We start from the raw sequence: 46,820 nt of genomic DNA, 5'->3' as shown, positions 1-46,820 counted from the left end.
AAGCTTTGAATCGAAGCCCCGGTAAACGGCGGCCGTAACTATAACGGTCCTAAGGTAGCGAAATTCCTTGTCGGGTAAGTTCCGACCTGCACGAATGGCGTAACGACTTCCCCGCTGTCTCAAATGTGGACTCAGCGAAATTGAATTGTCTGTGAAGATGCAGACTTCCCGCGGTTAGACGGAAAGACCCCATGCACCTTTACTATAGCTTCGCACTGGCATCAGGACTGCGATGTGCAGGATAGGCGGTAGGCTTTGAACCAGGGACGCCAGTCTCTGGGGAGCCATCCTTGAGATACCGCCCTTCGCACTCTTGATGTCTAACCGCGGCCCGTTATCCGGGTCCGGGACCCTGCGTGGTGGGTAGTTTGACTGGGGCGGTCGCCTCCCAAAGAGTAACGGAGGCGCGCGAAGGTTGGCTCAGAGCGGTCGGAAATCGCTCGTTGAGTGCAATGGCAGAAGCCAGCCTGACTGCAAGACTGACAAGTCGAGCAGAGTCGAAAGACGGCCATAGTGATCCGGTGGTCCCGAGTGGAAGGGCCATCGCTCAACGGATAAAAGGTACGCTGGGGATAACAGGCTGATGATGCCCAAGAGTCCATATCGACGGCATCGTTTGGCACCTCGATGTCGGCTCATCTCATCCTGGGGCTGGAGCAGGTCCCAAGGGTATGGCTGTTCGCCATTTAAAGAGGTACGTGAGCTGGGTTTAGAACGTCGTGAGACAGTTCGGTCCCTATCTGCCGTGGGTGTAGGATACTTGAGAGGAGTTGCCCCTAGTACGAGAGGACCGGGGTGAACGTTCCACTGGTGGACCAGTTGTCGTGCCAACGGCAGTGCTGGGTAGCTATGAACGGACAGGATAAACGCTGAAGGCATCTAAGCGTGAAGCCCCCCTCAAAACCAGGTATCCCTTGAGAGCCGTGGAAGACCACCACGTCGATAGGCCGGAGATGTAAGCACAGCAATGTGTTCAGTTGACCGGTACTAATGGCTCGATAGGCTTGATTTGATCCGGAAGTGGCCAGATCGCAAGATCTCCACTTCAAAAGCATCCTTGGACAACTTCCCGTCAAAAAGACGGAACGCTGAGCGTTTCTTCTCCGATCTGGTGGACATAGCACGAGCAAAACACCCGATCCCATCCCGAACTCGGCCGTTAAGTGCCGTCGCGCCAATGGTACTGCGTCTCAAGACGTGGGAGAGTAGGTCACCGCCAGATCTGAAAAGAAACGCAAATCTCTCTAAACGATGAACAACACGCACCAATCAAAACCAGATCGGTGCAGCGCACCAGGCGCAAGCGTCGCGGGGTAGAGCAGCCCGGTAGCTCGTCAGGCTCATAACCTGAAGGTCGTAGGTTCAAATCCTACCCCCGCAACCAAAATCACACCTAAGATATCCGATAGACAAGCCGATGGCGCTCTCATGCCACCGGCCAGTCGCACGTCTATATCAACGCGATATCTGCGTCCGATAGAATAGGTGCCGCTGATCCTCCCCCAGCGAAGTGCTCCGCCGGTATGTTTTGCAAACGGAGGATCGAGAATTGCATACAAGTAACCGAAGGCTGTGAACCGGCATGCAAAATTGACCCCGTAGCGGGGTAATCGGCGCCCAAAAATGACCCCCTTACATTGATGGTCATGATGCTTCCGAGGTCATCGGGAGCGCAGTGTGGGATGTTGGTCGTGGAGACGATAGCGAAGATTCGGCGGGCATATTTTCAGGACAAGAAGTCGATCAAGCAGATTTGCCGCGAGCTGCGGGTATCGCGGAACACGGTGCGCAAGGTGATCCGGTCCGGTGCGACGGAGCTCACCTACGAGCGGGCCATTCAGCCGTTGCCGAAGATAGGGCCTTGGAGAGGCATGCTCGACGAGATGCTGGCAGTGAATGCGCGGAAGCCCAAGCGCGAGCGACTGACCCGCATCCGCATCTTCGAGGAACTCCGGGCCCGAGGATATGATGGCGGTTATGATGCGGTCCGGCGATACGCGGCGACGTGGTCCAAGGAGGAAGAGGAGGCATCTGCCGCGGCCTATGTGCCGCTGAGCTTCGATCCAGGGGAAGCCTACCAGTTCGACTGGAGCCATGAGATCGTAGTGATCGATGGCGCGACGACCACGGTGAAGGTGGCGCACGTCCGCCTCTGCCACAGCCGGATGCTCTTCGTGCGGGCCTACCCGCGTGAGACGCAGGAGATGGTATTTGACGCCCACGACAAGGCGTTCGCCTTCTTCGGGGGCACCTGCACGCGGGGCATCTACGACAACATGAAGACCGCGGTCGACACGATCTTCGTCGGCCGCGACCGGGCCTACAACCGCCGGTTCCAGCAGATGTGCAGCCATTACCTCGTCGATCCCGTCGCTTGCACACCGGCATCAGGCTGGGAGAAGGGACAGGTCGAGAACCAGGTCGGCGTTGTCCGACGGCGGTTCTTCGTGCCCCGGCCGAAGTTCAAGAGCTACGCCGAGCTCAACGCCTGGCTCGAGGACCGCTGTGTTGCCTGGGCCCAAGCCAATGCGCACCAGGAGCTTCGGGATCGAACGATCTGGGAGGTCTTCCAAAACGAGCGCGCGAGTCTTGTCCCCTACGTCGGTCCGTTCGACGGCTTCCATGCCGTGCCAGCCTCAGTCTCGAAGACCTGTCTCGTCCGGTTCGACAAGAACCGCTACTCCGTGGACGGTCGGGCCGTTGGCCGACCTGTCGAGATCCGTGCCTATGCCGAGCGGGTCGAGTTCTGGCAGGACGGAAAAATCGTGGGTCAGCACGCCCGAGCCTTCGGGCGCGACAAGGCCATCTACGACCCGTTGCATTACATTCCGGTTCTGGCTCGCAAGCCCGGCGCCCTCCGGAATGGCGCCCCCTTCAAGGACTGGGACCTGCCGCCATCGATCAGGCGCGTGCAGCGCAAGCTTGGCAAGGTGCCGAACGGCGACCGGCAGATGGTCCAGATCCTGAGCATGATCCCGATCGATGGACTGGATGCGGTGGATGCTGCCTGTGCCGATGCCCTGAGCGAAGGGGTCCCCGCGGCCTCGGTCGTCATCAACATCCTTGCACGGCATCGGGAGCCGCCACCGCCACTGACCATCGATACGCCGGCCGCGTTGCGACTGACCTGCGAGCCCGTCGCCGATTGCAAACGCTACGACAGTCTCAGGAGACCCAACCATGGAAAGATCACAAGTGCTGGACGCGATGAGCCAGCTGAAGCTCTACGGCATGAAGGCCGCCTACGATGAGATCATCACCACGGCGGTGAAGCGCCAGCACGAGCCGCAACAGATCGTCGGCGACCTGCTGAATGCCGAGATCAGCGAGAAGCAGGCGCGCTCGATCAAATATCAGATGACGATTGCCAAGCTGCCGCTGGCGAAAGAGGTCGACGAGTTCAGCTTCGAGGAAACGCCGGTCAACGAGACGCTGGTGCGCGATCTGGCCGCCGGGGAGTTCCTCGAACAGCAACGCAATCTCGTGCTAATTGGTGGCACCGGGACCGGAAAATCCCACCTTGCCGTGAGCATCGCACGGGCCTGCATCCGGCGCGGCAAACGGGGGCGCTTCTTCGATGTCGTGGACCTCGTGAACAAGCTCGATGCCGAAGCGCGTGCCGACCGACAGGGGCGCACGGCAGACCTGCTCTGCCGCCTCGACTTCCTGATCCTCGACGAGCTCGGCTATCTCCCCTTCGCGCAGACCGGCGGCCAGCTGCTGTTCCATCTCATCAGCCGCCTCTACGAACGCACCTCGATCATAGTGACAACGAATCTCGACTTCGGGGAATGGCCTTCGGTCTTTGGCGACGCGAAGATGACCACTGCGCTGCTCGACCGCCTGACCCATCACTGCGACATCGTTGAAACCGGCAACGAAAGTTGGCGCTTCAAGACCCGAGAATGACCGACACCAACGCTGGCCCGATACGGCTGCGCTGTATGGGGGCTACACCGCATCGGGCCAGCTACCCGTGCGCTCCAAGGGGGTCAGTTTTGGACGCCGATAGGGGGTCAGAATTGCGTGCCGATTGACACCGAAGGCGGAAGCGATTGTCTCGAAGTTGCGGCACGTTGAGGTGCCGATGGGGCAAGGTTTGTCCGGTCTGGACGCGGTCAGGTGTGTTGACCTGCTCCCCTGAATTATCCCCGATTTACGGTTGGCCTGTTCCCGAACTGGAGGAGACGGAAAGTGAAGAAAAGACGCTTCAGCGAAGAGCGGATAATTGGCACCCGGAGGGCCCAATCCTTCCGGTTGTCCTTCCGAAACTGCCCTTTTGGATCTTTCTAATTCAAAACCGCCGGCTTTTGCCGCCATTCTCCCGGCGATTGCGCATATTTTCTGCGAAAGGTTCGCCCGAAATGCGATGTGTCCTTGAAGCCCGCTTCATAGGCAATGCTGGACACGGACAGATGGCTTTTTTCAGGCTCCAGCAGCCAGCGTGCAGCGGCAGCCAATCGCTCTTCCAGAAGAAGAGCACCGAAACGTTCGCCATTCCGCGCCAATATCTGTCGAAGATAGCCCACCGACAACCCCATCCTTGCCGCGCATTCCAGCAAGTCGAAATCCTGACGGGTGCAGTGATGACGGATGATCTGTCTGATGCGCTGAACCTGCGCCAGTCTTCGGGTCGCCGGGTCACTTCCGTCGGGGTCGGACTGGGCGATCATCGACGCAAGCGACAGCACGATCTGGGACAACCGGGTGACGACATAATCGCCCGATGTCCCGGATGAAACATCCAGAGTCCGCCCGGCCTCGGACAGCAACTGACCAAAGACGGCATGCCGCGACAAGATCGCGGGACCGGCCGAAAGCCGCTTGCTGACCGTATCCGTCAACATCGGCTTTGGCACCATGAGCGACGCGACCTTCAGTGGCTTGCTGTGGTGGTGCCTCAGATCGAATATCTCGGCCCCGTCAAAAATGCCCACATCACCCATGCCCAGCGTGACGGATTGCCCCCGCTGCTCGATATGACATTCCCCTTTCAGCTGTGTGTTGATGTAGAAGCAATCAGCGTCCGACGTCGCGATTTCCCGGCGCCCTCTGTGCACCTGATGCGTGCTGGCCGATACGATATTCAACACCATACCGTTGAGCTGGTGCGACCGAAGTTCTGCCATGAAGGATTTGCGCCCGTCCCTGTCCAGCTCCGGGCGCAGTGGCATGAAGGCCGCGCAGATGCCCTCGCGGTAAAAATCGAATGCTTCCGGCTGGCGAACGGAATCCGTGTTCCAGACCCGACAGGAGGGCGCGACCTGCGTTTCAGCACATGTTTCCTGACTCTGAGCCATTTGGATTCGTCCGGCTTCAGCTATTCTGATCCTGCTAAGCCTAGGGAGGGAAAGCAGATATGTCTACTTACGTACTTGTTCACGGCGCATGGCATACAGGCGCGTTGTTCGAAGCCGTCGCCCAGCCCATTCGCGATGCTGGCCACATTGTGCACTGCCCCACGATTCGCGGAAACAACCCCGGTGATCCGCGAACAACCGGACTGGATGCTGCCATCGCATCAATCGCAGAGTTCCTGGACTCCAACGACCTCGATGACGTCATTCTGCTGGGCCACAGCTATGGCGGCATGGTCATTACCGGGGTTGCCGACCGCGTCCCCAACCGTATTCGGCGGCTGATCTACTGGAACGCCTTCGTGCCGAACAATGGTGAATGTCTGAACGACATGGTGCCGCCTCATTACGTCGATCTGTTCGACGCGGTCAGTTCCGAAAGCCCGGATAACAGCGTCATGCTTCCTTTTCCGATCTGGCGCGAGGCGTTCATCAATGACGGTTCGGCGGAACTGGCGCAATCGTCCTATGACCAGTTGAATGCGCATCCCTATGCCACATTCACGGACCCGATTTCGCTGTCGGCGAACCCGGCCGAGATGCAGATCGGCAAATCCTTCATCAACTGCACCGAGGACACCGCCTTGCCGCAAAGCCTTGGCTGGCATCCGCGCCTGTCCGAGAAACTGGGTCTGTTCCGGCTGGTGCAGATCCCCGGCAGCCACGAATTATGCTTCACCGATCCTGATGCTTTGGCTGCAGCCATCATGGATGCCGGTCGCGACTGACGGCGGGCAGAGGCGTCAGGCGACCGGGGTCGGCGCAGAGCCGGAGAAAAGCTGCCGGTTAGGGTCTGGACCAATCGCTTGCGCGGTTAAAGCGTGACTCAGCGCCCGAAAAGTGAGCGGTGGCCTTAGCCAACTCTTTTGGCTGACAGATGAGGACATGGCGCGTCTTGAACCCTTTTTCCCATAGATGCTCGAAAATCTTCCTGTCCGCCATCGCCATCGCCGCCGCCTTCATGTTCTGATTAAGAGTTCCGACCCTAAACCCAGATCAAAGGATCGTCGGGCGGAACCCGCAAAGCTCCGTTTCGTTTAAGTCCGATGGAGAGCCCTTCTTGAATGGGGCTTTGGACCGGTGTCCCGCGGATGTCTCGAGCGCGCCCTCGATAACACTGTCGGTCTAATTTATGGGAAGAACCAACATGGATAAGAAAACTATTGTTAAGGCCATGCGCGATATGGACCTGTGCTTCATGTCCACCGTTGCGACGGACGGGGGCGTATCGTCGCGTCCGATGTCGAATAACTCTCAGGTCGAGTGGGACGGCAGCAACTGGTTTTTCAGCAATGGCGACACGCGGAAGGTCAAGGAAATCGGCCAGAACCCGGCGACCGACCTGACGTTTCAAAGCCAGGATACCTGGATCGTGTTGTCTGGCAATGCCAAGATCCATCAGGATGACAAGGAGCTGTTCAAGAAGCACTGGACAGATGAGCTCGGCCGGTGGTTCGAACAGGGGATCGACACTCCGGGCCTGACATTGATCGAAGTTGCCGCAAACCGCGCGGAATGCTGGGGCAGGCCTGGTGACGGAGTCGTGGAACTTTGAGGCGGCGGCCTCTGTGAAAAACCAGCAATGAAAGCGGTCGGCGCGCCTGCGCAGGTAATTTGTCAGCGGCAGCGTCGCTCTCTCCTATGTCGAGCCACAGAACTCTAGCCAGACTGCGCGACACGCGCGGCGATCAGACGATCCAAGCTAACGGAGATGACCATGGAAAAGAAGCACCAGACAGGAAGTGCCGGTGAAACGCATCAGAGGGCGGGCGACGACGAGCGGTTGACCACCAATCACGGCGTTCCGGTGTCGGACAATCAGAACAGCCTGAAGGCCGGGGCCAAAGGGCCGACCCTGCTGGAAGATTTTGTCCTGCGAGAAAAAATCTTTCACTTCGACCACGAGCGAATCCCGGAGCGGATCGTGCATGCGCGCGGAAGCGCTGCGCATGGCTATTTCGAATGCACCGATGCCATACCGGAGCTTTCTATCGCCAGCCTGTTTTCCGAAAAGGGCAAGCGGACTCCGGTTTTCACCCGCTTTTCCACGGTCGCCGGAGGAGCGGGCAGTGTCGATACGCCGCGCGATGTGCGGGGCTTTGCCGTCAAATTTTATACCGACGAAGGCAATTGGGATCTGGTTGGCAACAACATCCCGGTCTTCTTCATCCAGGATGCAATCAAGTTCCCCGACCTGATCCATTCCGTGAAAATGGAAGCGGATCGCGGTTATCCCCAGGCCGCGTCGGCACATGACACCTTCTGGGATTTCATCTCGCTGATGCCCGAAACGATGAACACCTTGATCTGGGCCATGTCGGACCGTGCCATTCCGCGTAGCCTGCGGATGATGCAGGGTTTTGGTGTGCACACCTTCAGGCTGGTCAATGCCGAAGGGAAATCGACATTCGTCAAGTTCCATTGGACGCCCAAGCTGGGCATTCAGTCACTGGTCTGGGATGAAAGCGCCAAATTGCAGGGCGCCGACAACGACTTCCATCGCCGCGACCTGTTCGAGGCAATCGAGGCGGGCGATTATCCAGAATGGGAGCTGGCCATTCAGGTTATCAGCGACGAATTGGCCGAAAGCCTGCCCTATTCGGTGCTGGACGCGACGAAGATCGTTCCGGAAGAGGACGCCCCGCTGCGGGTCGTGGGCCGGATGGTGCTGGACCGCTGGCCGGACAACTTCTTCGCCGAAACAGAGCAATCAGCCTTTCTGCCGTCGAACGTGGTGCCGGGGATCGACTTCACCAATGACCCGCTGCTGCAGGGGCGCTTGTTCAGCTATCTGGACACGCAGAAATCCCGTCTGGGGACCACCAATTTCCACCAGATTCCGGTCAACGCTCCGAAATGCCCCTTCGCGAACATGCAGCGCGACGGCATGATGCAGACAATGATCCCCAAGGGGCGCGCGAATTACGAACCAAACAGTCTGGACGAGGCGGGCGAAGATGCTGGCCCGCGCGAAACCGGCACGGTCTTCCATACTTATGAGGACAACACCGAGCTCGGCAACGAACCATCGGAAAAACTGCGCAAGCGAGACGAGACGTTCGGCGATCACTACAGCCAGCCGCGCCAGTTCTGGCTCAGCCAGACTGATAACGAACGTGCCCATATCGCCAGCGCCATCACCTTTGAACTGTCCAAGGTCAGCCTGCCGCATGTGCGCGATCGGGTGGTATCGGTCATCCAGAACATCCACCCCGATCTTGGCCAGCGCGTGGCCGATGGGCTGGGCATTAATCTGCCCAAGGCTGCAAAGCCCTTCCGGGAGCCGGTCGAGCTTGCACCCTCGGATGCGTTGTCGATACAGAAGAACTGGAAAGACACGCTGGAAGGCCGCAAGATCGGCATCCTGTTTGCCGAAGGGTCAGACAAGGCGACCATCGACAAGCTGAAATCCGATGTCGAGGCGAAGGGCGGAAGCGTCATGCTGGTCGCCCCCAAGGTGGGCGAGATGGAGGTCAAGGGTGGTACGCTTGCCGCTGACGGTCAGCTGGCCGGCAGCCCCTCTGTCATCTTTGATGCGGTTGCGATGGTCTTGATGCCCGAACAGGTGGAAAAACTGAAAAAGGACGCCGCCGCGAAGGCCTGGGTCAGCGACGCCTATGCGCATCTCAAGGCCATCGGTCATTGCCCGGGGTCCAGGGAATTGCTGGATCACTGCCACATCGAGGCAGATGAGGGCGTCGTCAAGAATGAGGACTTCGTGGCCGCCGCAAGCAAACGCTATTGGGACCGAGAGCCGAAGGTCCGTGATCTCGCATGACCCTCATGGGCCGCCGGATCAGGCGGCCCATTTTCTCTGGATGAACGAAGATGACAAACGGCAAGGGGGCGAAGAGCACGCCGCAATGCTGGGCCGCCGACAGAAACGCCGCAACCGCATCGAAACCATAATTGGACGCTTGAAAGGCTGGAGGCGCGTGGCAAGAGGTTACGACAGATGCACGGAAACCTTCTTCTCGGCCATCGCTACCGCCCCGAGTGACCTCTTCTGGCTATGAAGATTAACTTTTCTGGAATCCACGCCATCCCAGTTCCAATCGAACGATCAGGAAGCGGCTCAAGAACACGTAGGACAAGCCGCCGCTCTGGAATTCCCGCCATTGCTGACTAAATGCTCTGCCATGAGAAACACAGGGGAGCCGAGATGAGCTATACCAAATCCGACGAGGCGATTTCGCGCCTGACCCCGGAACAGTACCGCGTCACTCAGCAGAATGGGACCGAACGCGCCTTTACCGGCGAGTATGACGAGCATTTCGAGCCCGGCATCTATGTCGACGTGGTGTCCGGCGAGCCGCTTTTTGCCTCGAGTGCCAAGTTCAACTCGGGCTGCGGTTGGCCTTCCTTTTCCAAGCCCATCGTTGACGCGCATGTCGAGGAGCTTCGCGACGACAGCCACGGCATGATCCGCACGGAAGTGCGCTCACATCACGGCGACAGCCATCTGGGCCATGTCTTCCCGGACGGCCCGCAGGAGATGGGCGGGCTGCGCTATTGCATCAATTCGGCCAGCCTGCGCTTCGTCCCGAGGGACGAGATGGAGGCACAGGGCTATGGCGACTATCTCGATCAGGCGGAGGTGTAAGGCAATGAGCGAACGCGCTGTTCTGGCCGGAGGCTGCTTCTGGGGCATGCAGGATCTGATCCGCAAACTGCCCGGCGTCGAAAAGACCCGTGTCGGTTATACGGGCGGCAATGTGCCCAATGCGACTTATCGCAACCACGGGAGCCATGCGGAGGGGATCGAGATCATTTTCGATCCGTCCAGGATCACTTATCGTGATCTGCTGGAATTCTTCTTCCAGATCCATGATCCGACAACCAAAGATCGGCAGGGCAATGATCGCGGCACGAGCTACCGCTCGGCGATTTATTACACCTCCGACGCGCAGCGCGAGACCGCGCGTGAGACGATTGCCGATGTGGAAGCCTCCGGTCTCTGGCCGGGCAGGGTCGTCACCGAGGTCGAACCGGCAGGCGACTTCTGGGAGGCCGAGCCAGAGCATCAGGATTATCTGGAGCGTATTCCGAACGGCTATACCTGCCATTTCCCGCGCCCGGATTGGGTGTTGCCCAAGCGCGCGGCTGAATGATCGGCTGACCGAGTTCGGACAGTTTCGCGGCTGCGCCGGAGGTGGCGACGCCTCTGCGGGCGCGTTCGGTGCTGCCGTCGAAGATCGCGTCGAAGCGGAACGGGGCGGGGCGCGGTGAAGACAGGTCGGCGCCATGTCGGTGATCGCATGGGCGTGATGCGCCGCGACGAATTCGCCGCGCGCCGAAATCCCCAGCCCGACCTGCTCCAGGTCACACCGCGTGCAGCCGCGCCAGCATGCGCGCGGTGTCGAGACACATCTCGCGCAGCTCCGAGGCTGATTCGTCCTTCAGCCTGCGATCCGAGAAAACGCGGCCTTCCGGCCAGCCCCTGACGTGAAAGGGTCGGCCCAGGATGCTGCCATCTTCTTCCAGCCAGCAATCAGCTGAGACGCGTCACCTTGGGCGGTCCGACGTCCGGCAGCCTGTTCGACAGCCCTTGGCCGAGCGCTCCGAGATCGAGATCAACGTCCATCGACCAATTCCTTCGCCCGCGCGCGCAATGCGAATTTCTGGACCTTGCCAGTCGCGGTTTTCGGAAGCGGTCCGGCAATAAATCTCTGCGGCCGCTTGAAGCCTGCCAGATGCGAGCGGCAGAACGCATCCAGCGCCTGCGGGTCGGCGCTGCGGCCTGATTTGAGCTCGACGAAGGCCCAGCCGACCTCTCCCCATTTCGGATCCGGCGCCGCGACCACGGCAGCAAGCAGGATGTCGGGGTGCTGGTGCAGAACCGCCTCAACCTCGAGGCTCGAGAAATTCTCGCCGCCCGAGATGATGATGTCCTTGGCGCGGTCGCGAACCTCGATCTCGCCATCGGGATGCAGCACGGCCAGATCGCCGGTGCGGAACACGCCGCTTCCCATGGCCGCCTCCGTGGCTTCGGGATCGCGGTAATAGCCGGCCATCAGCGTGTTGCCGCGCAACGAGATCTCGCCGACGGTCTGCCCATCGGCCGGCACGGCCTCGCCCGCATCGTCCAGAACCAGCACCCCGCCGGTCGTCTGATGCCGCAGCCCCTGCCGGGCGAGCCGTCTGGCGCGATCATCCAACGCGGTATCAGGTGCGAACACAGGGTCGTTCAGCGTCACTGGCCCGTAACATTCCGTAAGGCCGTAAAGATGCACGATCTCGAAGCCCAGCTCTTCCATGCGAGCGATCAGCGCAGGCGTGGGGGCGGCGCCCCCGGTGCCGACCTTGACCGGCTGACCCGCCGGCTCGCTCATGTGTTCCAGAAGCATATACAGCACCACCGGCGCGCAGCACATATGGGTGACGCGGTGTCGGGCGATCAGTTCGACCATCTTCTGCGGCTCGATCGCGTCGAGGCAGATATGCGTGCCCCCCGCTGCGGTGACTGCCCAGGTATGGGTCCATCCATTGCAGTGGAACATCGGCAGCGTCCACAGATAGCGGGTCCGGTCGCTGAACCCGAGCGAGACGACATTGCCGAGCGCGTTCAGGAAAGCGCCGCGATGGGTGTAGACAACACCCTTCGGCTTACCGGTCGTGCCAGAGGTGTAGTTCAGCGCAATGGCTGCGTTCTCGTCACTCGGCAACGCGTCGAGATGGGAAATGGCCGGACTGTCCGCGTTCTTGATCTCATCGAAGAAATCCACGCCGTCCGACGCACCCGGCCCCGAGCAGAGCGTCACGACCGGCACCGCCGTGTCGCCCACCGCTCCGAGCGTGTCCGCCTCTGCAATCAGCAGCCGGCTTTGGCTGTGACCGAGAATATAGGCGATCTCGTCAGTGCTGAGCCGCGTGTTGATCGTGTTCAGAACGGCGCCAATGGCCGGGACCGCGAAATGCGCGGCAAGCATTTCGGGACGGTTGCGAAGAATGACCGAGACCACGTCCCCCTGACCGGCACCCTGCGCGCTCAGCCAATCGGCCATGCGCGCCACGAGCATGCCGAAGCCGGCATAACTCATACTCAGATCGCGCCATATGACGGCGGGCTTTGTCGCTTGGGTCTCGACTGCGTGGCGCAGAAAGCTCAGCGGCGTCAGAGCCTCGTAATTGGTGGCACAAGGTGCCAGATGGGGGTCTTCGAACATCGCTTCTCCTCCCCGATGCAATATTCCCGATGCGAGGCAATCAGGCCGCGCCGACCTGCCACTTCCAGAAATCCTCCCGATCGCCGGATTGCAGACGGTTCAGCACCATCTGATGCACCTCATCCGCGCCATCGACCAGCCTGGCCTGACGAGCGTAGCGATAGATCCATTCCAGCACCGTATCGGTGGAATAGCCGCGCGCACCGTTGATCTGGATCGCGATATCGGCGGCGCTATGCAGCAGATTGGCGACGTGGATCTTGGCCATCGAGATCTCCTTGCGGGCGAAATCGCCCTGATCCAGAGCCCATGCGGCCTTCATCACCAGGAGGCGCCCGATCTCGATCCCCATGGCCAGATCGCCCATCTTGATCTGCGTGCTTTCGCGATCGGCCAGACGGATGCCGAAGCCCATGCGGTTCTCGGCGTAATCACGCGCGATCTCGGTGCAGCGCTTGGCGAGGCCAAGCCAGCGCATACAATGCGTTAGCCGCGCGGGTCCAAGCCGCATCTGGGTCAGCTTCAGCCCTTCGCCTTCGCCTAGCAGGATGCGGTCGGCGGGCAATTCCAGCCCGTCGAAGACGATCTCGCAATGGCCGCCATGTTCCTCGGGGCCCATGATCGGGATACGGCGTTCGATGTGCCAGCCCGGCTCATCCCGGTGATACAGGAAGGCCGTCAGCCCCTTGCGCGGATCGTCCGAGGTACGGGCCATGACGATGAAATGGCTGGCATTCTCGGCCCCGGTGATGAACCATTTCCGCCCCTTGACGACGTAGCGCTCGCCGCGCTTTTCGGCCCTGGTCCGAATCATTCCGGGGTCCGAACCGCCGCCCGGCGCGGGTTCGGTCATGGCAAAGGCGGAACTGACCTCGCCCGACACAATCGGCGCCAGCCAGCGTTCCTTCTGCGCCTCGGTTGCGGCCTTTTCCAGCACCATCATGTTACCATCGTCGGGTGCGGCCGAATTGAACACGACCGGCCCGAAGATCGAGCGGTTCATTTCCTCATAGCAGACCGCCATGCCGATCTTGCTCAGCCCCTGACCCCCGCTCTGCCTGCCGAGTTGAAGGCACCATAGCCCTTCAGATTTCGCCTCCGCGCGCAGCGCGTCAAGAGCCGGGCGGCCGATATTGCCGTGCTGGTCCCACAGGCTCCGATCGGCCTCGGCGGGCAGGATGCGGTCCTCGACAAAGGCGGCAATGCGCGCGCGGTAATCCTCGATTTCCGGAGAGATTGTGAAATCCATGAGCGACCTCCTGAAGCGATAAAAGCAGATGACCGCCGTCGACCGCAAGATCTGCGCCGGGGGTGAACCGGCCTAGATCGGAACGCAGCAACAGCAAGGCGCCGTCCGCATCCTCTGACCGCCTGCGCAGCCGCTGAGGACACGCGCCGTCGTGGCGGCGCCAAAGATGCACAGGCACGGCAATTTCATCGGCTCGCCGCCCGAGCGACGGCGTGTTGCTTCTGCCGTCGTCGTTTGCCATGTCGCTGTAACTTCGCCGGGGCTGCCGCGCACGTGGCGCGCCGCTTAGCGGCGCTTCAGGAATGTCGCGGCTGCCCTCGCCAGAACGCCCCAGGGCGGGCCCATCTTCTCGATGCTGTTGATGAAGCCCACCTTGAACACGGCTCGGGCGTGGCTGAGGCGGCGAAAGCCGTCAATGCCGTGATAGAAACCCATGCCGCTCGGACCGATACCGCCAAAGGGCAACGTCTCCTGGCCGACATGCAGCATGGTGCCATTCACAGTAACCCCACCAGAGATCGCGCCGTCGAGCAGCTTTTCCTCGACCGACCTGTCCTTGGTAAAGACATACATCGCCAGCGGACGGTCCCCGGCGCGGATCTGGGCGAGCGCGTCGTCCAGCGTGTCATAGGGTTTGACCAGTAGCACCGGGCCAAAGATCTCCTCGTTCATCAAGACACCGTCTTGGGGCGCGCCGATCACAACGGTCGGCCCGATCTTTCCGGCCTGACCCACGCCCTCATCCTCGTGGGTGAGAATGGTGGCCCCGGCGGTGCGCGCCTCTTCGATGGCATTGACAAGGCGCTGGCGGTGCTTTTCCGAGATCATCGCCGTGTAATCCGGGTTCTGCGCCACGCTCGGGAATGACTTCCTGGCCCGGGCGATGACGGCATGGGCAAAATCCTCGACCTTGTCGCGTGGCACGAGCGCGTAATCCGGTGCGACGCAGATCTGGCCCGAATTCGAGAACTTGCCGAAGGCGACGCTCTGCGCTGCCTGATCCAGCGGGTAGTCCTCGGTAACAATCACCGGCGACTTGCCGCCGAGCTCCAGCGTTACGGGGGTCAGGTTCTTCGCGGCGGCATGCATCACCTTTCGGCCCACGGCGGTCGAACCGGTGAAGACGAGGTGATCGAAGGGCAGCGCGGTAAAGTTCTCTGCGACCTCGACGCCGCCCGTCACCACCGCCAGCTCGGCTTCGTCGAAATATATCGCCACCAGCTTTTGCAGCAGCGCCGCGAAGTGCGGGCTGAACTCGGACGGTTTGATCATCGCCCGGTTGCCCGCTGCGAGCGCGTCGACAAGCGGCGTCAGCGCGGTCTGCATCGGGAAGTTCCATGGGGCGACAATGCCGATCACGCCAAGCGGTTCATACCGGATCCGCGCCGAGGCAGGCTGAAAGGCCATATCCACCGAGCGCCGCTCGTCCCGCATCCATTTCTTCAGATGCTTCCGGGTGTGTCGTAGCGCGTTCAGTACGGTCACGATCTCGAACAGCTCGGTCTCGTGGTTGGAGCGATTGCCGAAATCAGCGTTGATTGCGGTGATGAAATCCCCGTCATTCTCGACCACCATCCTGCGCAGCCGGTCCAGCCGATCTCGGCGCAGCGCATAGTCGGGCATGGAGCCATCGCGCGAAGCATCGTATTGCAGCTCGAAAAGACGCCGGGTCTCTTCGGCGGTCTGCGGGGATTGGGTGAAGGCTGTGTTCTGCATGATCCTCTTTCGCTGACGACGTGGTTCCCTTGCGCCCAGATTAGGAACCCCACCCGTCTCGCCTTGGTTGCGAGGATATTGTTCGTGACCCTGCGGCGAAGCCGTCAGCTTCTCAGAGCGACGCGCCGTGGGCAGAGACTATCCAAGCAGATGCTCTAAAAAGAACAGCGCGCCTCCGATCAGCGCGCCCAGCACGGCGCCGTTGATGCGGATATATTGCAGATCCGGCCCAAGCTCTGCCTCGAAACGGGTGTTCAGATCCTCAGGCTCCCACCCGGCGATGACATCGGTGACATAGCTGGCAAGCTGCGGCCGCAGCTCAGAGATAATTCGGGTCGCGAGATCGGCGAGATTGCGGTCGAAATCGGCGCGCACCGCCTCAGAGGACAGCATTCCGGTTGCCACGTTTCGGATGACGCCCGCAAGCGCGTCGGCGGTGCGTTCCGGGTCCTTGTTAAGGCTGTCGATGAGACTGGACCGCATCTGCGGCAGCATCTGGGTGAACGCCTCGTCCAAAGCGCCCGAGCGGATCATGTAGTGCCGCGCTTCGGCAACGGCCTGTTTCAGCGCCCCGCGCTCTGCCATATCGTCCACCATTTCGTCGCAGGCCCTCTCAAATCGGCCACGCAGCCGCGAATCCCGGTCGCGCAACTCGGCCAGCACGGCGAGGATGCCGCCCACCACAAGCTTGGCCACGCCGCGATCGACCTTTGCGGCGACCCACCATTTGCTGTGATCCTCGACAAGCTGCGTAGCACTGTCGCGACGGTTGCGGACCGAGCGTTCGACCACGGCAAGCGCGTGGTCCAGTACGCCGGTTCGGATGCCGGTCTTGATCAGATCGGCCATGCGGTCGGCCATCGTCTCGTCCGATCCGAACCCTTCTGCCGCTCGACGGACCCAGCTGCGACCGCGCACCATCAGCCGGGGCGGCGGGTCCTCTTCCAGAAGCCGGACGAGCAGCGGCGCCAGCTTATCCGCGATCAGCCGCGCATGGGCCGGATCGGAGATCCAGCCCAGCAGGAAAACAGAGGGCCGCGCCGACATGAGCCGCGCGCGAAGCTGTTCCGGTTGCAGGAAATGCTGGTCGAAGAAGCGTCCGACATTCGCCGCAGCCCGCTTCTGATTGCGCGGCAGAAGCGCGGTGTGGGGGATCGGTATGCCCAGCGGGTGGCGAAACAGCGCCGTCACGGCGAACCAGTCGGCCAGCCCGCCCACCATCCCAGCCTCAGCCATGGACCGGATCAGCAGCAGCCAGCCCGGTGGCGATCCGTCGAGATAGGTGGCGAAGAACACCAGCGCGAGCGCAGCCAGCACGGCGCTTGCCATGCGGCGGGTGCGGCGCAGCGCCGCTTCGGGATCGCGGAGAGCGGAGGTTGGCATCAGGCGATTTTGCGTTTTTATCTCTTCACAAGAAACGCCTCCGGCATCCGCGCTGTTCCGCTTGAATCAGCGCCGAGATTGCGGTCGTTCCTGGTAACGGCACGGCCGACCTGGCCGCCGGACCCATTCTTGTCGCTGCGCTGCCCATCACAGGCAGCGAGCGTCTGTTCGGCGTCAGCTATGTCGGACGACGCTCGTCCCTCTCACGCCCGATCGCGCAATTCGCGGCGCAGGATCTTGCCGACATTGGATTTCGGCAGCTCGTCGACGAACACGACCCTGCGCGGAACTTTGTAGCCCGCGAGCTCGGCGCGGCAATGCGCGATCACGTCCTCCTCGGTCACGTCCGAGCCTTCGCGCCTGACCGCATAGACGCGCACCGCCTCGCCGCTTTTCTCGTCCGGCACCCCGACGCAGGCACATTCGGCGACGCCGTCGCAGGCGGTCACGATGGCCTCGACCTCGTTCGGATAGACGTTGAAGCCTGAGACGAGGATCATGTCCTTCTTGCGGTCAACGATCTTGAGAAAGCCGCCCTCAAGGAAAATGCCGATATCGCCGGTGCGGAAATATCCGTCCGGGGTGAAAGCGGCCTTGTTGGCGTCTTCATTGTTCCAATAGCCACGCATGATCTGCGGTCCGGCCGCGCAGATTTCGCCCGCCTCGCCCGGAGCGACCTCGTTGCCGTCATCATCCAGCAGCTTGATATCGGTCGAACAGACCGGAAGCCCGCAGGTCTCGGTGAACTCCGAGACAGTCATCGGGTTCAGGCAAAGCACCGGCGACGTCTCGGATAGCCCATAGCCTTCCTTGATATGATGACCGGTCAGTGCCTTCCATTTTTCGGAGGTGGCGCGGATCACCGCAGCCCCGCCGCCAATGGCGACCTTGTAATTCGACAGGTCGACTTCGCCGATGCGCGGATGCAGCGCGAGACCCTGGAACATCGTGTTGACGCCCGGAATGACCGAGAACTTCGCATCCTTGATCGCATCGATGAAGGCGTCCGGATCGCGCGGATTGGGGATCAGCAACTGTTTCGCCCCCGAGGCGACATAGGCGATCATCACCATCAATCCGAAGATGTGATAAAGCGGCAGGGCGAGCACTACGACCTCTTCTCCGACCTCATGCGCCTCGGGTATGAACTTGGTGAACTGCTCTGCATTGGCGACGATGTTGCGATGGGTCAGCACGGCGCCCTTGGACAGGCCGGTCGTCCCGCCGGTGTACTGAAAGAAGATAATGTCGTCGCCGCTCAACTCGACTGGCGTCACTTCACGTTCGGCGCCCTTTTCCAGCACATCGGCGAACCGCGTCGTCCCGCTCAGGCGATCATCCACCGGCGGTGACGGAATGTTCATTCCGGCACCGTCGCCCAGATCGATGGTGACGACATTGCGGATCGGCGTTTCGTCAATCACCTCGGCCAGAACCGGGGTCGAGCCGGAAAAGATGAGGATCGTCTCGGCGCCGGCGTCGTTCAGCTGGTGGTTCAGCTCACGCGGGGTATAGAGCGGGTTGACGTTTACCTGTGCGGCGCCAGCACGCAGGATGCCAAGCATCGCGATAGGGAAGGCGAAAATGTTCGGGCACATGAGCGCGATCCGGTCGCCGCGTTTTACCCCGGCCTCCTGCAACCATGCGGTCACGGCGCGGGCGGCGCGATCGATCTCGGCATAGCTCATGGTTTTGCCAAAACATTCGAAGGCCGGCTTGTCGCCGAAACGCTGTACGGCCTTGTCGACGATGGCGATGGTGGATGGGTAGGCGTCGGCGTCGATCTCTTGCGGAACGCTCTCGCCATAGCTGTCGAGCCAGGGTTTGGTGATGATTGTATCCTCCCTCAGATAATCAAGACGCTCCGGCGGCCCGTCCTCCCGGACCGGCGGAGACGTTAAAGTGTCAGGCAGATGCGCCGATCAGCCCGGTTAAAGATCAAATCACCTCCTGGGATTCTTCGCGAAGCTTATCGATCGAGCCCTTCACAGGGGCCACCGAGATCACATCGCTGGGTTTACCAAAAGCGGCTCGCACCGCAGAACCCATGGTTTCGGCCTCCAGTGCCACGAGCGGAGTCTCAGCCGCGACGATCAGTGCCTCACAGCCGAACCGCGAAGCTTGTGGCCAAGCGATATGTTATCAATGTAGTCGGCCCGTTCCCTCTCTGCAACGGCGCTGCAGAGTTCCGGAGGGTGTTGTCGCTACGGCGTGTGGCATATGGTGCGTCGTCATCCAGCCAATCAGCCTCGGCTTTCCTCCGTCGGAATAAGCGCTTTTCCAGCGTGCCGCGGGCAGGAAAATCGGTCTTTTGCCATGACATCCTCACCACAGTCGATCTTGTCGTCGGGATTGTTGATCGTTCTCTCCTTTTCTCGGCAGAAGCGTCCGCCGCTCGTGCCTGCCCACGAGACCGGCGCAATTCGACAGAACCGGCTCAGTAGGAGGGTGGAGAGATCGCACTGATGACCTCGGCAGGCTCGTCGCCGATATTGCGAAACCCGTGAGGGGCGCGGCTGTCGAAATAATATCCATCGCCGGCCCGCAGCGCGCGCCTGGCGTCGCCGACCGTTACCTCGACCCGACCCTTCACCACATATCCCGCTTCCTGCGCGACGTGAGACAACATCTCGCCCGTATCTGCACCGACCGCGTAGCTTTCGCGCAGGAACTGAAAGCTGCGATACGGATGGTTCAGACCGATCAGCCGGTAGGAGATCGTGTCGGGGTTGCCGATCTCTGGCATGTCCTCAGCCGGATAGAACGGGCTTCCGGCCCCTTGACGGACCCCGCCAAGAAATTCGGCCAGTCGGCTGCCAAGCGCGTCGAGCACCGCTTGAAGCGTGTCGATGGTCGGGCTGATGGCGTCACGTTCCATCATCGAAATGGTGGTGTGGGAAACGCCCGAACGCAGTGCCAATTCGCGCATGCTGAGCTGACGCCGCAGGCGCAGGGATTTCAACGCGTATCCGATCTTGGCCATTAAAGTTTCCGTTGCTATGCCAAATTTACCAAAAAATATAGCAGCAGATGGGCTTGTTGGAAGATATATCGACCGAACGTATCTGCGCCGCTTCCCAAGCAGCGCGCCGTGGCTAATGTGAACCGCGACACCGCGTTTCTACCGCACACGAGCCGCAGAACCACCGCAACGGAGCAAGCCATGACCCCCATCACCGACATCCCCGGCGTGAGCTATCTGAAATCGCCCGCCCGAAGCGCCGCCTCGGACAATGCGCCGGTCGCCGAAACCGTGGCAGAAATCCTTGAACGAGTCCGGCAGAACGGCGACGCTGCGGTCAAAGAATATTCTCAGCGTTTCGACAAGGCGGAGCTTCAGCAATTCGAGGTCTCCGCGGAAGACCGCGCCGCAGCGGTCGAGGCTCTGGACCCGCAGACCCGCAAAGACACCGAGTTCGCCATTTCCAATGTGCGGGGCTTTGCCGAGGCGCAATTCGCGACTATGGGCGGGCTCGAGGACTATCAGCCGCGGCCGGGCGTGCATCTGGGCCACCGTGTCATCCCTTTGGAACGGGTGGGGTGCTATGTGCCGGGTGGGCGATACCCGCTGCTTTCGGCGCCGATCATGACGATCGTGCCTGCAAAGGTGGCCGGGGTGACAGAGATCGTTGCCTGCCTGCCGCCCAATGCGCATCAGGCGATGATCGCGGGCTGTCACCTCTCCGGGGCGGATCGGATCTTCCGCATCGGCGGCGCGCAGGCAATCGCGGCGATGGCCTTCGGCACCGAGACGGTGCCGCGCGTGGACAAGATCGTGGGGCCGGGCAACGCCTTCGTGAATGAAGCCAAGCGGCAGGTCTTCGGCCCGGTGGGGATCGATCAGCTCGCCGGCCCGTCAGAGATCTATATTCTCGCCGACGAGGCGGGCGATGCCGAAATGATCGCGACCGATCTTCTGGCTCAGGCGGAACATGACATCCGCACGCGTGTCGGGCTCATCACCACCAGCGAGTCGCTGGGACGCGAGGTCGAGGCAGAGGTTGACCGCCAGCTAGCCACCCTTTCCACCGCCGAAACCGCCGGTGCTGCTTGGCGCGATTACGGGGAAATCATCCTCTGCGCAGACGAAGAGACGATGATCGCGGTATCGGACGAGATCGCTGCCGAGCATCTTCAGATCCACACTGAGAACTCGCAGCAGATGGCAGCGCGGTTGCGCAATTACGGCTCGCTCTTTATCGGGCCGCTGGCGAGCGTGGTCTATTCGGATAAATGCGCCGGCACCAACCACACCCTGCCGACCATGGCGGCGGGGCGCTATACGGGCGGTCTGTGGGTCGGGGCGTATGTGAAGGTCGCGACCCATCAGTGGCTGACCCCGGAAGGCGTGGAGCAGCTTGCACCGCCCGCTATTCGCCAGAGCGACAGCGAAGGGCTTGAGGGGCATCGCCGCGCCGCCCAGCTGCGGCTCGATCGGCTTCAGGCGAAACAGGGCCTCTGAGCCGAATGATCGGTGGCGGCCTCGAAGGCCGCGCCGACCCGGCAGATCGCGGCTTCGGCGCGTTTCGCTGCGATGATCTGCATTCCGAGGGGCAGCGCGCCGGAAAACCCGATCGGTACCGACATGGCCGGGTGGCCGGTCAGGTTGAAGGGCAGGGTGCGCATCACGGTCCACACCGTTTCGTCCTGCCGAAACGCCGCGACCGGCGGGGCCGGGGCGAGTGTCGTTGCCGTGACGATGACATCGTGCCGCGACAGAATTTCGTCGATCTCTCCGGTCATCCGCCGCTGAACTGCGCTGGCACGGGCAACATCGTTCTCGCGCAATCCGGCACCTGCGGCGAGGCTCTGGCGCGGCTGTCGGCCATAGCGTTCGAAACTGTCGCGAAGCGTGTCGCGGTGCTGCTCCAGCGCCTCGGAATGCAGGATCACGGCGCCGGCAGCCTCGGCAAGCGCATAATCCGGCATCGCGATCAACTCGATCCGCGCGCCGAGCATCGACAAAGCGGACACGGCATCATCCATCGCCGCGACGAGACCGGGCCAGGCGTCGGGATCGCTCGCGAACCAGTCTCGCGCATAGCCGACCCGCATCCCCTCGATCGCCTGTCCGCAACCCGAAGCCGCGCCACAACCCGGCGCCATGGCGTCGAGCATCAGCGCAGTCTCGACAACGCTCGCCCCCATCGGCCCCGGGTGATCGAGACCTTTCGATAACGGATAGATGCCGTCTGCGGGTATCAGCCCAAAGCTGGGTTTCAGGCCGACCACACCGCAATAGGCAGCCGGGCTGCGCACCGAGCCGCCAGTATCGGTGCCCAGCGCGATCCGCACCAGACCGCCCGCCACCGCCGCCGCGGATCCCGACGAAGAGCCGCCGGTGATGTGATCGCTGCTCCACGGATTCATCGCGGGCGGATAGGCAGCGTCAAAGCTGGGCCCGGTCAAGGCGAATTCATAGGTGGCCGTGCAGCCGATGGGGATGGCCCCCGCATTGCGAAGCTTGGCGACCACCGCCGCATCCGAGATTGCGGTTCGATCTTCGAATACCCGGCTGCCACAGCGATTTGGCCGGCCTGCCACATCGATGAGATCCTTCACCGCGAAGGGGATGCCGTGCAGCGGGCCAAGATCATGGCCATCACCCAGTTCCCGGTCGGCGCGATCCGCCGCCCGAAGCGCCGCCTCTGCATCCAGGTCTACGAAAGCACCGATCCGAGGGTCGCGCTCGGCAATCCGGTCGAGCTGCGCCTCGACCAGTTCGCGCGCGCGAAGCTCTCCCTGACGGAGCAGTGCCGCGGCTTCAGGGATGGGCAGGTCAGCCGGGTTCATCGGGCGCCACCTCGTCGGCCTTCAGCAAAGCTCGGGCGCGTTCCAGTCCGATATGGACGCGCAGCGCCGCAGCCATGTCCCGCTCATCCAGAGTCAGACCGGCTTCGCGCAGAGCTGCCTCCAGCCTGGCCATGTCGTCATCCGGCCTGACCATGCTCAGGTGCGGGCCTTTTCGAACGCGGTCCATGCAGCCTCGAAAGCGGCAAAGTCGAATCCCTCGGCGCGGGCCGGTCCCAGGACGAGCTGTTCGGTATCGAGCAGCTTGCGGATCGCATCTGCCAGCACCGGGATGATCTCTGCGGGAATGACAAGCGCCCCATGACGGTCGCCATGAATAAGCTCACCCGGCGCGACCGACAGACCGAAGACCCGCACCGGCTTGTCGATAGAGCGCACATGCACATAGCCGTGGCTCGGCCCGACCGAGCCGGCGATCACCGGATAGCCTTTCGGCAGGTCGCCGAGATCGCGCACGACGCCATTGGTCAGCGTGCCCGACAGACCGAACCCCTTATGCACGGTCGCGTTGATCTCGCCCCAATAGGCGCCGATGGCGTTCGGGTGGTCCAGATCCTCGACCACAGCCACGGCCGGTTTCGGAGATTCGGACATGTAGCGATAGTAATCCATCCGCCTTTTGCGCACCGTCTCTGCGGGCTCGGTCGGTGGCGCGATAGCAGAGAGTGTCGCAGTGCGGGCATAGCCCACGATTGCCCCTGCCTCGGGCTCGGTGCAGATTACCGTGCCGCGGGTGAAACGGTTGAAGCCGCGGCGGCCCTCGGCAACCTCGATGGCGTTGCAGACGGTCGGCGTATCGACCGTTCTCAGAAGTTTCAGCAATGCGTCGTCCATTATGCCTCCAGCCAGCGGGCCAGCGCCGCCGTGGTGTCCTCGGGTTTCTCCAATACCGGCAGATGCGCCGCGCCCTCGATGATTTCCAGCGTCGAGCCGGGGATCAGCCCATGCATCAGCTCGTGCCGCTCGATGGGGCAGAGCCGATCCTCTCGACCGCAGAGCAGCAGCGTCGGAACATTGACCGCGCGCAGCACATCCTGCCGGTCGGGACGGTCTCGCAGCGCGCGGGACTGGTTCACGAACACGTCCGGGCCAAGCGCCATCGCCATATCCATGCAGAGATCGAGAACGGCCTGACGTCCCGGTCCCTCGGCGAGATAGTTCGGCTTCATCTCGTCGCGCATGACTTCGCGAAGATGGCCTGCCTGCACCGCTTCTATCTGCGGCGCGCGGCGGGCCTGGATCTCGGGCAGCTCGGAGCGCGGATTGGTGTCCAGTAGCGCCAGCCGCTCGATCCGCTCGGGAGCCTGCGCCAGAATCTCCATCGCAACAATGCCCCCCATGGACAGCCCGGCAAGCGCGAAGCGCGGCGGGGCGTGGGCCAGAACCTCGGCGGCGAGGGCCCGCATCGTGTCATGCCCGCCAATCGGCGCGGCATGGATCGCCCGGTTCGACCCGAGTGCCGCGATCTGAGGACCGAACAGCCGCGCATCGCACATCATGCCCGGCAACAGAACCAGTGGGGTCACGACAGCATCGCCGCCCCTTCGGCCATGGCCTTCAGCTTGGCATAGGCGATATCGGGATCCACCGCGCCGAAGCCGGCGAATGTGCCAAAGCCGCAATCCGACCCCGCAATGACGCGGTCCGAACCAACGATCCCCGCAAAGCGCGACAGGCGCTGCGCGATAAGCTCGGGATGCTCGACGAAATTGGTGGTGGTATCGACCACACCCGGCACCAGAATCTTGTCGTCGGGAATATCGGCCTTGCGGTCGCGGAACACGGTCCATTCGTGACCGTGGCGCGGGTTTGATGTCTCGAACAGAACATAGCGCGCCTTCGCCGACATCAGCGTATCGAACATCTGCGCCATCGGAATGTCGCAGACATGCGGTCCCTCGTAATTCCCCCAGCAGATGTGAATACGAACCTTCTCCGCGGGGATGCCCGAAAGAGCGTGGTTCAGCGCCTCGACATGGCTCGCCGCGATCTTGACGAATTCGGCATCCGACAACTCGCTGAACAGCATGTGCCGCGACAATGCGAGGTCGGGACAGTCGAGTTGCAGGTCCAGCCCGGAAGCGACGATGGTTTCATATTCGGCCTTCATCGCATCGGCGAGCGCGGCCAGATAAGCTTCCCGCGTCCGGTAATAGTCATTCTGCAAAAAGAGCGAGATTACACCGGGCGATGCGGCATTCATGAAGCCGCGCTGCCGCCCATGTTCCGCCATGGCCGTCTTGAGGTTTGAGATGTCCTTTTCCAGCTCGCCCTGACCCTTGGACCTCACCTCGCCGATACACATCGGGCGGGCGTATTGCGGTGTGCCGCCGGAATCGGCGATCCGCTTCAGGAAGCTCGGGAAAAGCTTCAGATCGGCGGGTGCGTTACGCGGGCTGTCGCCACCGAAGCCGGTATAGCGATCCTTTACATAGGTCGCATAGCTGATCTTCGAGGTCTCGCCGTCAGAGACGATATCGACCCCGGCCTCGACTTGCTTGCGCACGGTTTCGGCGACGGCGCGGGCCATGGCCGCGTCGAAGCCGTCCGCGTCGTAATCTTCGCCGCGTTCGCGCGCGAAGATGAAATCGACGACCTCCTGACTTCTGGGAAGGCTTCCGACATGTGTGGTGCGGATGGTCATGCTTGCCTCATCTGTTCGGGACGCCCTTGCCGGGGCGCCCCTCTCTGCGGTTCAGGCCGTCCAGGTCGCTCCGGCGGGTTCGCCCGTGCCGACGGTCCGATACAATGCGGCCTCGCCAGTCATCGACGGAGCCAGATGATAGGACGTGTTTTCGGGCACGCTCATCGTGTCGCCTGGCGCGAGCGTCGCCTCTCCGCCATCCCAGCTGATCTTCCAATGCCCGCGCACCGGCATCAGCACGGCCGGGTTGTCATGCTGCTGATCGTCAAGAGCGGTTTTCTGGGTCAGGAAATCGACCTCGAAACCCGGCCTGTCGCGCAGCTTGGCGTCTTCGCCGATCACCTTTGCTGGTTGCCTGTCGGCAAGCGCCACCAGATCCCAGTAACGCGCGACATAGTTGGGAACCACCTCGGCGGTGCTCGGCTCGGGGTAGGCCTTCAGCTCGTCGTCGCTCAGCAGCGGCATCGGCTGTTCGCCCTCGGGCAGGGTCTGGCCCTTCTTGCTGTCATAGAGCTTGCCCTTCTCGGACAGGATCAAACCGTGATCGCGCGCGTCCTCGATCACCTGCGGGGCCCAGATCACGCCGCCGCCAGCATCGTCGCCGCCCAGGATGGCCATGATCATGCCGTAATCCGTGCCGATATTCTCGAAGCCGCGGAAAATGCCGGTGGGGATGTTGAAAATGTCGCCTTCCTCCAGCACCACCTCTCCGGCATCGCCATTCCGGCCCCAGAAGAAGCGCCAGCGGCCCTTGAGCACGAAGAAGACTTCGGCGGTGCGGTGCGAATGCAGCGAGTTGCGGCATTTCGGCGGCTGCCCCGCCGCGCCGATATTGAAGCCATGCGGGATCGAGATATGGACGTGCTGATCGGGGCTTTCGCTGACCCCGCCGCCGATGATGGTGAAGTTTTCCTTCTGGTTCGATCCGGGCGTATGCGCGTCGATGAAGGCGGTCTTGCAGGGTTGCAGCTCGCCATAGCGAACGATGCGGGATTCCATTTCCTGGGGTGTCATATCGTGTTTCCTTGAAAGCGTATCTGTTCGGGCTGGGTCACATCATCCGCGCCGAAGGCGGCGGATGCGGGTTCAGCCGGCGTGACCGCAGCGCCTGACGCCAGACATGGAAGCGCCGCAATGCGATGCTCTGACGTGGCATCATAAATCTCCGCTATGCAGCAGGATCTGCTTCCAGATCGCAATTTCGTCATAGAGCGCGGTTTCGCGGCGCAGCCCCCACGGGCCGTATTCGGCATGCGCCATGCCGAATACATGGACACGCGCACCTGTCGGGCGCCCGAATGCGCCCCACCCGTCATGGGTGCCGTCCAGCGACCACCGGATCGCGGCGCGGGGCGAGAGCATGTCGGCATCCATGCCGATCCGGTGATGCACACGGAACGTCGCTGAGGGAAAGGAAGAGCGCAGCGCGATCCAGAACCCGGCGATCTTCTCTCGCCCCAGAAGTTCGACCGCGCCGGGATATTGGCCGATGGCGGCGCGGTCATAGCCGGTCAGGATATGGTTGAAGTCCTGATCCATCACACGCGTCAGATCCTGCTCGTAGCGCAGACCCCATTCATTGTCGTTGCCGATGCCGTGATAGCCTCCGTCGACATCGTTTTCGGGCAGGAACGGCATCACCGCCTGATCGGGACCCCCTTCCGCCGCGATCAGGTCGCGCGTGAATTGCAAAGGGTCGTGACCGAGTTGCCGGACCAGCCCGCCATAGTCGCGCACCAGCCATTCATCATAGATCGTCTCGCCCTTTGCGGCGCAGTCGGCGATGACTCGAATGGTCCAGCGTCGCCCTGTCGCGGGGCCGAACTGGCCTTCATTCAGATGCGTCCCGCTGGTGATGAGACGATGCGAGGATAAATGGCCGTTCTGCGCATCATTTGACCAGATGACATCTTCGGCAAACAGCTCGCGATCCGGAAACTCATGGATCGTCGCCATGGTCGAGGCTTTCACCGCCGCATTGCCGCGTGTGATGCCCATGGGTGAGCGGACGGGAATATTCTCGCCATAATAGCGATCGAGCGTTTCGACGCCGCGATCCTCCCAGATCTCCTTGGTGATGCCGATGATGTAATCGGGAAAATCCTGCCAACGGTCGTAAATGGTCATTCGGTCCAACCTTCCGGGATCCGGGCCGATCCGCGCTGGATCAGGGGCCCGTCGATTTCGATCTTTCGCGGTGTGTGGTTCTTGTGTTCGATCTTTGACAGCATTGTCTCGACCGTGGCCGAGATCATCCGGTTCACCGGCTGACGCACGGTCGTCAGGTCGAAGGACGGCCAGGCCGCCAGCGGCACGTCGTCATAGCCCACGACAGAGATATCCTCGCCCAGCTTCAGACGCATCTCCTGCCGCAGGACCTCCATCACGGCGAAGGCCATGTGGTCATTGCCCACAAAGATCGCGTCCGGGCTGCTGTCCAGCGCCATCATCTGGCGGGCTGCATCCGCGGCAGCCTCGCGCTGATACATGCCGTCGATGACCGCGACGGGCTCTCTGTCCGCGGCACGCAGCGCATCGAGGAAACCGTCCTTCCTGTCGCGGCCCGTCGAGGACCCGCGCCAACCGGCGATATGGGCAATCCGCTGATGCCCGCCGGCGATCAGAAACTCTGCCACCTTCGCGCCGCCGGCCCGGTTTGCCGAGGTGACCGAGGAGTGCTGATCGCCATCCTGACCGCGGTTGAACAGAACCACGGGAATACCCGCATTCGAGCAGCGATCCGACAGATCGTTCGTCATGGCGACAGAGGCCGCGATGATGCCGTCTACCTGATAGTCGATCAGCTTCTGCATGACATTGGCCACGCTTGCATCCGAGTTCTCTGCCATGAAGATCAGGATGTGATAGCCCTGCGCTTCGAGCGCGCGCGACAGATGCTCGATCGCGACCGGGTAGAACTGGTTTTCCAGATAGGCGACGACCAGCCCGATGATCCTCGTGCGGCCGGTGATCAGTGAGCGCGCAAGGACGTTCGGGCGATATCCCAGCTTTTCTGCGGCGGCGCGCACCTTCTTGGCCATTGCCTCGGATACAGAGGCGCCCGGGGTAAAGACGCGGCTCACCGCCGACTGGCTGACGCCGGCCAGCGTGGCCACATCCTGAGATGTCACTTTCTCTGCCGCCATCAGTCTGCCGTCCAGCCTCCGTCCACAAGCAGCGACGTGCCGGTGACCAGCGCGGCCGCGTCCGAGGCCAGATAGGCTACCGCGCCCATGATGTCCTCGACCTCGCCCACACGGCCCAGCTTGATCTTTTCCTTGATCCAGCGGACCCGTTCGGGGTCGTCGAAGGTGGACTGAGTGAGCGGTGTGCGGATGAAGGTTGGGCAGATCGTATTGATCCTGATCCGCTCAGCTCCCCATTCCAGCGCCATCGCCTTTACCATGCCTTCGATCGCATGTTTCGAGGCGCAGTAAACCGCCCGGTCTATGCCGCCGACATGCCCCATCTGGCTGGAAATATGGATGATCGAGCCGCCGCTGCCCGCGGCGATCATCTTCCGCGCCGACTCGGTCGACAGGAAATAGGCGGCGCGGAGATTCAACGCCATCACCGCATCGAAATCTTCCACTGAGGTGTCAAGCGCCGCCGAATGGCGCGCCATGCCAGCCGAGTTCACGACCACGTCGAAAGCACCCTCTGCCGCCAGCGAATTTGCCAGCGCATCAAGATCGGCCATGTCCAGCGAAAGCGTTTCGGCGCTTCCCCCGCGTGCGCGGATCTCTTCCGTCACCTCATTCAGCTTGTCTGCGCTGCGGGCGGCGCAGACCACATGGGCGCCCTGTTCCGCCAGCGCTGCCGCGCAGGCCGCGCCGATACCGGAAGACGCACCAGTCACAAGGGCGCGTCGGCCATCCAGCCGGAACGACGGTGTTCTGGGGAGAGTCATTCCTGCTCCGCTGTTTCGCGATGGGGGGCGGGTTCGCCATAGGGGATGTTCACCCCGCCATAGCGTCGCACCCGGATATTGCATTGCTCGGCATGGCCGACAAAGCCTTCCAGCATGCACAACCGCGAGCCATATTCGCCGATCAGCGTCGCGGCCTCATCGGTCGTGACCTTCTGATAGCTGTGGGTTTTCAGGAACTTCCCGACCCACAGCCCGCCGGTATAGCGCCCGGCCTTCTTCGTGGGCAATGTGTGGTTCGTGCCGATCACCTTGTCGCCATTGGCGACATTGGTGCGCGGCCCAAGGAACAGCGCACCATAGCTGTGCATCCCTTCCAGATACCAGTCGTCGCGGTCGGTCATCACCTGCACATGCTCATAGGCAAGGTCATTGGCGAGGTTCAGCATCTCGTCATGGGTCTCGCAAAGATATACATCGCCATAATCGCGCCACGAGGCCGAGGCGGTCTCGCGGGTGGGCAGGATCTCCAGCAGCCGGTCGATCTCGGCCAGCGTGTCCTCGGCCAGCTTGCGGCTGTTGGTGATCAGGCAGGCGGGTGAGTTATAGCCATGCTCGGCCTGACCCAGCAGGTCGGTGGCGACGATTTCGGCATCGACCGTTTCGTCGGCGATGACCATGGTCTCTGTCGGGCCGGCGAACAGGTCGATCCCGACGCGACCGTAAAGCTGCCGCTTCGCCTCGGCGACAAACGCGTTGCCGGGACCGACCAGCATATGCACCGGCTCGATGGTCTCGGTGCCAAGCGCCATGGCCCCGACCGCCTGAATGCCGCCCATCACATAGATCTCATGCGCGCCGCCCATATGCATCGCCGCGACGATGGCGGGATGCGGAGCGCCGTTCACCGGCGGGGCCGAAGCGATGATGCGCGGCACCCCGGCCACCGAGGCGGTCAGCACCGACATATGCGCCGAGGCGACCATCGGAAACTTGCCGCCCGGCACATAGCAGCCCACGGACTGCACCGGAATATTGCGATGGCCGAGGATCACGCCGGGCATCGTCTCGATCTCGACGTCACGCATCGAGTCCCGCTGGGCTTCGGCAAAGCGCCGGATCTGCTTCTGAGCGAAGCGGATATCCTCCATCTCGCGCGAGCCGACCTTCTGCATCGCGGCCTCGATTTCCGACTGCGACAAGCGGAAACGCTCTGGTTCGTATTTGTCGAATTTCGCCGAAAGCTCGCGCACGGCGGCGTCTCCGCGCTTTTCGATGTCATCGAGCGTTGCCTCGACCGTGGCGCGGACCTTGGCGTCGTCCTCAGCGCGGGCGTCCTCAGTTTTTCCGGATTTCAGATGTTCGATGGCCATGTTGTCTTCCCTATTGAGGTCGCGGCGGTGTGCGCTCGCCGCGGTCATATGCTTCCCAGCCCTCGCCGGCGAAGACGTCGCGACCCAGCTGCGCCAGAACGGCGGCAAAATCGACCGAGACCCAGTTATCCCTGATCCGCCCGTCCTCGACTTTCCAGAAGTCCATATAGGGGATCGTCACCCGCTTGCCGGTCGCGGAAATCCCCATGAACTCGCCGGAATGCGTCGCCTCGATATGGCCGAAGCACGACGCCCAATCGCCTTCGCAGATGAAGCGTTCTGTTTTGTAGTGACGCTCGGTGAAGGCAGCGCGGAGCGGCAATTGCCAGTTCTCGCGGAAAGAGCGGAGATCCGGCTTGGTGCCGCAGCCCCGGTTGCCCATCCACCGGAAATCTTCGTGGAAATGCGCCGCCATATCGTCCGAATTCTCGCCAAGCGCAGCCTCCATGCGCAGGATGACGTGACGCGTCGCCTCTGCCTTTTCTTCAGCGGTCATGCCGTCTCCTGCGGGATCCGTTCGCCGGTTTCGGCATCGAACAGATGGCACATCGCGGCGGGAATATTGGTGCCAACCTCCTCGCCGATCTCGATGCGGAAATCCTTTGGCGCCTTGATCGACACAAGGGATTCCCCGAGCCTGTGGCTGATCATGGACGCCTCGCCAAGAAGCTCGATAGAGTAGACCGGAGCGCGCAATTCACCGCCGCCAGGCTCGGCCAGGGTCACATCTTCGGCCCGGAAGCCAAGCGTCACCGGCCCTGCGTGGTGCGTGGGCAGGCCGGGGACGCGCATCCCTTCGGCCTCGAAGACGCCGTTCTCGATACGGCCTGTCACGAGGTTCATCGCCGGGCTGCCGATGAAGCCTGCCACGAAGGTATTCGCCGGATAGTCATAGATATCCGTCGGCGTCCCCACCTGCTGGATGCGGCCCTTGTTCATGACCACGACCCGGTCGGCCAGCGTCATCGCCTCGATCTGGTCATGGGTGACATAGACGGTTGTGGTCTTCAGCTTGTGCTGGAGATTCTTGATCTGCGCCCGCGTCGAAACCCGCAGCTTGGCGTCGAGATTCGACAGCGGCTCATCCATCAGGAACACGGTCGGTTTGCGCACGATGGCGCGGCCAAGCGCGACGCGCTGGCGCTGCCCGCCGGAGAGCGCGGCGGGGCGGCGTTCCAGCAGTTCGGTCAGCTCGACCATCTCGGCGGCGCGCATGACCCGTTCGTGATGTTCCTCCTTCGGGACCTTGCGGACCTTCAGTGGGAAGCGGATGTTTTCGTAAACCGAAAGCTGCGGGTAAAGACCGTAGGACTGGAACACCATGGCGATGTCGCGATCCTTGGGTTCTTCATTGTTGACGACCTTGTCACCGATCCAGATCTCGCCATCGGTGACATCTTCCAGCCCGGCGATCATCCGCATCGTGGTGGACTTGCCGCAACCCGACGGCCCGAGCAGCACGATGAATTCCTGATCCGCGATATCGAGATCGAAATTATCGACGCCGATAAAATTTCCCCAGCGTTTGCAAACGTTTTTCAAACGAAGTTCAGCCATCGGATACCTATCCTTTCACGGCGCCGGCGGTGAGCCCGCTGACGATCTGGCGCTGGAACACCATGACGAGAACGAAAAGCGGGGCCATGGCCGAAACGGCGGCGGCGACCGCATACATGACTTTGCCCTCTTGCTGGGTCGAGCCGAGGAAGCTGTTGATCTTGGGGATCATGGTCTGGTTTTCCTGGCTCAGCAGCATCGAGGTGACGGTGAAGTCGTTATAGGCCAGCAGGAAGCTGAACAGCCCCGTAGTCACCACCCCCGGCCACATCACCGGGATGACCGCCAGACGGAAGGCCTGGAAGCGCGTGCAGCCATCGACCATTGCGCTTTCGTCCAGATCCTTTGGGATGGTCAGAAAGAAGCTGTGAAGCATCCACAGGGTAAAGGGCTGATTGATCGCGACCAGCACGATAATGGTCGTGGGCAGATAGCCCCAGATGTTCATTTCAAAGAAGGGCAGCAGATAGCCCGAGACTAGCGTCACATGCGGCATGGCACGGAAGATCAGCGCCGCGATCAGGATCCAGAACGTATAGCGGAACCCGGACCGCGCCAGCGCATAGCCACCCAGCGTGCCGACCGTCAGTGAAATCGTGACCACGGCAAAGACAACGATGCCGGTGTTCAGCACGGCGCGCCAGAATTCTTGCTCGATCCACGCTCCCTCATAGCCGCTGCCGGTGAAGGGGCCCCCGGTCTGCGCGGTCGTGGCCGGGCCGGTGATTGCATTCATCCAGTCGGCGCGGGAAAAGAAATCCGCCTCGACCTTGAACGATCCCCAGGCCGTCCAGATGAACGGGAACGCCGCGAGGAACAGCCACAGCAGCACGAAGCCGGTGGACAGCACGACAAGCGGCATGGGTTTGCGATTTATGCTCTTTGCCATCGATCAGGCCTTTCTGCTGAAATCGCGCCAGGTGCGGATCAGCACCGGGAACAACAGGATGACCACGCCGAGAATGGTCAGCATCGAACTGGCGGCGGCCGAGCCGAATAGCGGAAAGTCGCCTGAACGCAGATCGGAATAGATCAGGTAGCTCAGCGAGGTTGCGTTCGCCTCGGCCGAGAAGCCGATGATCGGCTCGAAAACCCGGAAATTATCCATGAGCTGCATCAGCGCGATAAAGGTCGCCAGCGGCATCAGATAGGGGATGGTGACGAAGCGGATCCGCTCCCACCGGCTGGCGCCGTCGACCATGGCGCTTTCCAACGTGTCCTGCGGCACGGTCTGTAGCCCGGCATAGAACACGACGAAAGCGAACGGCGCGCTGTGCCAGACGCCATAGACGAACAGCGTCACCCAGGTCAGCGTCGGCGAGGCTTTCAGCGACAATTGCGGATCGTTGAACACGACCTGCAACGTCGCGCCGATGATGCCGCGGGAATCGATCATCCAGAACAGCACCAGCGCGCCGATCAGCGGTGTCACGATCATCGGCAAAAGCGAGAAGAAGATGACCGGCCCTTTCAACCGGGCCGAAACCGCGTTTACCGAGACCGCGATACAGAAGCCAAGTATGATCACAAGCGGGGTCACGATGAAGGTATAGGCTATGGTAAAGATCAGCGCCTTGTAGAAGGGCAGGTTCATCACCTGACCCAGAAATACCCCAAGACTGTCGCTGTTGCGCCAGGCTGCGCCAAGCTCGTCGAATGCAAGGTGGCTGGCGTTGGAATAGGTGCCCAGCCCGTTGAACCGTCCCATCGGACTTTCCTCGCGAAGCTCGGCCATGGCGGCGGAATCGACGCGCATCTCGGTCTTGCAGCCGAACGGGCCACAGGATTCGGTCTGGCTCATGACCTGCTGATGCTCGACAAAGAGCGACTGATATCCGACCGAGATGATCGGGATGGCGATGAACAGGATCATCGCGAGCAGGGAAGGCCAGATAAAGGCCAGAAACGTTCTGTGCGGCATGGGTTACTCCGTCGAACGTGTGAAGGCAGAGCCCGGACGCGGGAATGGCGTCAGGACAGGCGGGGCGTCTTTAGCGCGTGGCGGGGCGTGGCGCGCCGGTCAGCGCGCCGTCCCGGTCTTCGTCATCAGTTCAGAAAGCCCGCTTCGGCAGCCGCGGTCGTGTAGGCGGCGGTCACATCCGCCAGTGCCTGCTCGGCGCTCTCCTGGCCCTGCATGAACTCGGCCAGATTATCGCCGAGCGCGGTGTGCAGAAGCCCCATATAGGGCAGCATCGGATAGGGGCGTGCGCCCGCGGCGAGGTTTGCAGAGACCCCTTCCGCAGCCGGCGTCGGATCGTAGCCCTTGACCAGCCAGACCGCGGATTCCCGGTTCTCGGCAATGGTTTCGGGCGAGATCCCCTTCATCATCGCGCGGAACGAGGCCTCGGCGTCTTCGTCCGAAATATTCTTCGCGATCACGAAACCATCCCACCACAGACCGGCCGCAGGGATCTCGGCATCGCCGAGCGTCGGTGCGGCGGCATAGCCCGTGGCGGCAGCGATCTCGGGCGCGGAGCCGGTTTCATCGGAATATTCGCGGGTGCGCGAGCCCCATTGGATCTGGATCGCGCTGTCATTCGATTCCCAGAGCGGATGCAGCGCATTGCTGTCATAGGTGACGAAATCGGGGTCCATGTATTCGCTCATCGCCTTCAGCGTCTCAAGCGTCTTGATCCCGTTCTCGTTGTTGATATCGACCTCGGCGGTCCCGTCCTTGAAGAAATCGGCGCCGGTCGCGAGAAAGGTGTTCACGAACTCCGCCGCGAGATCCCAGCCCGGCTTGTAGCCGGAGGCAAGCGGATACTGCATCACGTCATTCGCACGCAGCGTTTCGGCGGCGGCGAGGATCTCTTCATAGCTGGTCGGCACCTCGATGCCGTTCTCTTCCAGCAGATCCTCGCGATAGAACAGATGCTGCGCATTCGCCATGAAAGCGATCGCCATGATGTTGTCGCCGACGCGGATGAGCTGCTGTTCCTGCAGATCCTGACCCCATTTCTCGACATATTCATCGAGAGGACGCACCAGATCGGCCGAGAGAAGCGGCATGACCGAGTTCGTCGCCACGACCGCGACAGTGTAGGAGGCAGGATTTGTCGTCAGCGCCGGCACCTGGATATTCTTGTGCTCGGTGGTCTGGTTCTTGGTGACTTCGACCGTGTCGCTGGCGCAGGTCTCGGCGGCGTTGGCGATGACGTGCAGCGCCTCGAAGTCATTCGAGAGGATCCGCACGGATCCGGATTCGATGCCGCATTCGGCCATTGCCATGCCCGCGCTCCCGATCAGTGCGATCGTGGCTACGCTGGCTTGCAGAATTCTTGTCATGGTCCGTCTCCTGTTGAGAACAGCGCCCGGCGAGTTATCGGGCAGGGTCGGCCCGCAAAGTTATTGGCCGCATGAAATACTGTTTCTTTGTGGCGAGGAGGCTTGAAATTACCTGTCGCAGAATCGATGCTAGCAATCGCTGCATACGAATGCAAGAAAATCTTAAGCCGATACGAACCGCGCAGGATAACGCCATGACCGATCCGCATCTCAGCCGGAAAATCGATATGCACGAGGCGATGTTGCGCCTTGCCGAGGCGCGCCCCGAGGCGCTTCCGGAACTGCTCGGCACGCTCTATGCGCCCGAAGCGCATTGGCGCGGCTCTCACCCGATGAACGAAATGACCGGCCCCGAAGCGATTGCGGCGCAGGTCTGGGCGCCGCTGCGGCACAGCTTCCCCGATCTCGAACGGCGCGACCTGATTGTCGTCGGCGGGCAATATGAGGGGCGTGACTATGTCGCGATGATGGGACATTACTGCGGAAGCTTCCGTCATGACTGGCTGGGCATCCCCGCGACGGGCGGTGCCGCCTATCTCCGGTATGGCGAGGTGCACCAGATCGCGCATGGCCGGATCGTCCAGTCCAGCTGTCTCTGGGACGTGCTCGACCTCATTCGCCAGGCGGGGTTCTGGCCGCTTGCACCGAGCCTCGGCGCCGAAGAGATGTGGCCGGGTCCGATCACCGGAGACGGTCTTGCCCTGCGCGATAGCGATCCGCAGGAAAGTGCTGCCAGTATCGCACAGACCTTGGCCATGCACGCCGCGCTGGGGGCTTATGACGATGAAGGCAGGGGCGGGCGCGAGGGGCTGCTGAACATGCCGCAGAAGGACTTCTGGCATCCTAAGATGATGTGGTATGGCCCTGCCGGTATCGGCACGGCGCGGGGGCTGTCCGGCTTTGTGGATTGCCACCAGCTGCCCTTCCGCATGGCCTTCCCGAACCGCAAGGGCGGCGGGCAGTGGGACGAGATCGGCGCGCTCAAGCAACAGCATGGCGGTGGGCATTATATCCGGATAGGGGACGGCCCCTATTCCGTCACTGCCGGCTGGCCGAGCGTCTTCGCGATGCATCGCGGCGGCGGCTTTCTGGGCCTTGCCCCGACCGGCCGGCCGGTGACGATGCGGGTGATGGATTTCTACCTGCATCACGAGGGGCTGATCCGCGAAAACTGGGTGCCGCTCGATATGCTGGATCTGCTGATGCAGATGGGGGTGGATGTGCTGGACAGGATGAGCCCGATTTTCCGACGCGGCGGCTAGGCGCGGCGGCTCAGCGGCGCCCGGCCTTTCAGGGTCGGGCGCCGGGCAGACCGCTTCGGGTATCAGCCCTCATCGAAATATATCGGCTCTCGCGCAGCCTCCGAAAGCTGGGCCAGCTTGACCTGAACCAGCAGCGACAACTCGTCGTAGACACGCCATTCATCGACGATCTTGCCGTCCTTATAGTGGAAATGGCTGATCCCCATCACCTGCACACGCTTGCCGGTCGGTTCTCCAAGCTCTTGCAGCATCCCATAGCCGAGGTGATGCCCTTCGAGGATCCATCGCACGGCAACCTTCGTGCCGCCCTCTTCGCATTCGGTCGAACAGATATGTTGCGGGGTGAATCCGGCATCGGGCAGCGATCCCAGCAGGCCGAGCGTTTGATGCGTGACGGCGGCGATGCCGTAAAGCTCGGTCATGAGCGGTCCGTGATACTGGCAGGTCGGCGCGTAGACATCCTTGATCCGCCCCAGCATCCGCTGGTTCCACACCGCATGCAGCCAGTCCAGCGTCTCGCGCTCCAGATCGGTGCTGGCGATCGACAGGTCCGGCTTCGAATCGGGCGGATACTGCCCGACCATCCGGCGGTTTTCGCCGATATCGATCGATTCGACGCCCTTTTCGAACAGCTTCCCGGCCAGACGCGCGGCATAATCCTGAGGGTCCAGACCCAGCTGACGGATGATCGCCATCTGATCCGAGACAACCCATTCCCGATAGATCTTGTTGGCGTGGATCATGCAGTCGGCGATGGTCCGCGACACAAAGCTGCGCCCTGTCGGCGGGCCGTAATGCCCGTGCTGCGTATGACGGCCCGAGCCGGTGACGAGATGAGACGTATAAAAACCCTTCTGGTCGTCGCCGCTCCAGATGACCTGGGTGGCCATGCCGCGCCGCTCGGGCAGGCTGACCAGGCGCTGGATGGTGTCGCGCACGACCTCCTCGCGGTCATACATGGTGCCCATCGTCCCGTAGAGCACGCAATTATGGGTGTAATGCGTGTAGATCAGGCCAATATCGCGCTCGTCCCAGATGCGATGGGTGCAGCGGATGATGTAATCGACGATGTCGGTATAGATGTCGTCGAACCCCTCCATCGGCTGAACGCGCTTGCGACCCTCGGGCACCAGATCGACGAAATCGCGGCGCTCGACCTGAAGAACGGCGTCGCCTGATGCCTTGCCTCGCGGCTTGTTCCCGTCCGCGCCCTTATCGTCCGCAGCCATGTTGAGAATCCTTTTCCAATGTTTGCCATGCCGACCCTAGCTGTTCTGCATACGAATGCAACAACCCTCTGAGCTGCTCGTTCGACGGGCGTGGTCAAGACGGCGTTCTGCGGGGATGGGTGAGGGTAGCTGCCTGCCTTCTGCCGCTCGCCGCCATGCAAAAGGCCCCGCCGGCGAACCGACGGGGCCTTACGGCCTTTATCTGGGCGGGTCTTAGCTGTTGTTGTTCACGCCGTCGGAGCTTCCGCTCGCGCCAGAACCTGTCGACGTGGTTTTATTAACGTCCGCGTCGATCTCTTTCTTGGCGGTCTCGGCTGCCTTTGCGCCGATCTCGCTGAGATCGTCGATGACGCCCGAGGCGGCCTTTTCGGCATTGCCAGTGTCATAGCCGCGGGCCTCGGCCTCGCTCTTGGCGCTGTCGAGCGTCTTTTCGGCGATCTCTCCGGCACGCTCGACCGTGGTGTCGAGCACTTCGCGAGAGCGGTCCTTCAGCTCATCCGCCTGCTCTCCGAACAGCTCGTCCTCGCGACGGGTCGACGGCAGCAGCGTCGCGCCGAGCGCGGCGAGTGCGGCGACACCGAGCCCGAGCACCACCGGGTTCGAGCGATAGGCTTCCGAAACGCGGTCGGCTGCGGTGCCGGCAACATCCGCGAACTGGTCACGGCTGCGGTCGAACCGGTCGCGCGCCGAATAGCGCAGATCATCGGCGCTCTGACGTGCCGAGCGGGCGAAGTCGCGGCCACGGCGCGAGGCGTTGTCGCGCGCGGAGCTGAGACGGTCGCGCGCCTCATCGACGCTGCGACGGGCGCGGTCGGCAATGCTTTCGCCGTCGTCGTCATCGGCATCGGCAAATTCTGCCTCGGTCAGCTGACGTCCCTGGACATCATGCGAGATCCCACGACCGCCAACCGCGGGCGAACTGCCGACGGGGCGATAGAGTCCGCTCGCACGGGTGCCGATCCGATCACCGCGGTAATCATCGTCGTCGTCGTCGTCATTGCCGAAGCGTTCCGATACGCGATCTGACATGTCACGTCCGCGGCTGGCGATGTCGCGGCTGGTCGGTCCGCCCTGACCGGCGATCAGCCAGGCCATACCCGCACCGATCAGGGCGACCGGCAGCGGATTGTCGCGCAGCGAGCGGCCCATATTGCGGGTGAATTCAGCCCCGCCACTGTCAAGCAACGCGGTGCGGGCAGTCTCCATCAGGTTTTCGGGACGGAACTGTCCCTGAAGCTGATCGACATTGCGCAACAGGCTCTGGCGGCGATCCTCGATCTGATCGACGATCTGTCGGGTGGATTTATCCGAATAATCGGTCATAGACGGGTCTCCTTGATGGCTTCGCGGTCGCGGCGCATCTGTTCCATGGTCTTGCTGGGCGCGAGATTTTCAGCCGAGAATTTCGACTTCGCGGACATCAGCAGAATGATCCCGACGATGACCGTGCCACCACCGACGATCAGTGCCGACCAGCCGGAATGGATGCCCATCTCGACCAGCGCCAGCACGATGGCCTGAAGCAGGATCACCAGCGCCGCCATGATGAGCGCAGTGCCGAGCACCGCCATGACAAGCGCCGCACCCAGCTGGCCGACCTTTTCATTTGCCTCGGCGCGGGCGAGGGCGACCTCGCCACGGACGAGATTGATGGCGTCATCGACGATGGCGGACAGATGCCCGCTCACGCTGCGCCGGTTCGGATCGTGATATTTGTGGTCGTCCATCAGGATTGCTCCCTCGTGCCGGTGTGGGTTGCCGGGGCGGCGGGTGTGTAGGCGCTGCCCGCAGGCGCCGTCGGGCTGCCGGTGCTGACCGGGGCTGCCGGATTATAGCCGTCCGGGCGGGACGGGCTGCGATCAGAGACATAGCGGTCCTGATCGTAGCTGTGCGAGGCGGATGCGCCCGCGAAACGCGCGGCGGCAAAGCCCAGAAGTGCGGCACCAGCGATAAACACGGCGGGCTGCCGGCGGGCGAAGTCGGTCACCTGGCCGTAGATATCGCCCAGATCGCGGTCGCGCAGATTGCCGGCGGCAGTTTCGGCGCCGTCTGCGGCGGACTCGATCCAGCCGGCGATCACGCCCTGATTTTCCTCGCGCAGCTTTTCAGCGGCGGAACGGGTTGCCTTGGCGACCGAGTTCACCTGCTCGGCCAATCCGCGCTTCTGGTCGTCCAGGATCTCACCGGCCTTCTGCTGGCCTTCCTGAAGCGCCGAGCGGGCGGCGTCGCGGCCTTCGCGCAGCTTGTCTTCGCCCTGCTGGCGAAGCGCTTCGGCGCGGTCCTGATTGGTTCTGTGGTCCTGCTCTGACATGAGAGGCCTCCTGTTGGTTGGTTGTTGATTGGCGCGGGGCGGCGGGTTCCGCCCCGGCCGGTTTCAGGCTCAGACCCGAGCGCGCGGCAGCGTCTTCGGCGCGCCGACAAAGGCACCGCCGGCAGCGGCGATCAGGCCGAGAACCAGTCCGAAGAAGGACCAGAAAGCTGCCTTGGTCAGACCGTTCAACGCGGCCTCGGCTGCCTGCAGCGTGGTTTCGCGGGCCTCTTCAAGCGAGCTCACGATCTGGCCGCGCGCTTCGTTGAAGCGAGCCTGCGCTTCGTCGATCATATTCGCGGCTTCGGCGCGGGTGATGCCGGTGCGGCGGACCAGTCGGTCGACGATCTGCTGACGCTCTTCGTCCGAAACAACGACCTCTTCGCCCGAGCCGGTCAGGTTTTCGATGAAATCCTGAACGATGGCACCGGCATTGCCGGGATTCTGGGCGACTTCGCGGGCGGTTTCTGCGGCGTTTTCACGCAGTTGATTCAGGTCTTCCTGGCCGAGCGCCGATTCCGCGATGGCATTGTTGAATTCGCGGCGCAGGTCTTCGGGGGTGAGATCGCGCTGTTCGAGGCGCTGCTCGATCCCGTCGGGCAGCTGGTTCGGCATCGAGATGTCGATGCGGCCGATTTGCTGACCTGCGAACTGGGTCGCACTGGCGACGGCCGAGCCGGCAGCCGACGCGCCGCTGGAAATCGCGCTCAGCGAGCCGCCGACGAGGCCGCCAATCGCGGTGCTTGCCAGCCAGATGATCGCGACCGTCACCAGCGACCAGACGGTCGCGCCGTGCAAGACGGCGGTGATCGGGTTCGGCTGACCGGCGAGGCGGGCGGCAACGAAACCGCCCACGAACAGACCGGCAATCATCGTCAATGCCGCCCAGATGGCCGATCCGGTGCCGACACCGGCCAGCGGGTTCTCTTCCAGCGTGGGGTCAATGACGCCGAAGCCGATGGACATGCCGAGCAGGGTGAGCGTCGCCACCACTGCGATACCGACCACGGCACCGGCGAAAATGCCGGCCCAGGACACACGTACAAGCTCTGCCGGCTTGCCGTGCGCCACCTCGTGATCGCGGACGTTTGGATATGTATCGGTGCTCATGAATAACGTTCCTGTCGCTAAGTAAATGGTGATAGCCGATGTCGCGAGCGTACCGGCCGGAAAGGGCGTGCGGATGCGGCAGCTATCGATGGAACGCTAACAGTCTGGTGCAGTTCCTGCGGACTGATCTAGTTTAACTGGTATATAACTCGGTGCGTTTTTTTGTGGCTGCGCCGAGCGTTAACGCTGCGGCATCCAGCCTTGATCGATTGTGCTGTAGCGATCTTCATAGCCGCTCAGCTCGATAAGGGCGGGCTTGTCGAGAAGCTCGACACCGTTGTGATGACGTTCGATCAAGCCCCGTGCCTCGAGCGCTTTGAAGGTGCGGTTCACATAGGCCTGGGTCAGCCCGATTGCATCGCCGATGACTTCCTGGCTCAGCGGCATGCGGAACCAGTCCCCGTTTTCCGGCGCGGTGACCAGAATGCGCGAATGGATCTGCAACAGCATGTGTGACAGCCGTGCCTCGGCATCCAGCCGCGAGACCGCCGCCAACCGTTCCGTGAGGATGACGCTTTCAATCGCGCCAAAGGCAAAGAACAGCGCGGCGAGACGCGGTGAGGTTTCGAAGAGGTCGCGCAGCCCCGATTTGGGGAGCCGGCACAGTTCGACCTCGGTCGCGGTGATCAGGCTCGCGCGGGACATGGCGAGGGTGATGTCGGAGATGCCGATCACGTCGCCGGGGAAATGCAGCCCCTGAATATGGCGCCTCTCATTCTCGACATCCGATGCGGAATACAGCCAGCCGCGGCGCACGATGAACAGGATGTCGGCTTCCTCGCCGGGACGCCGGATGCGCTGGCGGGCGGGATAGGTGCGGCGATTGGTTTCAAGCCCTTCCAGATAGATCATGTCCTGTTCCGTCAGCTCGACATAATGCGAGATCTTCCGGTACAGACAGCTTCGTTTTTCTTTGGGGTGCATCTCGGGTTCCGCCCTTCGGCTCTGCTTCGGCGCGATCTGGGCCTCGCACCCAAAATGTCACACCACGCGGCAGAGCGCCACCGCCCGACGCGGCGCGACGGCGGGTCTCCTCTCAGGAAGGCTCTGAGCGCACTGCATTTCATTGCTGTGCCGGGCGCAGTGGCGGGCGTTGCAGGCAGGTTTACAGAGGCTGAAGGGAACCGGAAGGCGATTGTGGTGATTTGTCCCGCATGGCTGACCATCCTCATCTAGACCGTTTCGAACGTCTCGACCGCCTCTCCCGGCAGCTCGATACGATTTTCCGCATCCCCGGCACGAATTTCCGCGTCGGCTATGACGCCATCGCCAGCATCATTCCCGTGGTGGGCGACGCGGCCACAGCGCTGCCCGCGGCCTGGATCATGCTTGAGAGCTATCGCATGGGCCTGCCCAAGGGGAAGCTGATGCGTCAGGGGGTGAATGTCGCGGCAGACGCCGTGTTCGGCAGCATCCCCTTGCTCGGCACGCTGTTCGATGCGGGATTCAAATCGAACAGGCGCAATGTGGATATTCTGCGCAAGCATCTCGAGACCCTGCCCGGAGAGGCGCCGGCCCCGGATCCAGCGCCGGATGGCAGGATGATCGAGCGCGGCTGATCGGAGGCGCTCACGCCGCGCCTTTCGTCGTGCCAAATATTATTTCGGGATCATAAAGTTTGATCTCAAAATAATTTTCCGGTTATGCTTCTCTCGAGCGGCGCCGTCGCGGCGCGATTCGGAGAATGTGCAGCATGAAGATTACGGTCATCGGCGGGGGTCCGGGCGGGCTTTATCTCGCGTTGCTGACGAAAAAGGCGCGCCCTGACTGGGATATCGAAGTATTCGAGCGCAACCAGGCCGATGACACGTTTGGCTTCGGCGTGGTGTTTTCCGACGAAACGCTTGACGAGTTCCTCAACCGAGACAAGCCCGTCTTCGAGCGCATTCGCGACGAGTTCGCTTACTGGGATGACGTGGCGGTGCATTTCAAGGGACAGGAGATGCGCTGCGCCGGAAACGGCTTTTGCGGCACCTCGCGCCAGAAACTGCTGACCATCCTGCAAGAGCGCTGCGCCGAGCTTGGCGTCGCGATGACATTCGGGACAGAGATCAGGCCCGAAGAGCTGAAGACCCGTTTTGCCGATTCCGACGTCATCGTCGCATGCGACGGCGTCAATTCGGCAATCCGAGAGCATTACCGCGATTCCTTCCAGCCGAGCGTCGAATGGAAGTCCAATCGCTTCTGCTGGATGGGCTCCAGCCGCCCGATGGATGAGTTCAACTATTTCTTCCGCGAGACCCGGCATGGCCCGATGGTCGCCCATTGTTACCAATATCAGAAGGACCGCTCGACCTGGGTGTTCGAGATGGACGACGCGACCTGGCAGGCGCATGGCTTCAGCGAGGATGACGAGGAAGCTTCGCGTGCCAAGCTGGAAGACATCTTTGCGGATGAGCTTCAGGGGCATGGATTGCTGCTGAACCGGTCGAACTGGCGTCAGTTTCCGCGCGTCTTCTGCGAGAACTGGTTCGTGGACAATATCGTCATCCTCGGCGACGCGAAGGCCAGCGCGCATTTCTCGATCGGGTCGGGAACGAAACTGGCGATGGAATGTGCCATCGCGCTGTCCGATGCGCTTCTAGAACATGCTGAAACTGATGTTCAGGCGGCATTCCGCGCCTATGACGACGCGCGGCGCACACCCTGTCAGATCATTCAGCACAATGCGGACGTGTCTCTGTCCTGGTTCGAACATATGAACCGCTCCTGGGACATGGAGCCTTACCAGTTCGCCATGGTGGTGATGTGCCGCGCCAAGTCGATCACCTATGACAATCTTATCGTGCGCGATCCGGAATTCGTGCGGAAAGCCGATGACGAATGGTATGCGCGGCATCTGCGCGAGACCGGCGAGGATCTGCGCGAGACGCGGCCCACGCCGATGTTTTCCAGCTTCAAGCTGCGCGGGATGGAGGTGATGAACCGTGTCGTCATGTCCCCCATGGCGCAATACAGCGCCGATCCCGAGGGCAATCCGACCGACTGGCTCAAGGTGCATTATTGCGGCCACGCGACGGGCGGGATGGGGCTGATCTATACGGAAATGACCTGCCCCTCGGCCGATGCGCGGATCACGCAGGGCTGTCCGGGGATGTGGACCGACGAACATGAGCGGCGCTGGGCCGAGATCGTCGGGTTCATTCATGAACATACCGGTGCGAAGGTGGCGATGCAGCTTGGCCATGCCGGGCGCAAGGGCTCGACTCAGCTCGGCTGGCAGAAGATGGATCACCCGATCGCTGAGGACGATGCGAACTGGCCGCTGGTCTCGGCCTCTCCGATCCCGTGGTTCGAGGGCGAAAGCCAGGTTCCCGCCGAGCTGGATCGCGCCGGGATGGACCGGATCAAGGCGGACTTCGTGCAGGCGACCGAACGCGCCGCGCGGGCCGGTTTTGACATGGTCGAACTGCATTGCGCGCATGGCTATCTGCTGGCCTCGTTCCTGTCGCCGCTGACCAACCGGCGCGGCGACGAGTATGGCGGCAGCGTCGAAAACCGGCTGCGCTATCCGCTGGAGGTGTTCGCGGCGATGCGCGCCGTCTGGCCCGAGGATCGGCCGATGGCGGTCCGCGTCTCGGGGACGGACTGGAAGGAAGGCGGGCTGAGCGAGGAGGATCTCTTCGTCATAGCCGAGGCGTTTCGGGATGCGGGTTGTGATCTGATCGACGTGTCGGCAGGGCAGACCGTGCCGGATCAGCAGCCGGTCTATGGCCGCATGTTCCAGACCCATCTGGCCGAGGCTGTGCGCAACGTGCCCCGCATCGCGACCATGGCGGTCGGTGCGATCACCGAGGCGGCACAGGTCAACACGATCCTGCACACCCGCCGTGCCGATCTGGTCGCGGTGGGGCGCCCGCATCTCTGGAATCCGTTTTTCGCCAATCAGGCTGCCGCCTGGTATGGCGCGGTCAACAAGAAGGCCTGGCCCAAGCAATACGCCGCCGGCGCCGCACAGGCCTTCCGTGAGGCCGAGAAAAACCGCGAGAAATTGCTGGAGCTGCAACGCAAGGCCGCGCCGGGCCGGCATGCGAGGGGTGGCTCATGACTCTGGCAGGCAAAAAGGTGCTCGTGACCGGGGGTGGCACCGGCGTTGGCGCAGAGCTTGCGCGCAGCTTCGCGCGGCAAGGCGCGCAGGTGATCGTCGCCGGGCGACGCGCGGAACCTCTGGAGCGGCTCGTTGCCGAACAGCAGGGGCTGCGCGCGGTGCGGGCCGATGTGACCGACGAGGCGAGCGTGCGCGAGATGTTCGATGCCGCCGGTCCCTGCGATGTGGTGATTGCCAATGCGGGCGCTTCTGACAGCGCGCCGTTCCCGCGCGTCGATCTGGATCACTGGAATGCGATGCTGGCGGTGAATCTGACCGGCACCTTCCTCACCTTCCGCGAGGGGCTGTCGCGGATGCAGGGCTGGGGGCGGCTGATCGCCGTCGCCTCGACGGCGGGGCTGAAGGGCTATCGCTATGTCGCGCCCTATGCGGCGGCCAAGCACGGCGTTGTCGGGCTGGTCCGCAGTCTCGCGCTTGAAGTGGCGCGGCGCGACGTGACGGTGAACGCGCTGTGTCCGGGCTTTCTCGACACCGAGATGACCGAGCGTTCGGTTGCCAATATCATGGAAAAGACCGGCGCGGATCGTGACAAGGCTCTGGCCGCACTGACCGCCGGCAATCCTCAGGGCCGGCTGGTCCGGCCTGATGAGGTCAGCGCCGCTGCGCTGTGGCTGTGCGGCGCGGGCTCGGAAGCGATCAACGGACAGGCGATCGCGATTTCGGGGGGTGAGATATGATACGGCAACATCCGATTGCCAGCGACGGGAGGGCGACATGACCGAGATGGCGGGGCTTCAGCCGGAACATTTCCTTTGGGAATTGCGCGACCGCGTGGCAGTGGTGCGGCTGAACCGGCCGGAGCGCAAGAACCCGCTGACCTTCGAAAGCTATGCCGAGTTGCGCGACATGTTCCGCGACCTTGTCTATGCCAGCGATGTCGATGTCGTGGTATTCGCCTCGAATGGCGGAAATTTCTGCTCGGGCGGGGATGTGCATGAGATCATCGGCCCGCTGATCGACAAGGACATGAAGGGGTTGCTGGAATTCACCCGCATGACCGGAGATCTGGTCAAGGCGATGATCGGCTGCGGCAAGCCGATCATCTCGGCGGTGGACGGGATCTGCGTCGGCGCGGGGGCGATCATCGCGATGGCCTCGGATCTGCGATTGGCCAGCCACGCGGCGAAATGCGCCTTTCTGTTCACACGCGTCGGGCTCGCAGGGTGCGACATGGGCGCCTGTGCGATGCTGCCCCGGATCATCGGGCAGGGTCGCGCGGCAGAGCTGCTTTGTACCGGGCGGGTGATGAGCGCCGAGGAGGGCGAGGCCTGGGGTTTCTGGAACGCGCTGCATGACGCTGAGGCGCTTGAAGACGAAGCGATGAACCTTGCGCGACGCATCGCCTCCGGGCCGGTCTTTGCGCATGGCATCACCAAGACGCAGCTCAATCAGGA

At 62.3% G+C, this 46,820-nt stretch carries 41 protein-coding genes, 1 tRNA gene, 2 rRNA genes and 1 pseudogene (2 of these 45 cut by a window edge); 17 read left to right on the top strand and 28 right to left on the bottom strand.

Annotated features, from left to right (window positions below; all coding sequences use genetic code 11):
- From PAF18_RS09375 to istB, 5 genes are all read left to right on the top strand, one after another.
- Positions 1-1,012, top strand: a 23S ribosomal RNA gene (locus PAF18_RS09375); it begins 1,825 nt to the left of the window's first position.
- A gap of 95 nt (positions 1,013-1,107) precedes the next feature.
- A 5S ribosomal RNA gene (gene rrf, locus PAF18_RS09370) occupies positions 1,108-1,222 on the top strand.
- Between the two features lie 85 nt (positions 1,223-1,307).
- Positions 1,308-1,384, top strand: a tRNA-Met gene (locus tag PAF18_RS09365).
- A gap of 298 nt (positions 1,385-1,682) precedes the next feature.
- The gene (gene istA, locus PAF18_RS09360) at positions 1,683-3,251 is read left to right on the top strand and encodes an IS21 family transposase (protein ID WP_271115489.1); all 1,569 of its coding nucleotides are present in this window, start codon (positions 1,683-1,685) and stop codon (positions 3,249-3,251) included.
- Complete coding sequence (gene istB / locus PAF18_RS09355) at positions 3,181-3,909, top strand: IS21-like element ISPkr1 family helper ATPase IstB (RefSeq protein WP_271115488.1); 729 nt, start codon at positions 3,181-3,183, stop codon at positions 3,907-3,909. The genes istA and istB overlap by 71 nt, the downstream gene beginning before the upstream one ends.
- 380 nt (positions 3,910-4,289) lie before the next feature.
- On the opposite strand, the gene PAF18_RS09350 is transcribed toward istB, so the two are convergent.
- Positions 4,290-5,300 (bottom strand): helix-turn-helix domain-containing protein, encoded by a 1,011-nt coding sequence (locus tag PAF18_RS09350; protein WP_271115487.1) that lies wholly within the window; start codon positions 5,298-5,300, stop codon positions 4,290-4,292.
- 59 nt (positions 5,301-5,359) lie between these two features.
- Here PAF18_RS09350 and PAF18_RS09345 point away from each other — a divergent pair, with 59 nt between their 5' ends.
- The 6 genes and pseudogenes from PAF18_RS09345 (at position 5,360) to msrA (ending at position 10,468) form a co-directional block, all read left to right on the top strand.
- Positions 5,360-6,085, top strand: a complete 726-nt coding sequence (locus tag PAF18_RS09345) for an alpha/beta fold hydrolase (protein WP_271115486.1) — start codon at positions 5,360-5,362, stop codon at positions 6,083-6,085.
- A 404-nt stretch (positions 6,086-6,489) separates the two neighbouring features.
- A complete protein-coding gene (locus PAF18_RS09340; protein ID WP_353620645.1) occupies positions 6,490-6,912 on the top strand; it encodes a pyridoxamine 5'-phosphate oxidase family protein in 423 nt (140 codons plus the stop codon).
- A 156-nt stretch (positions 6,913-7,068) separates the two neighbouring features.
- Positions 7,069-9,135 carry a catalase gene (locus PAF18_RS09335; protein WP_434802211.1) on the top strand — a complete coding sequence of 689 codons (2,067 nt, stop codon included), beginning with the start codon at positions 7,069-7,071 and terminating at the stop codon, positions 9,133-9,135.
- Positions 9,136-9,229: 94 nt separating this feature from the next.
- A pseudogene (locus PAF18_RS09330) lies at positions 9,230-9,373 on the top strand (IS5/IS1182 family transposase); the annotation flags it as partial.
- 146 nt (positions 9,374-9,519) lie between these two features.
- Positions 9,520-9,960: a peptide-methionine (R)-S-oxide reductase MsrB gene (gene msrB / locus PAF18_RS09325; RefSeq protein ID WP_271115483.1), complete on the top strand. Its 441-nt coding sequence runs from the start codon at positions 9,520-9,522 to the stop codon at positions 9,958-9,960.
- A gap of 4 nt (positions 9,961-9,964) precedes the next feature.
- A complete protein-coding gene (msrA, locus tag PAF18_RS09320) occupies positions 9,965-10,468 on the top strand; it encodes a peptide-methionine (S)-S-oxide reductase MsrA (protein ID WP_271115482.1) in 504 nt (167 codons plus the stop codon).
- 462 nt (positions 10,469-10,930) lie between these two features.
- Here the strand turns inward: msrA and PAF18_RS09315 are convergent, their stop codons facing one another.
- The 6 genes from PAF18_RS09315 to PAF18_RS09290 all read right to left on the bottom strand — a co-directional run bounded on the left by PAF18_RS09315 (position 10,931) and on the right by PAF18_RS09290 (position 19,854).
- On the bottom strand, positions 10,931-12,523 hold the full coding sequence (locus PAF18_RS09315) for an AMP-binding protein (RefSeq protein WP_271115481.1): 1,593 nt from the start codon (positions 12,521-12,523) through the stop codon (positions 10,931-10,933).
- A gap of 40 nt (positions 12,524-12,563) precedes the next feature.
- On the bottom strand, positions 12,564-13,772 hold the full coding sequence (locus PAF18_RS09310) for an acyl-CoA dehydrogenase family protein (RefSeq protein WP_271115480.1): 1,209 nt from the start codon (positions 13,770-13,772) through the stop codon (positions 12,564-12,566).
- Positions 13,773-14,057: 285 nt separating this feature from the next.
- On the bottom strand, positions 14,058-15,488 hold the full coding sequence (locus PAF18_RS09305) for a coniferyl aldehyde dehydrogenase (protein ID WP_271115479.1): 1,431 nt from the start codon (positions 15,486-15,488) through the stop codon (positions 14,058-14,060).
- 138 nt (positions 15,489-15,626) lie between these two features.
- Positions 15,627-16,871 carry a DUF445 domain-containing protein gene (locus tag PAF18_RS09300; RefSeq protein WP_271115478.1) on the bottom strand — a complete coding sequence of 415 codons (1,245 nt, stop codon included), beginning with the start codon at positions 16,869-16,871 and terminating at the stop codon, positions 15,627-15,629.
- A 203-nt stretch (positions 16,872-17,074) separates the two neighbouring features.
- The gene (locus PAF18_RS09295; protein ID WP_271118092.1) at positions 17,075-18,622 is read right to left on the bottom strand and encodes an AMP-binding protein; all 1,548 of its coding nucleotides are present in this window, start codon (positions 18,620-18,622) and stop codon (positions 17,075-17,077) included.
- Between the two features lie 686 nt (positions 18,623-19,308).
- Positions 19,309-19,854: a cupin domain-containing protein gene (locus tag PAF18_RS09290; protein WP_271115477.1), complete on the bottom strand. Its 546-nt coding sequence runs from the start codon at positions 19,852-19,854 to the stop codon at positions 19,309-19,311.
- A 180-nt stretch (positions 19,855-20,034) separates the two neighbouring features.
- Here PAF18_RS09290 and hisD (PAF18_RS09285) point away from each other — a divergent pair, with 180 nt between their 5' ends.
- The gene (gene hisD / locus PAF18_RS09285; RefSeq protein ID WP_271115476.1) at positions 20,035-21,333 is read left to right on the top strand and encodes a histidinol dehydrogenase; all 1,299 of its coding nucleotides are present in this window, start codon (positions 20,035-20,037) and stop codon (positions 21,331-21,333) included.
- Here hisD (PAF18_RS09285) and PAF18_RS09280 read toward each other — a convergent pair.
- The 15 genes from PAF18_RS09280 to PAF18_RS09210 all read right to left on the bottom strand — a co-directional run bounded on the left by PAF18_RS09280 (position 21,312) and on the right by PAF18_RS09210 (position 35,409).
- Positions 21,312-22,664 carry an amidase gene (locus PAF18_RS09280; protein WP_271115475.1) on the bottom strand — a complete coding sequence of 451 codons (1,353 nt, stop codon included), beginning with the start codon at positions 22,662-22,664 and terminating at the stop codon, positions 21,312-21,314. The two genes, hisD (PAF18_RS09285) and PAF18_RS09280, sit on opposite strands and share 22 nt — an antisense overlap.
- Positions 22,651-22,797 carry a hypothetical protein gene (locus PAF18_RS09275; protein WP_271115474.1) on the bottom strand — a complete coding sequence of 49 codons (147 nt, stop codon included), beginning with the start codon at positions 22,795-22,797 and terminating at the stop codon, positions 22,651-22,653. Before PAF18_RS09275 ends, PAF18_RS09280 begins: the two co-directional genes overlap by 14 nt.
- Positions 22,798-22,820: 23 nt before the next feature.
- A complete protein-coding gene (locus PAF18_RS09270; RefSeq protein ID WP_271115473.1) occupies positions 22,821-23,516 on the bottom strand; it encodes an RraA family protein in 696 nt (231 codons plus the stop codon).
- Positions 23,516-24,208 carry an alpha/beta fold hydrolase gene (locus PAF18_RS09265; RefSeq protein WP_271115472.1) on the bottom strand — a complete coding sequence of 231 codons (693 nt, stop codon included), beginning with the start codon at positions 24,206-24,208 and terminating at the stop codon, positions 23,516-23,518. The genes PAF18_RS09270 and PAF18_RS09265 overlap by 1 nt, the downstream gene beginning before the upstream one ends.
- On the bottom strand, positions 24,205-25,326 hold the full coding sequence (locus tag PAF18_RS09260) for a cobalamin-independent methionine synthase II family protein (RefSeq protein WP_271115471.1): 1,122 nt from the start codon (positions 25,324-25,326) through the stop codon (positions 24,205-24,207). Before PAF18_RS09260 ends, PAF18_RS09265 begins: the two co-directional genes overlap by 4 nt.
- Positions 25,327-25,377: 51 nt before the next feature.
- A complete protein-coding gene (locus PAF18_RS09255; protein WP_271115470.1) occupies positions 25,378-26,340 on the bottom strand; it encodes a cupin domain-containing protein in 963 nt (320 codons plus the stop codon).
- Between the two features lie 141 nt (positions 26,341-26,481).
- Positions 26,482-27,453, bottom strand: coding sequence for a nuclear transport factor 2 family protein (locus PAF18_RS09250; protein WP_271115469.1), 972 nt, complete (start codon positions 27,451-27,453; stop codon positions 26,482-26,484).
- Positions 27,450-28,472: a LacI family DNA-binding transcriptional regulator gene (locus PAF18_RS09245; protein WP_271115468.1), complete on the bottom strand. Its 1,023-nt coding sequence runs from the start codon at positions 28,470-28,472 to the stop codon at positions 27,450-27,452. The genes PAF18_RS09250 and PAF18_RS09245 overlap by 4 nt, the downstream gene beginning before the upstream one ends.
- On the bottom strand, positions 28,472-29,236 hold the full coding sequence (locus PAF18_RS09240) for an SDR family NAD(P)-dependent oxidoreductase (protein WP_271115467.1): 765 nt from the start codon (positions 29,234-29,236) through the stop codon (positions 28,472-28,474). Before PAF18_RS09240 ends, PAF18_RS09245 begins: the two co-directional genes overlap by 1 nt.
- Positions 29,233-30,567: a histidinol dehydrogenase gene (gene hisD / locus PAF18_RS09235; protein WP_271115466.1), complete on the bottom strand. Its 1,335-nt coding sequence runs from the start codon at positions 30,565-30,567 to the stop codon at positions 29,233-29,235. The genes PAF18_RS09240 and hisD (PAF18_RS09235) overlap by 4 nt, the downstream gene beginning before the upstream one ends.
- Positions 30,568-30,577: 10 nt before the next feature.
- On the bottom strand, positions 30,578-31,063 hold the full coding sequence (locus tag PAF18_RS09230) for an ester cyclase (RefSeq protein WP_271115465.1): 486 nt from the start codon (positions 31,061-31,063) through the stop codon (positions 30,578-30,580).
- Positions 31,060-32,124 carry an ABC transporter ATP-binding protein gene (locus tag PAF18_RS09225; RefSeq protein WP_271115464.1) on the bottom strand — a complete coding sequence of 355 codons (1,065 nt, stop codon included), beginning with the start codon at positions 32,122-32,124 and terminating at the stop codon, positions 31,060-31,062. Before PAF18_RS09225 ends, PAF18_RS09230 begins: the two co-directional genes overlap by 4 nt.
- A gap of 7 nt (positions 32,125-32,131) precedes the next feature.
- Positions 32,132-33,013 carry a carbohydrate ABC transporter permease gene (locus PAF18_RS09220; RefSeq protein WP_271115463.1) on the bottom strand — a complete coding sequence of 294 codons (882 nt, stop codon included), beginning with the start codon at positions 33,011-33,013 and terminating at the stop codon, positions 32,132-32,134.
- A 3-nt stretch (positions 33,014-33,016) separates the two neighbouring features.
- Entirely contained in the window at positions 33,017-34,045 is a 1,029-nt protein-coding gene (locus PAF18_RS09215) for a carbohydrate ABC transporter permease (RefSeq protein ID WP_271115462.1), read from the bottom strand.
- Between the two features lie 125 nt (positions 34,046-34,170).
- Positions 34,171-35,409, bottom strand: a complete 1,239-nt coding sequence (locus PAF18_RS09210) for an ABC transporter substrate-binding protein (RefSeq protein WP_271115461.1) — start codon at positions 35,407-35,409, stop codon at positions 34,171-34,173.
- A 194-nt stretch (positions 35,410-35,603) separates the two neighbouring features.
- On the opposite strand from PAF18_RS09210, the gene PAF18_RS09205 reads away from it, so the two are divergent.
- A complete protein-coding gene (locus tag PAF18_RS09205) occupies positions 35,604-36,671 on the top strand; it encodes an ester cyclase (protein ID WP_271115460.1) in 1,068 nt (355 codons plus the stop codon).
- Between the two features lie 62 nt (positions 36,672-36,733).
- On the opposite strand, the gene PAF18_RS09200 is transcribed toward PAF18_RS09205, so the two are convergent.
- The 6 genes from PAF18_RS09200 to PAF18_RS09175 form a co-directional block, all read right to left on the bottom strand.
- Positions 36,734-37,900: a nuclear transport factor 2 family protein gene (locus PAF18_RS09200; RefSeq protein ID WP_271115459.1), complete on the bottom strand. Its 1,167-nt coding sequence runs from the start codon at positions 37,898-37,900 to the stop codon at positions 36,734-36,736.
- A 213-nt stretch (positions 37,901-38,113) separates the two neighbouring features.
- Positions 38,114-39,223, bottom strand: coding sequence for a hypothetical protein (locus PAF18_RS09195; protein ID WP_271115458.1), 1,110 nt, complete (start codon positions 39,221-39,223; stop codon positions 38,114-38,116).
- A complete protein-coding gene (locus PAF18_RS09190; protein ID WP_271115457.1) occupies positions 39,220-39,627 on the bottom strand; it encodes a phage holin family protein in 408 nt (135 codons plus the stop codon). The genes PAF18_RS09195 and PAF18_RS09190 overlap by 4 nt, the downstream gene beginning before the upstream one ends.
- On the bottom strand, positions 39,627-40,211 hold the full coding sequence (locus tag PAF18_RS09185; RefSeq protein ID WP_271115456.1) for a hypothetical protein: 585 nt from the start codon (positions 40,209-40,211) through the stop codon (positions 39,627-39,629). The genes PAF18_RS09190 and PAF18_RS09185 overlap by 1 nt, the downstream gene beginning before the upstream one ends.
- A gap of 69 nt (positions 40,212-40,280) precedes the next feature.
- Positions 40,281-41,318, bottom strand: a complete 1,038-nt coding sequence (locus tag PAF18_RS09180) for a tellurite resistance TerB family protein (RefSeq protein WP_271115455.1) — start codon at positions 41,316-41,318, stop codon at positions 40,281-40,283.
- A 180-nt stretch (positions 41,319-41,498) separates the two neighbouring features.
- Positions 41,499-42,242, bottom strand: coding sequence for a Crp/Fnr family transcriptional regulator (locus PAF18_RS09175; protein WP_271115454.1), 744 nt, complete (start codon positions 42,240-42,242; stop codon positions 41,499-41,501).
- 230 nt (positions 42,243-42,472) lie between these two features.
- Here PAF18_RS09175 and PAF18_RS09170 point away from each other — a divergent pair, with 230 nt between their 5' ends.
- The 4 genes from PAF18_RS09170 to PAF18_RS09155 form a co-directional block, all read left to right on the top strand.
- On the top strand, positions 42,473-42,877 hold the full coding sequence (locus tag PAF18_RS09170; RefSeq protein WP_271115453.1) for a DUF4112 domain-containing protein: 405 nt from the start codon (positions 42,473-42,475) through the stop codon (positions 42,875-42,877).
- Positions 42,878-43,011: 134 nt separating this feature from the next.
- Positions 43,012-45,366 (top strand): oxidoreductase, encoded by a 2,355-nt coding sequence (locus PAF18_RS09165; protein WP_271115452.1) that lies wholly within the window; start codon positions 43,012-43,014, stop codon positions 45,364-45,366.
- Complete coding sequence (locus PAF18_RS09160; RefSeq protein WP_271115451.1) at positions 45,363-46,103, top strand: SDR family NAD(P)-dependent oxidoreductase; 741 nt, start codon at positions 45,363-45,365, stop codon at positions 46,101-46,103. The genes PAF18_RS09165 and PAF18_RS09160 overlap by 4 nt, the downstream gene beginning before the upstream one ends.
- A 37-nt stretch (positions 46,104-46,140) precedes the next feature.
- On the top strand, positions 46,141-46,820 hold the 5' portion of the coding sequence (locus PAF18_RS09155; RefSeq protein ID WP_271115450.1) for an enoyl-CoA hydratase family protein. The gene runs 133 nt beyond the window's last position; only the first 680 of its 813 coding nucleotides appear in the window; its start codon is at positions 46,141-46,143; the stop codon falls past the right edge of the window.

Origin of the sequence: Paracoccus sediminicola (genome assembly GCF_027912835.1) — a bacterium.
GTDB classification, from domain to species: domain Bacteria; phylum Pseudomonadota; class Alphaproteobacteria; order Rhodobacterales; family Rhodobacteraceae; genus Paracoccus; species Paracoccus sediminicola.
This window is presented reverse-complemented; position numbering and strand designations above follow the sequence as displayed.

Bases quoted from the DNA above. Each gene is read 5' to 3' on its own strand.
- PAF18_RS09160 (WP_271115451.1), top strand. From the start codon at position 45,363: ATGACTCTGGCAGGCAAAAAGGTGCTCGTGACCGGGGGTGGCACCGGC.
- PAF18_RS09210 (WP_271115461.1), bottom strand. From the start codon at position 35,409: ATGACAAGAATTCTGCAAGCCAGCGTAGCCACGATCGCACTGATCGGG.
- PAF18_RS09255 (WP_271115470.1), bottom strand. From the start codon at position 26,340: ATGACACCCCAGGAAATGGAATCCCGCATCGTTCGCTATGGCGAGCTG.
- PAF18_RS09165 (WP_271115452.1), top strand. From the start codon at position 43,012: ATGAAGATTACGGTCATCGGCGGGGGTCCGGGCGGGCTTTATCTCGCG.
- PAF18_RS09345 (WP_271115486.1), top strand. From the start codon at position 5,360: ATGTCTACTTACGTACTTGTTCACGGCGCATGGCATACAGGCGCGTTG.
- PAF18_RS09250 (WP_271115469.1), bottom strand. From the start codon at position 27,453: ATGACCATTTACGACCGTTGGCAGGATTTTCCCGATTACATCATCGGC.
- istA (WP_271115489.1), top strand. From the start codon at position 1,683: ATGTTGGTCGTGGAGACGATAGCGAAGATTCGGCGGGCATATTTTCAG.
- PAF18_RS09350 (WP_271115487.1), bottom strand. From the start codon at position 5,300: ATGGCTCAGAGTCAGGAAACATGTGCTGAAACGCAGGTCGCGCCCTCC.
- PAF18_RS09335 (WP_434802211.1), top strand. From the start codon at position 7,069: ATGACCATGGAAAAGAAGCACCAGACAGGAAGTGCCGGTGAAACGCAT.
- PAF18_RS09225 (WP_271115464.1), bottom strand. From the start codon at position 32,124: ATGGCTGAACTTCGTTTGAAAAACGTTTGCAAACGCTGGGGAAATTTT.
- PAF18_RS09340 (WP_353620645.1), top strand. From the start codon at position 6,490: ATGGGAAGAACCAACATGGATAAGAAAACTATTGTTAAGGCCATGCGC.
- PAF18_RS09215 (WP_271115462.1), bottom strand. From the start codon at position 34,045: ATGCCGCACAGAACGTTTCTGGCCTTTATCTGGCCTTCCCTGCTCGCG.
- PAF18_RS09190 (WP_271115457.1), bottom strand. From the start codon at position 39,627: ATGGACGACCACAAATATCACGATCCGAACCGGCGCAGCGTGAGCGGG.
- PAF18_RS09240 (WP_271115467.1), bottom strand. From the start codon at position 29,236: ATGACTCTCCCCAGAACACCGTCGTTCCGGCTGGATGGCCGACGCGCC.
- PAF18_RS09195 (WP_271115458.1), bottom strand. From the start codon at position 39,223: ATGACCGATTATTCGGATAAATCCACCCGACAGATCGTCGATCAGATC.
- PAF18_RS09230 (WP_271115465.1), bottom strand. From the start codon at position 31,063: ATGACCGCTGAAGAAAAGGCAGAGGCGACGCGTCACGTCATCCTGCGC.
- PAF18_RS09310 (WP_271115480.1), bottom strand. From the start codon at position 13,772: ATGGATTTCACAATCTCTCCGGAAATCGAGGATTACCGCGCGCGCATT.
- PAF18_RS09185 (WP_271115456.1), bottom strand. From the start codon at position 40,211: ATGTCAGAGCAGGACCACAGAACCAATCAGGACCGCGCCGAAGCGCTT.
- PAF18_RS09300 (WP_271115478.1), bottom strand. From the start codon at position 16,871: ATGCCAACCTCCGCTCTCCGCGATCCCGAAGCGGCGCTGCGCCGCACC.
- PAF18_RS09275 (WP_271115474.1), bottom strand. From the start codon at position 22,797: ATGGCCAGGCTGGAGGCAGCTCTGCGCGAAGCCGGTCTGACTCTGGAT.
- PAF18_RS09290 (WP_271115477.1), bottom strand. From the start codon at position 19,854: ATGGCCAAGATCGGATACGCGTTGAAATCCCTGCGCCTGCGGCGTCAG.
- PAF18_RS09180 (WP_271115455.1), bottom strand. From the start codon at position 41,318: ATGAGCACCGATACATATCCAAACGTCCGCGATCACGAGGTGGCGCAC.
- PAF18_RS09280 (WP_271115475.1), bottom strand. From the start codon at position 22,664: ATGAACCCGGCTGACCTGCCCATCCCTGAAGCCGCGGCACTGCTCCGT.
- istB (WP_271115488.1), top strand. From the start codon at position 3,181: ATGGAAAGATCACAAGTGCTGGACGCGATGAGCCAGCTGAAGCTCTAC.
- PAF18_RS09175 (WP_271115454.1), bottom strand. From the start codon at position 42,242: ATGCACCCCAAAGAAAAACGAAGCTGTCTGTACCGGAAGATCTCGCAT.
- PAF18_RS09305 (WP_271115479.1), bottom strand. From the start codon at position 15,488: ATGCAGAACACAGCCTTCACCCAATCCCCGCAGACCGCCGAAGAGACC.
- PAF18_RS09205 (WP_271115460.1), top strand. From the start codon at position 35,604: ATGACCGATCCGCATCTCAGCCGGAAAATCGATATGCACGAGGCGATG.
- PAF18_RS09170 (WP_271115453.1), top strand. From the start codon at position 42,473: ATGGCTGACCATCCTCATCTAGACCGTTTCGAACGTCTCGACCGCCTC.
- PAF18_RS09245 (WP_271115468.1), bottom strand. From the start codon at position 28,472: ATGGCGGCAGAGAAAGTGACATCTCAGGATGTGGCCACGCTGGCCGGC.
- msrA (WP_271115482.1), top strand. From the start codon at position 9,965: ATGAGCGAACGCGCTGTTCTGGCCGGAGGCTGCTTCTGGGGCATGCAG.
- hisD (WP_271115476.1), top strand. From the start codon at position 20,035: ATGACCCCCATCACCGACATCCCCGGCGTGAGCTATCTGAAATCGCCC.
- PAF18_RS09315 (WP_271115481.1), bottom strand. From the start codon at position 12,523: ATGTTCGAAGACCCCCATCTGGCACCTTGTGCCACCAATTACGAGGCT.
- msrB (WP_271115483.1), top strand. From the start codon at position 9,520: ATGAGCTATACCAAATCCGACGAGGCGATTTCGCGCCTGACCCCGGAA.
- PAF18_RS09200 (WP_271115459.1), bottom strand. From the start codon at position 37,900: ATGGCTGCGGACGATAAGGGCGCGGACGGGAACAAGCCGCGAGGCAAG.
- PAF18_RS09220 (WP_271115463.1), bottom strand. From the start codon at position 33,013: ATGGCAAAGAGCATAAATCGCAAACCCATGCCGCTTGTCGTGCTGTCC.
- hisD (WP_271115466.1), bottom strand. From the start codon at position 30,567: ATGGCCATCGAACATCTGAAATCCGGAAAAACTGAGGACGCCCGCGCT.
- PAF18_RS09270 (WP_271115473.1), bottom strand. From the start codon at position 23,516: ATGGACGACGCATTGCTGAAACTTCTGAGAACGGTCGATACGCCGACC.
- PAF18_RS09260 (WP_271115471.1), bottom strand. From the start codon at position 25,326: ATGACCATCCGCACCACACATGTCGGAAGCCTTCCCAGAAGTCAGGAG.